At 63.1% G+C, this 57,449-nt stretch carries 51 protein-coding genes (2 of these 51 running past the window's edge); 32 read left to right on the top strand and 19 right to left on the bottom strand.

Translation table 11 applies throughout. From position 1 onward, the window contains the following. A protein-coding gene (locus M5C56_RS20600; RefSeq protein ID WP_103494822.1) for a LysR family transcriptional regulator crosses the window boundary here: on the top strand, positions 1-665 show its 3' portion. Its footprint begins 247 nt before the window's first position; only the last 665 of its 912 coding nucleotides appear in the window; its start codon lies beyond the left edge, outside the window; it ends in the stop codon at positions 663-665. Positions 666-808: 143 nt separating this feature from the next. Here the strand turns inward: M5C56_RS20600 and M5C56_RS32400 are convergent, their stop codons facing one another. Beyond that, on the bottom strand, positions 809-940 hold the full coding sequence (locus M5C56_RS32400; protein ID WP_281438857.1) for a hypothetical protein: 132 nt from the start codon (positions 938-940) through the stop codon (positions 809-811). A 168-nt stretch (positions 941-1,108) separates the two neighbouring features. Between M5C56_RS32400 and M5C56_RS20605 the strand changes: the two genes are divergently transcribed. Then, positions 1,109-1,297: a hypothetical protein gene (locus tag M5C56_RS20605; protein ID WP_100943910.1), complete on the top strand. Its 189-nt coding sequence runs from the start codon at positions 1,109-1,111 to the stop codon at positions 1,295-1,297. A 2-nt stretch (positions 1,298-1,299) separates the two neighbouring features. Here M5C56_RS20605 and M5C56_RS20610 read toward each other — a convergent pair whose 3' ends face one another. Further along, positions 1,300-1,707, bottom strand: coding sequence for a fe2+ zn2+ uptake regulation protein (locus M5C56_RS20610; RefSeq protein WP_103494821.1), 408 nt, complete (start codon positions 1,705-1,707; stop codon positions 1,300-1,302). Positions 1,708-2,027: 320 nt separating this feature from the next. Here M5C56_RS20610 and M5C56_RS20615 point away from each other — a divergent pair, with 320 nt between their 5' ends. Beyond that, positions 2,028-4,352, top strand: a complete 2,325-nt coding sequence (locus tag M5C56_RS20615; protein WP_247263283.1) for an acylase — start codon at positions 2,028-2,030, stop codon at positions 4,350-4,352. A 128-nt stretch (positions 4,353-4,480) separates the two neighbouring features. Here the strand turns inward: M5C56_RS20615 and M5C56_RS20620 are convergent, their stop codons facing one another. Then, positions 4,481-5,482, bottom strand: a complete 1,002-nt coding sequence (locus tag M5C56_RS20620) for a FecR family protein (RefSeq protein ID WP_103494826.1) — start codon at positions 5,480-5,482, stop codon at positions 4,481-4,483. Positions 5,483-5,712: 230 nt separating this feature from the next. Between M5C56_RS20620 and M5C56_RS20625 the strand changes: the two genes are divergently transcribed. Next, the gene (locus M5C56_RS20625) at positions 5,713-6,639 is read left to right on the top strand and encodes a carbon-nitrogen hydrolase family protein (RefSeq protein ID WP_103494819.1); all 927 of its coding nucleotides are present in this window, start codon (positions 5,713-5,715) and stop codon (positions 6,637-6,639) included. Here the strand turns inward: M5C56_RS20625 and M5C56_RS20630 are convergent, their stop codons facing one another. Next, complete coding sequence (locus tag M5C56_RS20630) at positions 6,640-7,182, bottom strand: GNAT family N-acetyltransferase (protein ID WP_103494818.1); 543 nt, start codon at positions 7,180-7,182, stop codon at positions 6,640-6,642. 158 nt (positions 7,183-7,340) lie between these two features. Between M5C56_RS20630 and M5C56_RS20635 the strand changes: the two genes are divergently transcribed. From M5C56_RS20635 to zapE, 5 genes are all read left to right on the top strand, one after another. After that, on the top strand, positions 7,341-8,114 hold the full coding sequence (locus M5C56_RS20635; RefSeq protein ID WP_103494817.1) for an OmpA family protein: 774 nt from the start codon (positions 7,341-7,343) through the stop codon (positions 8,112-8,114). 15 nt (positions 8,115-8,129) lie between these two features. Beyond that, entirely contained in the window at positions 8,130-8,771 is a 642-nt protein-coding gene (locus M5C56_RS20640; protein ID WP_103494816.1) for a hypothetical protein, read from the top strand. Positions 8,772-9,004: 233 nt separating this feature from the next. Next, on the top strand, positions 9,005-9,721 hold the full coding sequence (locus tag M5C56_RS20645; protein ID WP_103494815.1) for a YafY family protein: 717 nt from the start codon (positions 9,005-9,007) through the stop codon (positions 9,719-9,721). Between the two features lie 55 nt (positions 9,722-9,776). Further along, the gene (locus M5C56_RS20650) at positions 9,777-10,118 is read left to right on the top strand and encodes a nuclear transport factor 2 family protein (RefSeq protein WP_040069438.1); all 342 of its coding nucleotides are present in this window, start codon (positions 9,777-9,779) and stop codon (positions 10,116-10,118) included. Positions 10,119-10,168: 50 nt separating this feature from the next. After that, positions 10,169-11,299 carry a cell division protein ZapE gene (gene zapE, locus M5C56_RS20655; protein WP_103494814.1) on the top strand — a complete coding sequence of 377 codons (1,131 nt, stop codon included), beginning with the start codon at positions 10,169-10,171 and terminating at the stop codon, positions 11,297-11,299. Here the strand turns inward: zapE and M5C56_RS20660 are convergent. Then, entirely contained in the window at positions 11,271-12,524 is a 1,254-nt protein-coding gene (locus M5C56_RS20660) for a DUF4010 domain-containing protein (protein WP_103494825.1), read from the bottom strand. The two genes, zapE and M5C56_RS20660, sit on opposite strands and share 29 nt — an antisense overlap. 257 nt (positions 12,525-12,781) lie before the next feature. Here M5C56_RS20660 and M5C56_RS20665 point away from each other — a divergent pair, with 257 nt between their 5' ends. Next, positions 12,782-13,696, top strand: coding sequence for a universal stress protein (locus tag M5C56_RS20665; RefSeq protein WP_103494813.1), 915 nt, complete (start codon positions 12,782-12,784; stop codon positions 13,694-13,696). Between the two features lie 57 nt (positions 13,697-13,753). Here the strand turns inward: M5C56_RS20665 and M5C56_RS20670 are convergent, their stop codons facing one another. After that, positions 13,754-14,317: a GNAT family N-acetyltransferase gene (locus M5C56_RS20670; protein WP_103494812.1), complete on the bottom strand. Its 564-nt coding sequence runs from the start codon at positions 14,315-14,317 to the stop codon at positions 13,754-13,756. 111 nt (positions 14,318-14,428) lie between these two features. Further along, positions 14,429-15,184, bottom strand: coding sequence for a fumarate/nitrate reduction transcriptional regulator Fnr (gene fnr, locus M5C56_RS20675; RefSeq protein ID WP_103494811.1), 756 nt, complete (start codon positions 15,182-15,184; stop codon positions 14,429-14,431). 183 nt (positions 15,185-15,367) lie between these two features. Between fnr and M5C56_RS20680 the strand changes: the two genes are divergently transcribed. Continuing rightward, a complete protein-coding gene (locus M5C56_RS20680; protein ID WP_103494810.1) occupies positions 15,368-16,270 on the top strand; it encodes a universal stress protein in 903 nt (300 codons plus the stop codon). A gap of 54 nt (positions 16,271-16,324) precedes the next feature. On the opposite strand, the gene M5C56_RS20685 is transcribed toward M5C56_RS20680, so the two are convergent. Beyond that, positions 16,325-17,398 carry an NAD(P)-dependent alcohol dehydrogenase gene (locus tag M5C56_RS20685; protein ID WP_103494809.1) on the bottom strand — a complete coding sequence of 358 codons (1,074 nt, stop codon included), beginning with the start codon at positions 17,396-17,398 and terminating at the stop codon, positions 16,325-16,327. 281 nt (positions 17,399-17,679) lie between these two features. Here M5C56_RS20685 and M5C56_RS20690 point away from each other — a divergent pair, with 281 nt between their 5' ends. Both M5C56_RS20690 and M5C56_RS20695 read left to right on the top strand, forming a co-directional pair. Further along, positions 17,680-18,600 carry a universal stress protein gene (locus M5C56_RS20690; RefSeq protein ID WP_247263282.1) on the top strand — a complete coding sequence of 307 codons (921 nt, stop codon included), beginning with the start codon at positions 17,680-17,682 and terminating at the stop codon, positions 18,598-18,600. A gap of 60 nt (positions 18,601-18,660) precedes the next feature. Next, positions 18,661-19,548: a universal stress protein gene (locus M5C56_RS20695; protein ID WP_103494807.1), complete on the top strand. Its 888-nt coding sequence runs from the start codon at positions 18,661-18,663 to the stop codon at positions 19,546-19,548. 73 nt (positions 19,549-19,621) lie between these two features. On the opposite strand, the gene M5C56_RS20700 is transcribed toward M5C56_RS20695, so the two are convergent. Beyond that, complete coding sequence (locus M5C56_RS20700; protein WP_247263298.1) at positions 19,622-21,031, bottom strand: basic amino acid/polyamine antiporter; 1,410 nt, start codon at positions 21,029-21,031, stop codon at positions 19,622-19,624. 326 nt (positions 21,032-21,357) lie between these two features. Between M5C56_RS20700 and M5C56_RS20705 the strand changes: the two genes are divergently transcribed. From M5C56_RS20705 to nudC, 8 genes are all read left to right on the top strand, one after another. Beyond that, entirely contained in the window at positions 21,358-21,849 is a 492-nt protein-coding gene (locus M5C56_RS20705) for a GNAT family N-acetyltransferase (protein WP_103494805.1), read from the top strand. Between the two features lie 156 nt (positions 21,850-22,005). After that, entirely contained in the window at positions 22,006-26,841 is a 4,836-nt protein-coding gene (locus M5C56_RS20710) for a hypothetical protein (RefSeq protein ID WP_247263281.1), read from the top strand. Between the two features lie 89 nt (positions 26,842-26,930). Further along, entirely contained in the window at positions 26,931-31,715 is a 4,785-nt protein-coding gene (locus tag M5C56_RS20715; protein ID WP_103494803.1) for a hypothetical protein, read from the top strand. A gap of 115 nt (positions 31,716-31,830) precedes the next feature. Continuing rightward, positions 31,831-32,811 (top strand): phosphogluconate dehydrogenase (NAD(+)-dependent, decarboxylating), encoded by a 981-nt coding sequence (gene gnd, locus M5C56_RS20720; RefSeq protein WP_103494802.1) that lies wholly within the window; start codon positions 31,831-31,833, stop codon positions 32,809-32,811. Next, a complete protein-coding gene (zwf, locus tag M5C56_RS20725; RefSeq protein ID WP_103494801.1) occupies positions 32,808-34,331 on the top strand; it encodes a glucose-6-phosphate dehydrogenase in 1,524 nt (507 codons plus the stop codon). Before gnd ends, zwf begins: the two co-directional genes overlap by 4 nt. Next, positions 34,328-35,152, top strand: coding sequence for an HAD family hydrolase (locus M5C56_RS20730; protein ID WP_103494800.1), 825 nt, complete (start codon positions 34,328-34,330; stop codon positions 35,150-35,152). Before zwf ends, M5C56_RS20730 begins: the two co-directional genes overlap by 4 nt. A 250-nt stretch (positions 35,153-35,402) precedes the next feature. After that, positions 35,403-36,215 (top strand): crotonase/enoyl-CoA hydratase family protein, encoded by an 813-nt coding sequence (locus tag M5C56_RS20735; RefSeq protein ID WP_103494799.1) that lies wholly within the window; start codon positions 35,403-35,405, stop codon positions 36,213-36,215. A gap of 17 nt (positions 36,216-36,232) precedes the next feature. Then, a complete protein-coding gene (gene nudC, locus M5C56_RS20740) occupies positions 36,233-37,063 on the top strand; it encodes an NAD(+) diphosphatase (protein ID WP_103494798.1) in 831 nt (276 codons plus the stop codon). A gap of 147 nt (positions 37,064-37,210) precedes the next feature. Here nudC and M5C56_RS20745 read toward each other — a convergent pair whose 3' ends face one another. Next, positions 37,211-37,990 carry a TSUP family transporter gene (locus M5C56_RS20745; protein ID WP_103494797.1) on the bottom strand — a complete coding sequence of 260 codons (780 nt, stop codon included), beginning with the start codon at positions 37,988-37,990 and terminating at the stop codon, positions 37,211-37,213. A gap of 148 nt (positions 37,991-38,138) precedes the next feature. Beyond that, complete coding sequence (locus M5C56_RS20750; protein WP_103494796.1) at positions 38,139-39,380, bottom strand: acyl-CoA dehydrogenase family protein; 1,242 nt, start codon at positions 39,378-39,380, stop codon at positions 38,139-38,141. A 403-nt stretch (positions 39,381-39,783) separates the two neighbouring features. On the opposite strand from M5C56_RS20750, the gene sfnG reads away from it, so the two are divergent. From sfnG to M5C56_RS20770, 4 genes are all read left to right on the top strand, one after another. Next, positions 39,784-40,884 carry a dimethylsulfone monooxygenase SfnG gene (gene sfnG, locus M5C56_RS20755; protein WP_103494795.1) on the top strand — a complete coding sequence of 367 codons (1,101 nt, stop codon included), beginning with the start codon at positions 39,784-39,786 and terminating at the stop codon, positions 40,882-40,884. A gap of 167 nt (positions 40,885-41,051) precedes the next feature. Further along, positions 41,052-42,275: an SfnB family sulfur acquisition oxidoreductase gene (locus M5C56_RS20760; RefSeq protein WP_103494794.1), complete on the top strand. Its 1,224-nt coding sequence runs from the start codon at positions 41,052-41,054 to the stop codon at positions 42,273-42,275. Positions 42,276-42,279: 4 nt separating this feature from the next. Beyond that, positions 42,280-42,945 carry a methionine ABC transporter permease gene (locus M5C56_RS20765; RefSeq protein ID WP_103494793.1) on the top strand — a complete coding sequence of 222 codons (666 nt, stop codon included), beginning with the start codon at positions 42,280-42,282 and terminating at the stop codon, positions 42,943-42,945. A 79-nt stretch (positions 42,946-43,024) separates the two neighbouring features. Further along, positions 43,025-43,795 carry a MetQ/NlpA family ABC transporter substrate-binding protein gene (locus M5C56_RS20770; RefSeq protein WP_103494792.1) on the top strand — a complete coding sequence of 257 codons (771 nt, stop codon included), beginning with the start codon at positions 43,025-43,027 and terminating at the stop codon, positions 43,793-43,795. Between the two features lie 13 nt (positions 43,796-43,808). Here M5C56_RS20770 and soxR read toward each other — a convergent pair whose 3' ends face one another. Further along, positions 43,809-44,270, bottom strand: a complete 462-nt coding sequence (gene soxR, locus M5C56_RS20775; RefSeq protein WP_103494791.1) for a redox-sensitive transcriptional activator SoxR — start codon at positions 44,268-44,270, stop codon at positions 43,809-43,811. A gap of 94 nt (positions 44,271-44,364) precedes the next feature. On the opposite strand from soxR, the gene M5C56_RS20780 reads away from it, so the two are divergent. Continuing rightward, on the top strand, positions 44,365-44,730 hold the full coding sequence (locus tag M5C56_RS20780) for an antibiotic biosynthesis monooxygenase (protein WP_103494824.1): 366 nt from the start codon (positions 44,365-44,367) through the stop codon (positions 44,728-44,730). On the opposite strand, the gene M5C56_RS20785 is transcribed toward M5C56_RS20780, so the two are convergent. The 4 genes from M5C56_RS20785 to msuE are packed head-to-tail and all read right to left on the bottom strand — an operon-like array spanning position 44,727 to position 48,751. Beyond that, positions 44,727-45,830, bottom strand: coding sequence for a sigma-54 dependent transcriptional regulator (locus M5C56_RS20785; protein ID WP_103494790.1), 1,104 nt, complete (start codon positions 45,828-45,830; stop codon positions 44,727-44,729). The genes M5C56_RS20780 and M5C56_RS20785 overlap by 4 nt on opposite strands. Positions 45,831-45,838: 8 nt before the next feature. After that, entirely contained in the window at positions 45,839-47,026 is a 1,188-nt protein-coding gene (locus tag M5C56_RS20790) for an acyl-CoA dehydrogenase family protein (protein WP_103494789.1), read from the bottom strand. 3 nt (positions 47,027-47,029) lie between these two features. Continuing rightward, a complete protein-coding gene (gene ssuD, locus M5C56_RS20795; protein ID WP_103494788.1) occupies positions 47,030-48,178 on the bottom strand; it encodes an FMNH2-dependent alkanesulfonate monooxygenase in 1,149 nt (382 codons plus the stop codon). A gap of 9 nt (positions 48,179-48,187) precedes the next feature. Beyond that, positions 48,188-48,751 carry an FMN reductase gene (gene msuE, locus M5C56_RS20800; RefSeq protein ID WP_103494787.1) on the bottom strand — a complete coding sequence of 188 codons (564 nt, stop codon included), beginning with the start codon at positions 48,749-48,751 and terminating at the stop codon, positions 48,188-48,190. 398 nt (positions 48,752-49,149) lie between these two features. On the opposite strand from msuE, the gene M5C56_RS20805 reads away from it, so the two are divergent. The 4 genes from M5C56_RS20805 to M5C56_RS20820 all read left to right on the top strand — a co-directional run bounded on the left by M5C56_RS20805 (position 49,150) and on the right by M5C56_RS20820 (position 53,419). Next, on the top strand, positions 49,150-49,419 hold the full coding sequence (locus tag M5C56_RS20805) for a hypothetical protein (protein ID WP_103494786.1): 270 nt from the start codon (positions 49,150-49,152) through the stop codon (positions 49,417-49,419). A gap of 105 nt (positions 49,420-49,524) precedes the next feature. Then, the gene (locus M5C56_RS20810) at positions 49,525-50,151 is read left to right on the top strand and encodes a LysE family translocator (RefSeq protein WP_103494785.1); all 627 of its coding nucleotides are present in this window, start codon (positions 49,525-49,527) and stop codon (positions 50,149-50,151) included. A gap of 243 nt (positions 50,152-50,394) precedes the next feature. After that, positions 50,395-51,564 carry an aminotransferase class V-fold PLP-dependent enzyme gene (locus M5C56_RS20815; protein ID WP_103494784.1) on the top strand — a complete coding sequence of 390 codons (1,170 nt, stop codon included), beginning with the start codon at positions 50,395-50,397 and terminating at the stop codon, positions 51,562-51,564. Positions 51,565-51,610: 46 nt separating this feature from the next. Beyond that, positions 51,611-53,419: an aminopeptidase P family protein gene (locus tag M5C56_RS20820; protein ID WP_103494783.1), complete on the top strand. Its 1,809-nt coding sequence runs from the start codon at positions 51,611-51,613 to the stop codon at positions 53,417-53,419. A gap of 53 nt (positions 53,420-53,472) precedes the next feature. Here the strand turns inward: M5C56_RS20820 and M5C56_RS20825 are convergent, their stop codons facing one another. Further along, complete coding sequence (locus M5C56_RS20825; RefSeq protein ID WP_152736902.1) at positions 53,473-54,372, bottom strand: LysR family transcriptional regulator; 900 nt, start codon at positions 54,370-54,372, stop codon at positions 53,473-53,475. Positions 54,373-54,473: 101 nt separating this feature from the next. Here M5C56_RS20825 and M5C56_RS20830 point away from each other — a divergent pair, with 101 nt between their 5' ends. Then, positions 54,474-55,472, top strand: a complete 999-nt coding sequence (locus M5C56_RS20830) for a zinc-dependent alcohol dehydrogenase family protein (protein ID WP_103494781.1) — start codon at positions 54,474-54,476, stop codon at positions 55,470-55,472. Between the two features lie 5 nt (positions 55,473-55,477). On the opposite strand, the gene M5C56_RS20835 is transcribed toward M5C56_RS20830, so the two are convergent. Both M5C56_RS20835 and M5C56_RS20840 read right to left on the bottom strand, forming a co-directional pair. Then, on the bottom strand, positions 55,478-56,074 hold the full coding sequence (locus tag M5C56_RS20835; protein WP_103494780.1) for a 2-hydroxychromene-2-carboxylate isomerase: 597 nt from the start codon (positions 56,072-56,074) through the stop codon (positions 55,478-55,480). A 39-nt stretch (positions 56,075-56,113) separates the two neighbouring features. Next, positions 56,114-56,854: an SDR family oxidoreductase gene (locus M5C56_RS20840; RefSeq protein WP_103494779.1), complete on the bottom strand. Its 741-nt coding sequence runs from the start codon at positions 56,852-56,854 to the stop codon at positions 56,114-56,116. A 92-nt stretch (positions 56,855-56,946) separates the two neighbouring features. Between M5C56_RS20840 and M5C56_RS20845 the strand changes: the two genes are divergently transcribed. Beyond that, positions 56,947-57,449, top strand: the 5' portion of a protein-coding gene (locus tag M5C56_RS20845) for a TetR/AcrR family transcriptional regulator (RefSeq protein ID WP_103494778.1). 61 nt of this gene lie beyond the right edge of the window; 503 of the gene's 564 nt are visible here — the first part of the coding sequence; its start codon is at positions 56,947-56,949; its stop codon lies off the right edge, out of view.

The following is a 57,449-nucleotide window of genomic DNA, read 5'->3' on the forward strand; positions in this document are numbered from 1 at the left end:
TTTCCTCTGCCCGGCGCAATCCACGGGGGACCCTGCGGGTCGATATGCCGGCGGGCATCGGGCGTTTGATCGTGATTCCGGTATTGCCCGAGTTCAGCGAGCGTTATCCGCTGATCGACCTGGAAATCGGCCTGAATGACCGGCCCGTGGACCTGATCCGCGACGGTATCGATTGTGTGCTGCGGGGCGGCGAGGCCCTGGACGAATCGCTGGTGGCCCGGCCGCTGGTGCTGGTCGAGCAAGTGACCTGTGCCAGTGCGGCCTATATCGAGCGCATGGGGCTGCCGACATCACTGGCGGACTTGGCGGGGCATCGGATGGTCGAGTATTTTTCCAGTGTCAGCGGCAAGCGCTTCGGGCTTGAGTTCCAGCAGGGCGGCCAGTTGCAGGCGATCGACCTGCCCAAGCGGCTCTCGGTCAGCAGTGCCGACGGTTACCTGGCGGCGTGTGAAGCGGGTTATGGGTTGGTGCAGATTCCCTACTACCACGTGGTCGAACAACTGCGCAGCGGCCAGTTGTGCGAAGTGCTGGGCGATTATCCACCCCCCGGATTACCGCTGAGCGCAATGTATCCGCCCCATCGACAGATGTCGGCGCGGGTGCGGGTGTTTGTCGATTGGCTGGTGGAAATCTGTGCCCGACCGGGTACCGGGTTTAGGCGCTGAGAAAAAGAGGAGGCAGAACGAAACGGGCGGTCTGGCGCGATCCCTGTAGGAGCTGGCTTGCCGGCGATGGCGTCCGTGTGGGCGCCGCAAGGCCAAGGGCCTATCGCCGGCAAGGAAAAGCACTCAGCCGTCAGGCGAGCCTATCAGCGACGGTATTCACCCTCGGAGTAACGGTGATCATGATCGTGCCAGCCTCCGCCACGGGGAAAAATGAAGCAACCGCTCAGGGACAAGATGATCAGCAGGGGAATCAACATCGTGATTCGACGAAACATGGATAAATCCTCATGGGTGAAGCCGGGAAGATAAAACCTTTCCCCGGATATACTATGGGACCCCGTTTGCGTCGTTTCATTCATCGGCCTTTGTAGGGCTTTGGTATGGATTCAGATACAAGTCGGATACATTTGTCGTTTCAAGTTTTAACTATTCAGGAATAGGTAATGACTCAATCGCAGCGTCTGAAGTACTCGATTCTGATTTCCCTGGTGGTATTGGGGATCATGTTCGGCCTGTCCTATCTGCAAAACACCGGGGTCATCAGCGAGAAGCTGTTCCAGTACATCGCCATTGGCGTGGCGGTGCTCGTGGTGGTGATCAACGGTGTGATGCGGCGCAAGGTCAAGCCCTGAACTCAGTCGCCGATCTGCGCGCTCTGCGGCATGGAGTCCTGTAACTCCAGGGCCGCGGTCGCATCCGGGTGCAGGCTGTAGCTCTTGTCCGCGTTGAGCACCACGACGCCCTCGCTGCACAGGCGCTTGAGCACCTCGCGCACGCTGAGAAAGGACAGGGGAATGCCCAATTCCAGCAAATGACTGTGAACCCCGCGCACACCCAGCCGGCGCTGATCTTCGTCGGCGCTCAGCAGGGCGTCGATGACTTTGAGTCGGATCAGGCTGGTGCGCAAACCGAAGTGTTTGAGCAACTGACGGATGCGGTTATTACCGCTGCGTTCGGCAGGTTTGGCCAACATGGCGCCCGAGCTGTAGGAAGGATCGCGTTGCAAAGAATTACCGTCCGTTGACCTGTGCTGGTCGTACATGCAAAAACTCCTTTTCAGAGCCTGATCAGGAATGTGATGTCGGCTCTCCTTGATAAGGACGAGCGAGACGGATAAATCATGAAGCCTCGAATGTAGAAAATTTGTCGGTATCAGGTCGCAGACAGGTGATGGCACCTGGATATCCCTCAAGTTTCATGTTCAGACGCCTGTATATCCCTAAATTTTCATATTCAGACTCGTCTTTCATGGGCAGGCATCGGCCGTCCCTTGTTTATTTCCCTCGGTGGCCGCTTTTCCGGGTTGCCGTTCGCTGTTGCGCATGCGGTCGCCTGGTGTTCGATATTCCATCAGGAGTCAGTGTGATTATTACCCGTTCGCTATCCAGGCTGTGCCTGGCGACGTTGTTGATCGGCCTGGGCAGCCACGGCCAGGCCCGCGAGGCTGGCGACGCGAGTCGCGAGCTGAACGCCGAGATCCGTCGTACCACCTTTGGCGTGCCGCATATTCGCGCCAGCGACGAGCGCGGGCTGGGCTACGGCATCGGCTATGCCTATGCCCAGGACAATCTGTGCCTGCTGGCCAACGAAATCGTCACGGTCAACGGCCAGCGCTCGCGCTACTTCGGCCCCGAACAGATGACCGTCGAACGGCGTGACAACCTCACCAGCGACCTGTTTTTCAACTGGCTCAATACGCCCGAGGCGGTGGCGGCTTTCTGGCAGGCGCAAACCCCACAGGTCACGCAATTGATCGAGGGTTATGTCGCCGGTTATAACCGCCAGCTCGGCGAGCGCCAGGCCGGGGGCTTGCCGGAGCAGTGCCGAGGGCAGTGGGTGCGGCCGATCACGCCGCAGGACCTGGTCAGGTTGACCCGGCGCCTGCTGGTCGAAGGCGGTGTCGGGCAGTTCGCCGAAGCCCTGGCCGCCGCCACACCACCGCGGCAGACTGCCCAGGTGTCGAGTGCGTCGTTCCAGCTGGCGGCCGAACGCCTGCAACGTTTCGCCCTGGACCGCGGCAGCAATGCGCTGGCGGTCGGCGGCGAGCGTTCGTTCAACGGCCGTGGCCTGTTGCTCGGCAACCCGCATTTCCCGTGGGTCGGTGGCCTGCGTTTCTACCAGATGCACCTGACCATTCCCGGTCAGCTTGACGTGATGGGTGCGGCCTTGCCGGGGCTGCCGATGATCAATATCGGTTTCAACCGGCACCTGGCCTGGACCCACACGGTGGACACGTCCAGGCATTTCACCCTGTATCGGCTGCAACTCGATCCCAAGGATCCGACCCGTTACCTGCTCGACGGACAATCCACGGCGCTGGACAAGCGCCTGGTCAAGGTCGAGGTCAAGCAGGCCGATGGCAGCACCAGGACCGTTGAACGGGTGCTCTACAGCTCGGTGTTCGGGCCGGTGGTGCAATGGCCCGGCAAGCTCGACTGGAACCGTGACGTGGCGTTCAGCCTGCGCGATGCCAACCAGGACAACGACCGGGTGTTGCAGCAGTGGTATGCGATGAACCATGCCGACAACCTTCAGGCGTTGCAGGCATCGGTGCAGCGGATTCAGGGCATTCCCTGGGTCAACACCCTGGCGGTGGATGATCAGGGGAAGGCGCTGTACCTGAACCTGTCGGTGGTGCCTTACGTGGATGCGGCCAAGCTGGCCTTGTGCAGCGATCCCCATGGCAGCGGGCCGCTGGTGGTGCTCGACGGCTCGCGCGCCGTCTGTGCCTGGAACGTGGCGGCGAATGCCGCGCAGAAGGGTATCTTCCCGGCGGACCAGCTGCCGCAACTGGAGCGCGGCGACTATCTGCAGAACTCCAACGATTCGGCCTGGATGGTCAATCCGCGGGCGCCGCTCACGGGCTTTTCGCCGCTGGTCAGTCGTGAGGGCGAGCCCCTCGGGCCACGGGCGCGCTTCGCCCTTGAGCGCCTGGCACGGCTGGATCGGCCTGCGGCGATCAAGGTTGCGGACCTGCAGGCGATGGTGATGGACGATCAGGTGTACCTGGCCGGATTGGTGCTGCCGGACCTGCTGCGCTTCTGCGCCGGCGACCTGGACAGCGATGCGGCGACATTGGCACCGGTGTGCGCCAGCCTCAAGGACTGGGACGCTCATGCGAACCTGCAAAGCGGGCTGGGCATGGTGCATTTCCAGAACATCATGGCGCACTTGTCCGAAGGCGAGAATTTCTGGAGGGTCAGGTTTGATCCGGCTGATCCGCAGCACACCCCGCGCGGCCTGGCCTTCGAGCAGATCAAGGTGGCCAGGGCGCTGCACGGAGCGATGCTGGCGTCGCTGGAACAGGTGAAGGCGGCGGGACTGACGGCCGCCAGTCACTGGGGCGATGTGCAGCAGGTCAGCCGGGGCGGGCAGCCGGTGCCGGTGCATGGTGGCCCGGCGACCCTGGGCGTGTACAACGCGATTCAGAGTGTGCCGGGGGAGGGCGGCAAGCGCGAAGTCGTCGGTGGCACCAGCTATCTGCAGGTGGTGAGTTTTGACGACAAGGGGCCTCAGGCGCTGGGGTTGCTGGCGTTTTCGCTGTCTACTGATCCGGCATCGCCGCATTTCCGCGACCAGACCGAAGCGTTCTCGAAGAAGCAATGGAGTGTGTTGCCGTTCACCGAACAGCAGATCAGGGCGGATGCCGAGTATCAGGCGCAGGTGATTCGCGAACCGCAGAAGTAACATTCGTGGTGAGGCTGAACGCGGTCCCTTGTAGGAATCGGCTTGCCGGCGATGGCGTCCTTCAGGGCGCCAAAAGCTTCGCTGGCAAGCCAAGCTCCTACAGGTTTCACGGTGTTTTCAAGATCCCGTCAGCCCTTCGGGGTATCCTGCGGGATCGCGTTGATCACCGCCTGGCCTTCCTTGTTCTGCGTCAGGTACACCGGCAGCACCTTGGGCAGGGAGGTCAGCAACCGCTGCACTTCCCCGGTGCTGTAGATCCCGCCAATGCGAATCGTCCCGGTGTTCTTGTCGGCCAGCAGCGCCGGGCGCTCAAGGTAGCGGTTGATCAACGGCAGGGCATCGCTCAGCATCAGGTTATCGAGGACCAGTTTGCCATCGCGCCAGGCCAGGTTGGCGTCTTGCGCATAGGTCTGGCTGATCTGCGGCTCATGGTCGCCGGATTTGTAGCGCGCCTGCATGCCCGGGTCCAGGCGATAACCGTCACCAGGGTGGGTGGTATTGCTGCTGACCAGCACCGAGCCTTGCAGCAAGGTCACGCGAACCTGATCCTGATACATCCACACGTTGAACTGGGTTCCGGTGACCCGTACCTGACCCTCGGCGGCCTTCACCACGAAGGGGTGCTCGGCGTCGTGGCGCACCTCGAAATAGGCTTCGCCCTTTTTCAAGGTCACCCGACGCTGATCCTTGTAGTTGCTGTAGGTCAGCCGCGTTCCCAGGTTCAATTCCACCTGGCTGCCATCGGCCAGGGTGACCTGGCGCAACTGGTTCGAAGTTTCGAAGCTCTGGTAGGCATTGGGAATCCAACCGAGGCTCCAACCCAGGTAGCCGACGACGGGCACGGCCAGCAGGCTGATGGCCGCGGCCATGGCGTAGCCTTGCCAGCGACGGCGCTTCGGTATCAGGGCCAACGCCTGGGGCACGGCCGTCGGCGGTAGTTGATCGGCCACGTCCCAGATTTCCAGCATGGCCTCGTATTCGACGGCATGCCGCGGGTCGGCCTTGAGCCAGGCGGCGAAGGCTTCGCGTTCGGCGCTGGTGCAATCCTCTTCATGCAGCCGCATGCACCAATGCGCGGCAGCGTCGGTGATGGCGTCGTACTCGGCTTCTGAAAGGATCGGTTCGCTCATGAATTCTTCCCTGGTTTCGGCCATTCTAACCCTCGGCAGTCTCTGTCGAGAACAGTGGATGGCAAACAGATCAATTTGAGAGCGCGCACTGTGCTTCGAGGATCCTGGAACAGGTTGAGACGTCCGGGTTCGATATTTATTTGGTTAATATCATTCAGTTCCGAAGGTGGCTTTATTCATGATGTCGGCCGGCATGACAATCGGCAGCACACTTTCATGGAGTTCACGTCATGCCCAAGTCCATCGTTGCCGCGTTACAAATCGGTTCCTTGCCGGGGGGCAAGGGCGACACCCTGGAACAGATCCTCGGCTATGAGCGCGCGATCATCGAGTCCGGCGCCTGCCTGGTGGTGATGCCCGAAGCCCTGTTGGGTGGCTATCCCAAGGGCGAAACCTTCGGCACCCAGTTGGGTTATCGGCTGCCCGAGGGCCGTGAGGCCTTCGCCCGTTATCACGCCAATGCCATCGATGTCCCGGGCGCCGAGACCGACGCGCTGGCGCAGTTGTCCGCCCGCACCGGGGCGAGCCTGGTGCTCGGGGTCATCGAACGCGCGGGTTCTACCTTGTATTGCACGGTGTTGTTCTTCGAACCCCAGGGCGGGCTGGTGGCCAAACACCGCAAGCTGATGCCCACCGGTACCGAGCGGCTGATCTGGGGCAAGGGCGATGGTTCGACGTTGCCGGTGGTGGAAGGCAAGGCCGGGCAGATCGGTTCGGCGGTCTGTTGGGAAAACTATATGCCGCTGCTGCGCACCGCCATGTACGCCAAGGGCGTTGAGGTCTGGTGCGCGCCGACGGTGGATGAGCGGGAGATGTGGCAGGTGACGATGCGCCATATCGCCTGTGAAGGCCGCTGCTTTGTGATCAGCGCCTGCCAGGTCCAGCCCTCGCCGCAGGCACTGGGCGTGGAGGTGGTCAATTGGCCGGCGGAACGTCCGCTGATCAACGGTGGCAGCCTGATTGTCGGGCCCATGGGCGAGGTGCTGGCCGGGCCGTTGGTCGGCGAGGCCGGCCTGCTGACCGCGCAGATCGACACCGAGCAACTGGTCCGCGCCCGTTATGATTTTGACGTCACCGGCCACTATGCCCGCCCGGATGTGTTCGAGTTGCAGGTCGATGAGCGAGCCAAGCCAGGCGTGCGTTTTATCCAGGACTGATCAGCGCAACCGCTGCCACTCTTCGCGGGTGATTTCCCAGATATCACAGGGTAAACGCCCGCTGACGAAATCCCGTTCCTCGCTGTGCAGCAGGCGCATGCCCTCACGTTCCGAGACCCGCCGCGAGGCCAGGTTGGAGGCGGCCTTGGGCACGCGCATCCGTTCGCGGCCGAGGGTCTCGAACCAATACGCGGTGACGGCGGTACTGGCTTCGCCGATCAGGCCCTGGCCCTGCCATTGGGGAGCGAGCCAGAAGCCGCGGTTGTTGTCGGCTTCGTCCATCAGGCTGATGGCGCCGATCATCTGTTCCGGGGCCGCGCGCAGGCGGATCGACCAGTGCCATTCCACGCCGCGTTCGACAGCGGGCAGGGCGACGTCGCGCAGATAACTCAGGGCGCCATCTTCGGGATAAGGCCAGGGCACCCGGGCGTTGAGAAACCGCACCACTTCCCAGTGGGGAAACAGTTGCTGGATGGCGACGGCATCATCCTGTTGCAAGGGTCGTAGCAGTAGTCGTTCGGTACTGAGTTCGGGAGTGTTCATAAGGGTTTCGGCTTCCTTGTCGAGTGGGACATTACTTTGACATATTGGCTGGAAATTGCCGTTATATTGACGGTCCGCCACTATTACCTACACTTGAATATCACCTGCTACAGCATTTTTCGCAGTCCGTTAGTTTTTCTACGTTAAGGAGAAGACAAATGGCTCGCTCGAAAAACTGGTGGTGGGGTTTGCCGTTACTCGCTTTGCTGTGGTTGGCCGCTCTTTGGATAACAACGCCTGAAGTCGAACAGGATTTGCAGACCCGCGTGGGGAGTGCAACCGATAGCGCTCCCATTGTTGTCGCCGGACGTGACGTGACCCTGCCCAATGCAACATCACAAAACCGCAACGCGGCGGATCAGACGTATGGTGTCAGACAGGTTGTCGGTACCCTGGCCGACCAGCCGGTGAAACCGGCCGATAGTGAGATCGGCACTCCTCCCGAAGTTGTCCCCCCCGCGCCGGTGGCACCGACGCCGCCTGTTGTCGATGAGTCCCAGGCCAATCCACCGAGTTCGGCCGGCGTTATTGATGCCAAGGCCTGCGAGCAACAGTTCGATGCGGCCCTGAATCAATACAAAGTGCTGTTCGACACCGCCCAGGACATCTTGTCACCGGCTTCGCAAACGGCGCTGGATGCACTGGTGGCCACGGCCAAACAGTGTCCCGACGAGCAGTTTGAAGTCGATGGCTACACCGACAATACCGGCAACGCCGCCTTCAACCTGGGACTGTCCAAGCGCCGGGCCGACGCCGTGGTCAGTTATCTGGCCGAACATGGCGTGACCCGGGAACATCTGAAGGCTGCGGGATTTGGCGAGGCTGATCCGGTGGCGTCCAACGATACGCCGGAAGGCCAGGCACAAAATCGTCGGATAGAAATAAAGGTAACGGATGACAACGCCATGACCGCCCCGACTGACGCTAAATAACCAGGAGCAACCATCATGAGTTATTTACTTGAACAGTATTGGGGCTGGATGTTGGTGGCCGGGATTCTCGGTTTGCTGGTGGGCTGGATTGTCACTCAGACCGAACGTCATGTCCGTTGGGTCGCCGGTTGGTTGCATGGGGCGTTATGGCTCTTTGCTATCGGTCTGGTGGTCGCCGTGCTCAAGTTGTTACCGGGGCGCGCCGGCTTGTGGCTGGAAACGGCCTTGCTGCTGTTTGCCGCTTACCTGGTCGGTTGCTGGCTCAGCGCCTGGATTCGCTCGATGCTGGCGGCCGATGCCGCCATCAGCACCACGGGCTCGCAGCCTGGAACCCGGGCAGCGGCCACCGATGCCGCCGGGGTGGGCAGTCGTCCGCTGGTCATGGAGCAACCCACCGGCCCCCTCGATAACCTGAAGTTGATTTCCGGGGTAGGCCATAAAAATGAAGCCGTGCTGCACGAGCTGGGCATTTACCGGTTTTCCCAGATTGCCCAGTGGACGGAGCCGCAGGTGCACTGGATCGAGCATTACTTCAGCTTTCCGGGACGGGTCGAGCGCGAGGATTGGCGAGGTCAGGCGCGGATACTGGCGCAAGGTATCGAGACCGAGTTTGCCAAACGGGTGAGGCTGGGTGAAGTCGATACGTCTGAAGATTGAGGCCCCGATGCCCGGTCGCCCGGTGGTTAAGAACACCTGAGGGGCGAACGCGGTCTTGTGGTGAACGGGCAAGCCCGTTCGCTGCAAGACCGTTTTCGCTTCAAAATTCGGGTATCTGGCCTTGCTCTGCAATGCCAGCGCGCCGACTTCATCCAGGCCGCTGCGCTACTGACAATTTCTGACAGGGGGCTCTGCTAAGCTGCGGCCCTTGATCCGGCCAGAGGTCGTCCACCGTGTCCCGCACTTCGCGTTTACTCACCTTGCTCCAGGTATTGCGCGCCAAAAGCCGCCCGGCCACCGCCGCGGCCCTGGCCTGCGAGCTGGAGATTTCCGAGCGCACGGTCTATCGCGATATTGCCGAACTCACCGCCCTCGGTGCGCCGATCCAGGGCGAGGCGGGCGTCGGCTACGTCCTGCGCAGCGGTTTGTTCCTGCCACCGCTGATGCTCAATGCCGATGAAACCGAGGCCATCGTCCTCGGCCTGCAATATGTCGATCAACGGGGTGACGAGGTGCTGAGCAAGGCCGCTTCCGATGCCCTGGCCAAGATCGCCGCGGTGCTGGCGCCGGCCGCCCAGGAGGCCCTGCGCAATCCGACCCTGCTGCCGGGGCCGCGGGGTTATGGCTACCCGGACAATGCGGTGCCGTTGAATGTGTTTCGTCAGGCCATCCGTGACCAGGCCAAGTTGCACATCGACTACGCGGATGTGAACAGGGTGCCCAGCCAGCGACTGATCTGGCCCCTGGCCCTGGGCTTTATGAACGAGGCGCGGGTGGTAGTCGCCTGGTGTGAGTTGCGCCAGGCCTTCCGGACCTTTCGCACCGACCGCATCGCCACGGCCCGGGAGCAGGGCGAGCGTTATCCGGGCCGGCGCAGCGACCTGCTAAGGCAATGGCGCAAGCTGTTCGACCAGGACGAACACGAACGCTTCACTCCTGACAAGAACTGACGGAGCCCTGTTCTAGGATGGCTCCACCTTCTACCAGCAAGGAGCTGTGAACAGCATGACCACTCAAACTTCGGTGCTCGCCCCGGCCATCGAGGCCTATATCAGCGCTGCCAATGCCCGCGACAGTTCGGCGGTGGCGAGTTTCTTCGCCGAAGACGCGAACGTCTTCGATGAAGGCCATCATCGCGTCGGCACCCTCGCCATCGCCCAATGGATGGATGAGACGGCGCGTAAATACCAACCCCGGGTCGAAGTCCTCGACGTCGCGCAACGCACTGGCAAGGTGCTGGTCAAGCAGTTGGTCTCGGGGACTTTTCCCGGCGGCTCGGTGGAGCTGCGCTACGTGTTCCGGCTCAATGAGCAGGGCAAGATCGCGCGGTTGGATATTTCCCTCTAGGACAAGCTGGCATACTGCACGGCTTCCCGGTTGCGAGCCTGCCCGACGCCATGACTGCCGATTCTCCCCTGAGTGCCTACCGCGCTGCCGTCGAGCAGCGCGGCTTTCTCCACGACCAGGCCCAATGGCAGGCGGTGCAGGCCTTGCAGCGCTGCCACGAGGCGTTGCACCAGGGCCTGGTGCCCAAGGGCGTTTACCTCTGGGGGCCGGTCGGGCGCGGCAAGACCTGGCTGATGGATCAATTCCACCAGACCTTGCGCGTGCCGTCGCGGCGCCAGCATTTCCATCACTTCATGGGCTGGGTCCACCAGCGCTCGTTCCAGCTCAGCGGTATCGCCGACCCGCTGCGGGCCCTGGCCCGTGAGCTGGCCGGGGAGGTCCGCGTGCTGTGCTTCGATGAGCTGTTCGTCAGCGATATCGGCGACGCGATCATCCTCGGACGGCTGTTCCAGGTGATGTTCGACGAGGGCGTGGTGATCGTTGCCACCTCCAACCAGCCACCGCGACAGCTCTATGCCGATGGCTTCAATCGCGAGCGTTTCCTGCCGGCGATTGCCGCCATCGAGCAGCATATGGAGGTGGTGGATGTCGACGGCGGCGAGGACCACCGCCTGCATCCGGGGGCCGGTGTGCAGCGTTACTGGGTCGACCCCGAGGGGCAGTCGGCGGGGCTGGTCGAAGCGTTCAAGGTGCTGACTGCCGGGCAGCCGCTGTCCGCTGAACCGGTCGCCATGGGTTATCGGACCCTGGCGGTGGTGCGGGCCTCGCCGACAGTGCTCTGGTGCCGCTATGCCGAGCTGTGCGAGCAGCCCCTGGCGGCCATGGATTTCATGGCGCTGTGTGATCGTTACACGGCGATTTTCTTGAGTGAGGTGCCCAACCTCAGTGCCCGCCAGCGTCCCGGGCGGATCGCCCGCGGCACCGAGGACGCGGCGCGCCGCGTCGATGCCGGTGACCGTGAGTTGCCGCAGCTGTCGGTCCATGACGATAGCGTCCGGCGCTTTATCGCCCTGGTGGACGAGTGTTACGACCGCAAGGTGCCGCTGTACATCGCCGCCCAGGTGCCGTTGGAGGCGTTGTACACCGAAGGCTACCTGGCATTCCCGTTTCGCCGCACCCTCAGTCGTTTGCGCGAGATGCAGTTGCAGCGCTTCACCCCGGTATCAGCCTGCCCTGAATAAAAGCGCCGGCCGCCAAGGCCAGCAGGATCAGTAATAGCGCCGGCACCACCCGGCGGGCGAAGGCGCCGCCGCCACTGGACCAGGCCATGACACACTTGGACAGGGTATTGCTGGCGAGAATCGCCAGAATCGGCAAGCGTGCGTTCTCGGCCGATAGTTGGCCGGATTTGACCAACGCGGCCACCGACGCCGAAGTCGCATGGGCATCGGCCAGGCCGCCCAGTATCGACGCGGTAAACAATCCGGAGAGGCCAAATCGGGCCTGCATGGCGCTGGTCACGAGAAACAGGCTCGAGATGCCGGCGGCCACCATCAGCGTCAATTTGAGATTGAAGGCATGGCCGATATTGATCGGCGGGCTCGTGTCCGCGGGAGGGCGTTTCATCAGCCGCAGTGCGTAGGACGCGGCCACCGCGCTGCCCAGCATGAGCGGCAGGCTGAGCTGGACCAGGGTCGCAGGGCTGATGGCGCCGAGCACCAGGCCGAGGAGGATCAGCGTCGCCAGGTTCGACAGGATCGCGGCACTGGCGGCCTGTGGCAGCAGCCCGGGTTGCTGGCGGGCGCGGTTGCCCATGGCGGCGATGGTCGCGACGCTTGAGACGAAACCGGAGGCGAATCCGGCCAGGCTCAACCCGTTCCGGACGCCCAGGACCCGGATGGCGATATGCCCCAGGGCGCTGACCCCCATGATCAGCACTGTCAGCAGGCAGATCGAGCGGGGATTGATGGCCTGATAGGGACCGATAAAGGCGTCGGGCACCAGGGGCATGATTACCAGTGCGGCGGTGGCCAGGATCAGCCCATCCTTGACTTCGGTTTCGCTCAGCTGGTTCAGGGCAAACCGGTGCAGGCTTTGCCGGAAGTTCAGCAGCACGGTCAGAATCACCGCCAGGGCCACCGCCAGTACCGCCTCGCTGTTGCACAAGGCCCCGAGCAGCAGGACCAGCAGCAGTGCGACCCCGGTGGTCATGCCGGGGTTCTGGCTGCGCCGCTTGAAGTAGGCCACGCCGGCGAGCATGGCCAGGGCCACGGTCAGGGTACTGAGCAGCATGGGGCCGCCCAGCAGCAGGCCGACATAACCGAGCAGGGAGGTCAGGGCGAAGGTCCGCAGGCCGGCGAAGTGGCGGTTCGCTCCCTCGCCTTTCTTGCGCTCACGCTCGAACCCGACCAGCAGGCCCAGGCCCAGGGCCGAGGCCAGGTTGGTTGCGTGAGTGATGGTTTCCATGGTGCGCATCCCGCAGTGTTGTCTCAGGGTGAGGGCTGTCGGGCGTCGGGCATTTGATATGCATCAAGGCGGGTGAAGCCCAAGGGAGCCTTTGGTTAGGTCCCCGCTGGGGCGGCCTTGACGTATATCAAGCTGGCAGGGCCGGCGCGCCTCATCATGGGCGCAATGTCCCGATCCGCCGATAAAGGCGAGATTTGCCGGGTGGTCTGCAAGTCGTGCCACCCTGGGCCGGGAACCTGTTGCCCCAGAGGTGCGCCATGTCCGACTACCATCGTATTCTTTTGCTGGCTCCCGCCGAGATGAACCGCAGCCCCGCCTTCGAGCGGGCCACCGAGCTGGCCCTGTCCACCGGGGCCGCCTTGCATATCCTGGCCTTCGATTATGTGCCGACCCTTGATGTGGCCACGCTATTCGACCAGAAAGCCATGACCCAGGCCCGCGAGGGCTACCTGGACCTGCATCGTCGCTGGCTGCACCATGAGACGGATCGCCTGCGGGGCCGTGGCCTGGATGTGAGTTGCAATATTTTCTGGCGTCATCATCCGCTGCAACCGATCATCGAGTACGTCCGTGATCTGAATATCGACCTGCTGATCAAGGATGTCCACCTGGAATCGGGGCTCAAACGACTGTTCGCCACCCCGCTGGACTGGCAGTTGCTACGTGATTGTCCGGTCCCGGTACATCTGGTGGCGGGTTGCAGCCATCCATTGCCGCGTCATGTCCTGGTGGCGGTGGATCTGGGGAGGGAAAGGGCCGAGGAGTGCTTCAACGACACGCTGGTCCAGGCCGGGCAGGCGTTTGCCCGGCAATGCGCGGCGACGTTCAGCCTGGTGCATGTGCATGACAAGTCCCGGTCCTATGTCCACGAGATGGGCTGGGGCACCTTGCCGATGGCCGAGGGCCTGGAAATGGCCAGCCGTGCCGATGAGCAGCAGGGGTTCAAGGCCCTGGCGGAGCGCAACGGGGTCGGCAAGAACCAGCGGCATTTCCTCACGGGATCGGTTATCGACACCCTCGGCCAGTTCGTCGAGCACAACGGGGTGGATGTGATGGTGATGGGCACCCGCCATTCCCACGGCCTGGACGGCATCCTCGGCAGCACGGCGGAAAATATCCTCTATCGCAGCACTTGCAGCCTGCTGACCCTGAGCCCGGAACGTCTTGTCTGAAGGGGGATCTGGCGCGGGCCGCGAACAACGGGCCGCGCCATGGTGGAGCGGGAGGCTTTACAGCGACAGCCGATGAATGACCTGGGTCGCATCGTCGGGGTCGCGTTCGCGGCTGAAGTGCAGGGTGTCGGCCAGTTGGCGCATGTGCACGTTGGAGGCGCTGTCGATGGAATACATCCGGGTGAAATGATTGCGCCGCGCGGCTTCGATCAGGTGTTTCATCAGGACCGTGCCCAGGCCGCGATGTTGCCAGTCGTCGGCAACGGTAATGGCGCACTCGCATTCATTCTCGGCACCCGAGGCGGCATAGCGGCTGATCCCCACTTCACGCAGTTGGCCATTGTCATGGACAAGAGCTACGTAGGCGACGCGGTTGTGGGTGTCGACATTCATCAACTGGTTCATCAGGACGGGGCTGGGATCGACGATTTCACCGAGAAAACGCTGGTGACGGGATTCCGGGGACAGTCGCTGGATAAAGGCCTTTTCCCGCTCACGGTCCTCGACACGCAAGGGCCGGATCAGGACGTGGGTACCGTCCTGCAGGCTTTCGATCCAGTGTTCGCCTGTCACCGAGGAAAAGTCGGGCAGGTTCAGGATGGGGCTATTGAGGTCGGGCATGATCAGAACTCCTCGAACAGGTACGGTCGTGGGCCGGTATCGGTGTTCTGTTTCTACGCCATGGCGGGTGCCCGCGCTTGATTCAAGTCAAACACGGGCACAACTGCCTGGTTACAACGGGTTGCCGTGGTGGCCGCAGCCGGCGATCAGCGCCTTCAGCCCCCCCACATCAAGTATTTTCACCTCCCGTGCGTGGACCTCCAGCAGGTTCAATTCCCGCAACCGGGCGATGCCGCGGCTGATGGTTTCCAGGCGCAGGCCCAGGTAGGAGCCGATTTCTTCGCGGCGCATTCTGAGGATGAAAGTGAAGGGCGAGTAGCCGCGCAGGGCCAGGCGTTGCGAGAGATTGAGGAAAAACGCCGCCAGGCGCTCATCCGAGTTCATATTGCCCATCATCAGCAGCAAACTGTGGTCCCTGACGATTTCCCGGCTCATCAGTTTGTTCAGGTTGTGCTGCAGGGAGGGCAGGTCCCGGGACAAGCGTTCCAGCTGGGAGAAGTGGATCGGGCAGACTTCGCTGTCCTCCAGGGCCACGGCATTGCAGGCGTGGCGGTCTTCGCTGATGGCATCCATGCCGAGCATTTCCCCGGTCATTTGAAAGCCGGTGACCTGCTCGCGGCCATCCTCCGAGGTCAGGGTGGTCTTGAAAAAGCCCAGGCGTACCGCGTACAGGGCGTGCAGCGGATCGCCCTGGCGGTAGAGCGTGTTGCCTTTCTTGATCTTCACGCGTTGCACGATCAGGTCATCCAGGCGCTTGACCTCGGTATCGTTCAAGCCCAGGGGCAGGCACAGTTCCAGCACGCTGCAATTGGCACACGCTGATTTCAGGCCCGAAGGCCTGAGTTTGAGTGCTTCCTGATTGTTCACGGGAGTTCCTCTGCATTAGTAGGGAGAGGGCATCCAATTCGGGAAGAAACACCGATAAAACAGGGGCCGTCGGACGATCCTAGCAGGTGTAGCGGGTTGTTTGAGATAAATCAAGCGGTCGTTTTAACAGCAGGGTGAAGCTAAAGGGTCGATTGTCCATTGTTCCTCCTTGGAGCCCCCGTCATGAGCGACTATCAACGTATTCTGCTGATTACCGATACCCACTGCCAGGCGACCCCCGCCCTGCATCGCGCGGCCACCCTGGCACGCGCCAGCAAGGCGGCTGTGCACCTGGTGCTCTTCGACTTTGTCGAGTCCATCGCGGCGATGACCCTGTTCAATCACGGCGCCGGCACCCTGGCCCGGGAAGGTTACCTGGACAAAAAGCGTGAAAAACTCGCCGAACTGTCCCACAGCCTCACCAACCAGGGCCTGGAGGTGAGCTACGACGTGGTCTGGTCGCAACACCCCCATGCGGCCATTCGCGACTACGTCAAGGACATCGAGGTCGACCTGGTGGTCAAGGACCTGCAGGTCGAGTCGCAGCTCAAATGCGCGTTGCTCGGTCCCACCGACTGGCACCTGGTGCGCCAGTGCAGCAAGCCGGTGATGCTGGTCCGGCACGATGCGCCGCCACGGCCGAAGAATTTCGTCGCGGCGGTGGCCCTGGAGAATGTCGGCGACGGCGAGACGACTCGCGACGATCAGGTGATTCACCTGGCCAGCGAACTGGCGATGATCTGCGACGCGGACCTGGAACTGCTGCACGCCTGCGATATTCTCGCCGGTTATGAGCTGATGCAGGAGTACCCGTGGGATTCGGATGCCGCGGCGGCCCTGCAGAAATTGCGTAGCCAGGCTTTCGACGACTTGGCCAGGGCGCATCAGGTACCCGGCCGCCGCCGCCATTTCCTGCTGGGGCAGGCGATCCAGCGGGTGGAGGAGTTTGTGCGCGAACGCGAGGTGGACACCCTGGTCATCGGTCGCTCCCAGGCCGATGCCTTTCCCTGGCTGGGCAGCTTTGCCGAGTCGCTGCTGTCGCAGCCACCCTGTTCCGTGCTGACCCTCGGTACCGACTCGATCTGAGCGTTCAATCCGGTGCCCGCCGACCGGAGCGATCCGACCGGCGGGCACTATTGTTCACGGGGTGATCGCGATTTTCATCACACCGTCGCGCTGGTGGGCGAACAGCTCGTAGGCCGCCTCGATATCGTCCAGTTTGAAGCGGTGGGTGACCAGCGGCTTGAGGTCGACGCTGCCGGCGGCCACCACGTCCATAAGCCGGCGCATGCGTTCCTTGCCGCCGGGGCAGAGGGTGGTGATGATCTGCTTGTCCCCCAGCCCGGCATTGAAGGCATCCAGCGGAATCCGCAGGTCGGAGGAGTAGACCCCCAGGCTTGAGAGGCAGCCGCCCGGGCGCAGGACCCGCAGGGCGGATTCGAACGTGGTCTGGGTGCCCAGGGCCTCGATGGCGGCGTCGACGCCCCGGCCCCGGGTCAGGGCCATGATCTGCTCGACCGGATCGCCCTGGGTGAAGTCGACGATATGGGTTGCGCCCAGGCGGCGGGCCATGTCCTGGCGGGCCTTGATCGAGTCGACGCCGATGATGGTGCTCGCGCCCTTGAGCTTGGCCCCGGCCACGGCGCACAGGCCGATGGGGCCGAGGGCGAAGACCACCACGCTGTCGCCGATCTGGATCCCGGCCCGTTCGGCGCCGCTGAAACCGGTGGACATGATGTCCGGACACATCAGCACTTCTTCGTCGCTCAGGCCATCCGGCACCGGGCTGAGGTTGGCCATGGCGTCGGGGACCCGCACGTACTCGGCCTGGCAGCCATCGATCAGGTTGCCGAACTTCCAGCCGCCGGTGGCCTTGAATCCGTGGGCGGTGTCCGGACCATCCTGGGACGAGCAACCGCACAGGCAGGCGTAGCTGTGACCGCTGGGGGTGATGGCGCCGGCGATGACCCGCTGGCCCTCGTGGAAACCACTGACCGCCGAGCCGAGCTTCTCGATGATGCCCACCGGTTCATGGCCGATGATCAGCCCCGGCGCCACCGGGTATTCGCCCTTGAGGATATGCACGTCGGTGCCGCAGATCGTGGTGGTGGTGATACGGATCAGCGCATCCAGGGGGCCGATGGACGGGACCGGCTTGTCCTGTAGCACGATCCGGTTTTTTTCGACAAATACCGCCGCTTTCATCATCGCCATGATTTCACTCTCCATGAGCAGGATCGGATTGAAACAGCATGCTGCGACAACCCGCTTGCGGCGGTTTGATACAGATCAAGCCGGGCTTGCCGGCGGGTGGCGATCATTGGTGAGCACGCGGGCAAACCATCGGCACTTGATGTAAATCAAGGGCCTGCCGGGCGGGCACCGCAGAATCGGAGATGACCGATTCTCTTCGGGTGACCCCCTTCAATACTTGTCTCGTGAAGTCGTCGCCCGCTACCCGGTGCGCTCGACAGGGCGTGCCCTGGAGGTGTCCCTTGTCTTCACGTCCACGTTTGCTCCTGGTTGCTCCGTCCGAAATGACCCACAGCCCGGCCTTTGACCGCGCCCTGGCGCTGGCCAAGGCCATGAACGCCACGCTGACCCTGGTGGCCTTCGTCTATCTCGATGGGTTGCAGCAGCTCGATCTGCTTGACGCCGACCGGCAGGCGGAGATTCGCGAGGCCTATCTGCAGCACTATCGCCAATGGCTGGAACAGGAGGCCGAGGCCATGCGCGGCGAGGGGATCGAGGTGACGACCGAGGTCAAGTGGGACCAGCCGTCGCTGAGTGCCTTGTCCGGTTACGTGCGTTCGCAGCATCCGGATCTGCTGATCAAGGATGCCCATCAGGAATCGGCCCTCAAGCGGATTTTCTTCACCCCACTGGACTGGCGTTTGCTGTGTGACAGCCGGGCGCCGATCCACCTGGTCACCGCCCAGGGCATGCCCATACCGCGCAAGGTACTGGCCTGCGTCGATGTGTTGCGCGATGACGTCGCGACGCGGGAACTCAACGACCGGATCATCGACCAGGCCGCCCGCTTCGCCACGCACTGCAAGTGCCCGCTGCACCTGCTCGGGGTCTATGACTGGACGGCCCTGTATCTCGCCGATATCGGCATCGGCAAGGTGCCCGTTTCGGTCAGCCCCAGCTATGACGAGCGCAAGGCCAAATTCCTGCACCTGGCCGACAAACATGCCCTGCACAAGGACAACCGGCATTTCATTGTCGGCACGCCGGGAAAGGCCATCGTCGAGTTTGTCGGCCAGGACGTCTTTGATGTGCTGGTCATTGGTACCGTGACCCACCGCTCGCTCAACAAGCTGTTGGGCAGCACCACCGAAAGCCTGTTGTATCAACCCCCCTGCAGCCTGCTGGTGATCAAGCCTGTCGAACTGCCGGATTTCGCCCAGTAAATCGATGAACAGCGAGCGGCTGTCCGGCGCTCCGAACGTCCTGCCCCATGGAGGTGTGTCATGAGTCAATACCAGCGCCTGCTGCTGATCACCGATCAGCACCTGCCCCATTCCCCGGCCGCCAAGCGTGCCGCCGCGCTGGCGGCGGCCAGCGGCGCGGCCTTGCACATCACCGCGCTGGTCCAGCCACCGCCGCGTATCCACCTGATCGAATCGGGCATGGATGAACAGGCCCGCGCGGCGTACACGGATAAATACCGGGTCTGGCTGGAGGGGGCGACCGAAAGTTTGCGCGGTAGTGGCCTGCAACTGACCACCGAAGCGCTGTGGACCACCCAGCCCTTGCGCGACATCCTGGTTCACGCCCGCGAGATCAAACCCGACCTGCTGATCAAGGACGTCTACCTGGAGCCGCTGCTCAGGCGGGTCTTTACCACCCCGCTGGATTGGCAGCTGTTGCAGGAAAGTCCGGTGCCGGTGCACCTGGTCAACCAGATCGCCTCGGCATTGCCCCGGCGGGTAGTGGCGGCTGTCGACACCTCCACGGGGGACGAGGGCATCACCGAGTTCAACCGCAAGATCATCCGTGAGGCCGAAGCCCTGGCGCTGCAATGTGACGCCGAACTGCACTTGTTGTATGCCTACGACTTGTCGCCGGCGCTTATGGCCGACCCCAGCGTTACCGTGGTCTGGGTCGATGAGCTGCGTGCCGCGCTGCTGGAGCCGTTCACCCGGTTGGCGGACGACTATGGCGTGCCGGCCGAGCGCCGGCATTTCCTGATGGGCATGCCGGTGGGGGTGATCACCGACTACGTGCAGGCCAATGGGGTCGACGTGGTGGTGATGGGGGCGGTCCAGCCCAAGGGCCTGGGCAAGCTGATCGGCGATACCACCGAGCGGACCCTGCTGATTCCCGAATGCAGTGTACTGACGGTCAGGCCTGACTGAACCCGGGGTTAACTGAAAAGCCCCTTGCCGGTGACCGGCAAGGGGCTTTTTCATAACGTCGGGGCCGAGCGTGTCAGAGGCTCAGCAGACCCTGCCAGAGCATCCAGGCGGCGACCGCCGCCGCCAGCCAGATCAGCACCAGCAGGCCCTTGGCGAAACCGTTGAGCGGTTTGCGCCCCGGGGTCAGCAGGTAGATCAGCGAGCCGGGGGCGTAGAGCAGGGCACTGAGCAGCAGGTACTTGGGACCGGCCGCGTACAACAGCCAGAAGCAGTAGACGCTGGCCACCAGGGAAATCGCCAGGTCGCGGCCGCTGAGGCTGTCGCGCCCGGCCTGGCCACGGTCCAGCCAGCTGACCTTGAGCGCATAGAGGCCGCTGAACAGATAGGGCAGCAGGATCATCGAGGTGGCCAGGGAGATCAGTGCCAGGTAGGTGGCATTGGCATACAACGTGAGGATCAGGAACAGCTGAATGCAACCGTTGGTGACCCACAGTGCATTGGCCGGTACGCCCTGGCCGTTTTCCTTGGACAGGACCTTTGGCATCACACTGGCCTTGGCCGGGCTGAACAGCGACTCGGCCGAGAGCAGGGTCCAGGCCAGCAGGGCGCCGCCCACGGAAACCATCAAGCCGAGGCTGATCATCATGCCGCCCCAGGGGCCGGCGATGGCTTGCAGCACACCGGCGGTGGAGGGGTTTTTCATGGCCGCCAGTTCGGGCTGGCCGAGGATGCCCAGCGACAGCAGCGAGACCGAAATCAGCAACAACAAGGTAATGGCAAAACCAATGATGGTGGCCCGGCCGACGTTGACCCGTTCCGCCGCCCGGGCGGAATAGACATTGGCGCCTTCGATACCGATAAAGACCCAGACGGTGACGAGCATGGTGCTCTTGACCTGGTCGAGAATCGAGCCCAGGGCCGGTGCTCCCCAGAAACCGGCAACGAAGGTGTCGGGATGAAAGGCGAGCGCGGCGCAGCCGACAAACACCAGGATCGGCACGATCTTGGCGATGGTGGTGATGGCATTGGCCCGCGCCGCGGTGCGTATGCCACGCAGGATCATGAAGTGCATCGCCCAGAGCAGCAGCGAGGCGGCAATGATCGCCACCTTGTTGTTACCGTCGCCGAAGGCCGGGAAAAAATAGCTGGCGGCGGCGAACAGGATGACCAGGTAGCCGACGTTGCCGATCCAGGCGCTGATCCAGTAGCCCCAGGCCGAGTTGAAGCCGACGAAGTCGCCGCCCAGGGCCTTGGCGTAGGCGAAGACGCCGTTGTCCAGTTCCGGCTTGCGGTTGGACAGCATCTGGTAGACCAGGGCCAGGGACAGCATGCCGATCCCGGTGACCAGCCAGCCGATCAGGATCGCGCCGGCACCGGCACCGGCGGCCATGTTCTGCGGCAGGCTGTAGGCGCCGCTACCGATGATGGAGCCCACTACCAGGGCGATCAACAGGCTCAGGGACAGGCGCGCCGATTGTGCCAGCGTCGCCGGTTTCAATGAGGGTGTGGTCGTGCCGGGGGATGAGCTCTGTTGCAAGGGCGTTGCCATGATGACACCTCCAGGATCGGGACGGGACGTTCGGGTGCACCGATCAGAAAAGGCGATACGGTCTGAACGCATGGGGTGAATGTCTGCGCATGGGGCCTTGGGGCTGTTGATTTTTATCAAGACTTGAATGGATAGGCGTTCTGGTCTCCTACAGTAGAGGTCGACGCATGAATTTTCTTCCTTTCCCCGCGTCGGGCATGGTTACAATCGGGGCTCCTGACACGCAAGAACTCCCTTTAATGGTTTCGCCGAGGACTGACATGGACGTTGCAGACATACTGGTATTGCAAGCGAGTTACACCAACCCGGTACACGCCGAGGCGATTGGACTGGTGCTCAATCACTATGCCGAAGACCCGATGGGCGGCGGCCAGAGCCTCGCACCGGATGTGCTGCAACAGCTGCCCGGCGAACTGGCCAAGCGGCCCCACGCCTTCAGCGTACTGGCCTTTGTCGGCGGCGAGCCAGCCGGGCTGGTGAACTGCTTCGAAGGCTTTTCCACCTTTGCCTGCCGGCCCCTGGTGAACGTGCATGATGTCTCGGTGGTGAGCAAGTTTCGCGGCCTTGGGCTGAGCCAGAAGATGCTGCAGAAGGTCGAGGACATCGCCCGTCAGCGCGGCTGCTGCAAGATCACCCTGGAGGTGCTGGAAGGCAACGGCGTGGCCCAGGCCTCCTACAAGAAATTCGGTTTCAGTGGGGCGCAGCTCGATCCGGAACACGGCCAGATGCTGTTCTGGAACAAGTCCCTCTAGTCCCGTTGCACCACCCATGGCCCTCTGCCGGAGAGGGCCTATCCATCTACCGCACACGATGCCTGCCGGGAGGTTTGAATCCTCCTGGAGTCGTGGCCGGCAAACCGATGCACCCGGTAACGACTCGTTCCTATCATTCGAACGAGGACGTCAACCATGTCAACGCAGTCGCCGGTTCCGGACAGTCAACCGATGGATCCGACTTCGGTCGCCAAGGCACTTTTCGCCGATCGCCCCAGTTTGCTCTCGGTCGCGACACCGCTGGTTCAGGCGGTGTTGGACGAGCACTATGGCGAATTCGAACTGTCGGCCGAGCGGGTACGCCTCGCCGTGCCCTATTGGGTCTTGGCCCAGGGTATCGATGGTGCCCCGGCAGGGCATAACTATTACAGCCTCAGCGAGGTCATGGTCGAGCGCTTCGCCCTTCGGGTTCCGGTCTGGGGGGCTTCCAGGAGCCCGCGCCTGGAAACCCATAACCTGCTCTGGCGCGAGCAGCCACCGGCCGCGCAGAAACCCCTGGCGATCGATCTCGACGGGCTGCTCAAGCGCCTGGACCAGGCGGCGCGATCACGGTTGCTGGAGAGTCTGAAACAGCAACTGATCGAGCGTTGGAATCAATCGCCGGAGGGGCATGGACCGAGCCGTTGGGCGCGGCTGGCGGCGGCGATCGGACGCTTGCTCGTTCCGGGCCAGACGCCCGGCCGCACAGGACTTGCGGACCTGAGTCGCCTGCCGTTCTACATGGGTTACTCGCCTGGCGATGCGCAGGGCGAAAGCCCGATCCTGGATATTCGCGCCTTCGAGACCCGGGTCTTCAGCGTGGATGCCCAGGGCCGACGCTACCCGGAGCTGTTTCCGGTGATCGACTTCCTGCGCTATGAAGAAAATCTACAGCCATTGCCCTATCCGCTCTATTTCCATCCGGGAGAGGGCGGCTTGCGCCAGGGCAAGATGGACAGTGCCGAGCTGGTCGCGATGCTGATCGGCAGCCGGACCGCCGGGCGCAATCTGGAAATAAGGGAGTCGCTTGTCTGGCGCTGGAATGAACCGGCCGAAGTCATCGGCGACAGCCTGGCAAAAGGCTTGCTCGAATATCAATTGCAGGCGCTGAGCGCGACGCCGCCGGGCGACTGGGAGGCCAGGGCGCATCTTCAGCGTTGGGTGGACGATATTACCGATCCGGGCAAGTGGTTCGCCGTGCCCGCGAGGACCCAGGATGCCAGTCGTTTCCAGGTGCTCAGGCAGGAGCGCTGCGGCCCGGCGGCCCTGGGGCTGACCAGCGAATCGCTGCCCGACTGGCTACTGGGGGCCTCGCTTGCCGATCGTTCAAGCTACAGCGCTTTGCTGCGGGAACTGGCACGTCAGCAGTGTGAGTCTGGAGGCCGGCATTTCCTCGAAGATATTGGCACCCTCAATGAATTCGCCGCGCGGCGATTGCAGGCGCTGATGCTCCAGGACTATCCCGGGACCCGTGTCATCGACCCGAATGCAATCAAGCTCACTATCGACAAACTCGACTATAGCGCTACCCAGACCCTTGACCCGCAACAGGCACAGGTCACGGTGCCGGTCGATATGACGCTGGTGGAACTGGCGCTGGCCAACCTGGGGGGCATGCGCCATACCGGTATGCGGATTCGCATCGAGGTGCGCGGGTTGCCGGAGCCCGTCCCGCAGTGGATGACTGCGGATTACCTGCGCGGCCTGGTGACCCGCGCCGACATCGGCCAGGCCTACCCGGACCTGCTCAAGGAGCATTTGATCACTGATGTCGCCGAGGCCCGGCGGCGCGAGGCATTGTTCGTTGCGCAGTGGCGGGTGCGTTTGCCGCTCCAGGCCCTGGAGTTGAAGATCAAGGGGGCGTCGGGTTTCAGCCTCGACGGCTTTCGTTACGTGCAGGCGCTGGTCCAACCGGCGGGTCCGGGGCGCTTTGTCGATACCGTGGAAATCGTCCTGCGGCCCCTGGCGTTCAAGGCCAGGGACGACTGGCAGGCTGACGAGGTGCAGGCGATGTTCCTGATCGGTCCACGGGATATGAGCCGCGGCCCGTTGATCCTGTACCGCCCGTTGTTCCTGCAACAACCGCTGCGCCAATTCGAAACCCGCCAGGCGTTGCTCGCCGCGATCCGCCAGCCCGGCGATCTGCAGCGCAGCGTCTTGACCTGGATGAGCGAAACGGCACGTCAGCGTTATGACCATGGGGGCTTCGACGCAGCGCATATCGAGCAGTTCCTCGGCGGCGACGAGTTCGCGCCGGCACTGTCCAGGCCCGTCCCCGCAACGCTCGCCGAGGGCACTGTCGAAGGTGACTACCTGCCGGCGATCTTCGCCGCCATGGTCAAGGCCCAGGTCGAGCAGGCCGACCGGCAGTCGGTGTCCAATGCCGAGCAGCGCTGGGCGGACTGGAAGGAGGGCGCCTGGCGGGTGCTGCTGGGCATCACCCAACTACCGTTTGCCGGCCTGCTGCCTTATGTCGGGCGTCTGGTGGAGGTGCTCGGCTGGCTGGTGGTCCTGAAGATCGGTCACGACGATCTACGGGCACTGGACAGCGACAATCGGGCGGAACAGTCGGCGGGAGCGGCGGACCTGTTGTTCAATCTCGCGGCCTTGCTGCTGCACTATCGCGCCGCTTCCGCCCCGGGTGAAACCGAGGCACCGCCGTTGCCCAGGCCTGCGCCGCCGCGCGCGGAAGCGTTGCCCGCGCCGACCATCGCGCGGGCGCCCGACTTGCCCCGAGTCGAATTGAGTGCGTGGTCGATGTCGGGCTGGCCAATCCCCGATTCGTTGATGAGGCGGGTCCGCGCCTATCGTCTGCGTGCGTTTGACAAGCCGGCATCGGCCTTGACCGAACTGGGTCGCGTGGCGGACTCGGGGCCGGCTCGGGGATTGGTCCATATCGAGGATGCCGGCAAGGGCAAATGGTGCGCCTTGATCCAGGGTGATCTTTACGAGGTGGCCTGGGAGGCCGACGAAGAGGGCATCAGAGTCGTCGACGAGCACGGCAATGCCGGACCCTGGGTGCGCAGCGACGAGCAGGGGCGCTGGAGCCTGGATATGCGTTTACGCGGTGGCAGTCCGCCCAAGCGGGCCCAGGCCGGTGGAGGGCAAAACCTCGTCGAGGCGCGCGAGACACTGATAGCTCTCAACCAGCAGACCAAGGATAGCGAGCCGTCGATCAGCAGCAGTGTCAAGCGCTGGAGGCTGGCGACCGAGGGCGAGACGGCCAAGCGGGTCACCTACGAACGTCGAACCGCACTGCTTGGCGAGATGACTGCCTTGCTGGAGGAAAATCTGCAGAACTACCGCCAACAACTGGACCTGAGCAAAAAATTGATGGCCGATACCCGGCTGATCAAGGCCGTGCGGCCCTTTCAGATCAATGCGCTGGACAACGGGGTGATGGGACTGCAGACCTTGCTCCATGCCCAGCAAACCTGGTTGTTGGAACGACTGGGTATGCCCTATTCGAGGGCTTCCCAACTGCCTGAAGCAGAGCAGTTAGCACCGGCTTTGGTCCAGGCCGAGTGGGAGCGTGATGCCACGGCCACTGATAAGGCGGTCGACTGGGCCCTTTGGCAGAAGGACTGGCTCGATCAACTGAGACAGATACGCGACGGCCGGGAAAACTATCAGCGGCTGATTAAAACGGTCGGCTGGGGCTCCATCGAGGTGGAAGTCCGCGCCTGGAAGATTGCGCAGTTGAAGAACCGTTTTGCCCTGGGCGAGCTGACGCCCGAGCATCTCGGGCAGGAAATGTTTGAGGACATCTGGGATCAGATCCATCGCTCGTATGTGTCCTATTACTCCTCTCTCGATGCCCTTGATGAGGTCAAATTGTTGACCGGCGAGCGTATCGAGCTGCTGGAGTCGGTTGTCGAGCAATCCGGTGATCTACAGGAAAAGCTCGAGTTCTATCTGGCGACGCTGGTCAGTCGTCGCCTGCCCACGGAAAAGCTCGACCAGGTGCTCGCGGCACTGAAGGCACTTGGGCAGGATACCCGGGAAGATCTGCGCCTGTTGCTGGGCCAGGATGATTGGGAACTGCCGCCGATGCCTGTTGCTGGCCCATCGGCCAAGAAGACCACGAGAAAAGTCATCCGTACGCGCCACCGGCAGCTTTTGTCCGGTGAGGTCCAGGCACCGGCATCGGCAGATGGCGAAGAGACCGTGCAGGTCAGCGATGTCTATGGGCAGGTGATCGAGACCTACCGGAAAAATACCGCCGATGGGCTCTGGGAAGCGGTCGTCGCCCCGGACAAACCGGCCAGGCCGGCGGTGATCAGGCCCGAGGTCGGACTGGAAAAACGGGTGTCCAACGCGCGCCAGTTGCTCAACGACGAAGCGTCGGCGATCGATCGGGTCATGCGCCAGGCCGTGCGTTCCAATGCGCCCAGGGCGCAGGAGGACATCCTGCGCTTGCAGGCCGAGGCGATGGAGCACCAGGCCACGGAGATCGACAAGCTCCTCGGCGTGGCGCAAACGCCGCCGCGCAATCCGGAGCGGGTCAGGAATGCCCAGGCGGTGGCGCAGCAACTGCGTGACGCGGCACCGAGACTGCGGGCTTCCGGGCAGTACGCACGGATCCTCGCGATCAAGGCCAACCCACCGGAAATGCCGCGTATCGACTACCTGTTGGGGCTGGGCGAAGTGAGCATCCGCAAGGAAGGCGAGCGGATCCCGCTCGGCAAGAATGATTTCCTGCAGGAGTATGCGTTGCTCGACAAGGACGGCAAGCCGCTGTGGTACGCGCACTTTCATTACCCGAGCCTGTCGGCACTCGACTCGGCCTTCGGTGCCGCCCACTTGAAAACCCTCGAGCAGCGCAAGCTCGGCGGCAAGTACCAGTCGCTGGAGCAGGAAAAGGCCTTCAAGAAGATCCAGACGGGGAAGGGTGGCAGTGCCAACGTGGCGTTGCAGATCTATCGCAGCCGGATCGACCTGGCGGCGGCGCAACAGTATTTTTTCCCGGTGCCCGCGAACCCGATTGATTGAACCGCGTGACGCGGTATAGCCCGCTACCGCGCGAGGGCTGACAGGTTCCTGTTAGCTGGCCGCTTTCCCATGTCAAGGATTGCGGCCTCATGATCTCCCTGCCGACCTCGCTGGAGACTTCACTTCAACACTACCGAAACACCGCCCGCACGCTTTTCGCCGCTCGACCGACACTGTCGTCGGTGGTGGACTCGCTGGTGCAGGCGGCGCTGGACCAACAGGCTCCCGACCTCAGGGTTCAGGGGCAACGGATCCAGGCTGAAACCCTCTGGCTCGGAGAGCGGCAGCCGGCCTCCCGCTATCGATACAGCGGCTTGTCCGAAGTCCTGTTGCGGCGCTTCAGCGAAGGCTGGAGCCCGCGTTATGACGCTCCCGATTCGATACTGGTGAGCCGGGCACCCGGCTCGCCGGTCGAGGTTGCGGTCACGACGGTGGACCTGAAACGGTTGGGTGCGGCGCTCAATCAGTGGGGCGATGCCCTGCTCGAAGTGTTCAAGGCACAGCTTATTGCGTTCTGGAATGAACCGGTGCCCGGCTGGGCGGGCAAGGTCCCGGGCTCGGACGCCTGGGTGCCTGGTTGGGATCGGCACGCGCCGGAGATTCCCAGCCGTTGCGCGGCCCTCTCGAACCTGCTGTTCGTTTCGATGTACGGCGCCGGCAGCATGCCCAATAGCCTGGCGCTCCAGGCCAGCCAGAGGTTGCCCAAGGCGTTGGTCAGCGAAGACCAGTCAACCCGCGACAGCCTGCTGGGCAAGAATGCCCTGGCGGCTTATCTGTTGCATGCCAAGGGTCGGCGGCAACGGCTTGGCGTCACGCCCGTCGCGGTGGTTTTCGCCCGCCAGCTGTCAGCCTCGGACTTTGCCTATTTCCTGCTCCGCCCGGGTCATGATGTACAGCGCTTGCAGCCAGTCGATGAGCTCTGGACGCTATTGCGTGGTCAGGTGCCGGACCCCGGGAAGGTCGACCTGATCCTCTCGCAGCTGAATGTCTTCGACAACCTGGCCGGGGCCTTGCTGGAAAACCAGTTGCGCGCGCTGGAGCGTTTGCCGCGCGGCGTTACGCAGGGAGCGGGCGAGTCCTGGTCGGCGCGCGTCGAGCGCATCACCGATCCGGGAGACTGGTTTGCTACGCCCGCACCTGCGCCGCTCACCCCTCTGCAACGGCGGGTGCGCGAGGCGGCGCCGCTGTGGCTGCTGAACGCCGCAGAGGCGGACCGGCGCGGTTATGCCGGGCTGTTATCGACCTTGGTCGCGGCACTGGGCAAGTCATCGTCCCACAGTATTTTCGACGAGGTGGCTTCGCTGTCGCGCTTTAGCCGACAGGCGCTGAGGGCGGCCATGGCGCGGCGGCATCCGCGGATGCCGGAGATCCGCATGCAGGACATCCTCCTGACGCTGGAGAAGTACCGGCGCAAGCCGCTGTTGCCGGACGTGCTGGGTGAGTTCGAGGAAGTCCAGTTGACGCTGCCCGAACTGGCGCTGGAAAACCTCGATGATTTTCGTTTCGGCGCGACGCGGATGCGTGTCCGGCTCGCCGCTGATGTGCCGCTGCCGGACTGGATGACGGCCGACTATCTACTGGAACTGATCGCCGAGGTGGATATCGGTGCCGGCTACCCGGCCTACCTGCGGCAGCGGCTGTTGGACGATACGCGGTATGCGGTGTTCCGCCAGCAACGCTTTTTCCACCAGATCCAGGCCCAACTGCCCCTGGCGGCATTGGAACTCAAGCTCCGTGGCGAACAGGGGATGACCGAAATGGGCTATCGGCTGGTCAGGGCGATGTTGGCGTTCGACGCCCGTGATCGCCAGGTCGACGGCCTGCCGATCGTGCTCCGGCCGCTGGCCTTTCTGGCCAGTCCTGGGGCGAGCCCGGACAAGGCTGCGGGCATGTTTCTTATCGAGCCCCGGGATACCCGCCGGGGCCCGCATCTGCTTTACCGTCCGCTGTTCGACCCGCCCCTGGGCGAGTATGTCAGCCGGCCGGCGCTGCTGGAGGCAGTCGGGCAATCGGGAGCCTTGCAGGACAGTATGCTGGCCTGGCTCCCCGCCAATCGACGTGCGGTGTATGCCAACGGCGGTTTCCGCCAGCCCCATCTCGGCTCGGTCCTGCCGGGTGATGAAGCCGCGCCGTTACCGGCACCGGCGGCACCGGCAACCCTGGGCGGCGAGGAAGTCGCCGAGGACTATGTCCACCATCTGTTTCATGCCTGCATCAACGCGGTGATCCGCCAGGCCGATATGCAGTTGTGGTCGAATGCGGAAAAACGTTGGGCGCGCTTGAAGGACAGCGGATGGCAGCTGTTCAGCTCGATGCTGATGTTTGCCAGCGGCCCGTTGACCCAGGCCAGCTGGTTGATCCTGCTCTACCGGGGGATTCGCCAGGACCTGCCGGGGTTGCAGGGCGACGACGAGGATGCCCGGGCCCAGGGCTGGGCCGATATGCTGAGCAACCTGGCGGCGGTTCTGTTGCATGAGGTGACGGCGGATGAGCGCGAGCCGTTGCCGGAGTCGTTTACCACCCCGGAGTCGGCGGATCAGCGCGAGCCCTTGGCGATCGAGGGGGAGGTGTTGCTTGAGCGGATCACAGTGCCTCCGACTTCCGACGATTCGCCACCACTGCCTTTCGACTTGTCCTGGTCGAATCCGCGCCAGGCCCTGTCGATGGCCTCGCGCAAAGCCCTGGAGAAGTTCAGTGTCAGGGTCTTCGACACGCCGCCGCGACTCGATAGCCTTGGTTCGGTTTCCGCAAGCGGTCCGAACAAGGGACTGGTGCATCTCGGGGGGGCCGGGGACACGGGCTGGCACGCGCTGATCGAGAATGCCCTGTATCAGGTCGCGTGGAGTGATGACGGGCCCCGTGTGGTCGATGCTTCGGGCGTTCCGGGGCCGTTTCTGGAGCGCGATGAGCAAGGTCGCTGGCGCTTCGATCTGCGTCTGCGCCTGCGCGGTGGCAGCGGCCGCGAAACCGTGCAGGCGCGCCTGCAGCGCAAGCTGCGCGACCGGGCGAGCGCGCTGCACGAGCAAATGACCCAGGCTTCGGCGCGCATCGGCACCCTGTTGAACGAGGCCGAAATACTGCGCAAGCGTCTTGAGACCATGAGCGAGGGCAAGACCGCGAAGAACTTCAGCGACCGACAGCGCAGTGACAAACGTCGCGAATACCTGGGCAAACTGGAGGGCTTGCAGGTGGCCCTCGAAGAAAAGATCCGCCTTATCAAGGCGTTCAATGACAATCGCCAGGTGGTGCCCAAATCGGCGACGCTGGTGGCCGCCTTGGCCGACAGCGTGCGCAATTGCCGGACATTGTTGAACCTGTCCCTGGCGGTGGGCCGCGAAGGCAGCCTGAGTGCCCGGGAGATCAACGAGATGATCGCCGCCGACTCGGATGCCCGTTATGCCCAGGTCGTCGCCAATCTGAAGAACAATGTCGAGATCACCGACAAGCAGATCTTCTGGAGCTCACGGGAATATGCCGCGCTCGATGAGTTGCGGGCGCTTCCCGAACCGGGGCCGGCGCAAGCCGCCGCACTGGAGCAGGCGCTGGTGCAACCGTTCACCCCGTTGGACTGGCAGGCGGTGCAACTGCCGACCCTGCTGGCCTTGACCCTGGACGAACTGCCTTTGCAGATCACCTTGCAAATGGACGATCAGATTTTCGCGGCCATCAAGCACAGCGCCGAGCAAACCCGGTACGTGACCAACACCATCAATCGCCTGAGTGCCGAAGATCCGCGCCAGGACCGTATCGATGCCTTGCTGACGGCCGTCAATCGCTACGATGAGACCCACGACTTGCTGAATTATTTGCAAGGCCTGATGCCGCAACAGCGCCTGCTCGAATACGCCACGCGCCTGTCGGGGCTGCTGGCGCAGTTGCGTGAAGGGGCGCTGAACAGACTGTTCGAATTATGGGAGGAGACCGCGCCGGCCGAACCCGATCCCAGGCCCGCTCCGGTGGCTGGCGGCACGCGCAAGAAGTTTATCCGCACCCGCAACCGTGAAGTGTTTGTCGGCCGGGTACGCGAGCGTACGCCCGAACAGGAGGATGAGATCGTCGAGATCACCGATCCCAACGGCGCACTGGTGTCGGCCTTCAAGGAGAACAAGGAGGATGCCCAGGACACCTTCTGGGAGGAAGTGAAAGCCGAGCCGGCACCGCCGATCCCGCGCAAGGTCGGACTGTCCCGGCTGGTGACCCAGGGTCAGGTCGAGCGCGAGGGTGTCGAGGCCTTGATTCGCCAGGTGATGGCGTTGACCGGAACCTCCAAGGACCCCCGCGACCTGCAAGGTATCCTGGAGCTGAAGGCGCAGAAACTGAACGCCTTGGCGGACGATATCCAACAGGCCCTCACTGAGAGCGGCGGGACATCGGCGCCCATGAAAACCGCTCGAACGCTCAAGGACAGCTTGCGCCACGAAGCCGCCCGGCTGATCGCCGAAGGGCGTCAGGCGCGTATCACCGCGATCAAGCGCAATCCCCCGCGGTTGGCGCGTCTGCAGTATCTGAAAGAGCAGGACCAGGTGGATATTCACCGCGCCGGCGGGCGACAGGCGCAGGAACAGGGCGGTTTCCTGCAAGAGTATGTGGTCAGCCACAAGGATGGCCGTCCCCTGTGGTACGCGCATTTCCATTACCCGGCAGCCACCACGGCGGATGCCGGGTTTGTCAGCGCGCATCTCAAGACCCTTGCGCAACGGCGCCTAGGCAGCAAGGCCCAGGCCACGGCCCGGCACCGGGCGGCGGCGAGGATCGAGGCCGGGCAGGGCGGCCGGGCGCAGTTGACGCTGGATATCCACCGGGGCCAGATCCTCGACAAGCGTGTGGCCCAGGCGCTGTTTTTCAATACTGGCGAAGTGGATAGAGCCGCTTGAAAACAGGCCGCTTGGCGTCTGCAATCAGTGTCCCGACCGATATCGAGACAGACATCCGCCTGCCGCTGGGCTAAGGTGTGTCAGAGCTTTTTCATCGATATCGGGAGTACCCTGCATGCAACTGGGAATCATCGGACTGGGCCGCATGGGCGGCAATATCGCGCGGCGCCTGATGCTTGATGGCCATCAGACAGTGGTGTATGACCGCAATACCGACTTCGTCAGCACCCTGGCTAAAGAGGGCGCCAGCGGCGTCGCCGACCTGTCGGCACTGGTGGCCGGCCTGGATAAGCCGCGCGCGGTCTGGGTGATGCTGCCGGCCGGTGCGCCGACCGAGGACACCATTGCCGAACTGAGTAAACTGCTGGACGCCGGCGATGTGATCATCGACGGCGGCAACACCTTCTACAAGGACGATATCCGTCGCGGCCAGGAGCTGGCGCAAAAGGGCATCGACTATATCGACGTCGGCACTTCCGGCGGGGTCTGGGGCCTGGAGCGCGGTTACTGCATGATGATCGGCGGTGACGCCAAGGTGGTCGAACGCCTCGATCCGCTGTTCGCCAGCCTGGCCCCCGGGATCGGCAGCATTCCCCGCACCCGCGACCGGGTCAGCGCCGACGACCGCGCCGAGCGCGGTTATATCCATGCCGGCCCACCGGGCTCCGGGCACTTCGTCAAGATGATCCACAACGGCATCGAGTACGGCATGATGCAGGCCTTCGCCGAGGGCTTCGACATCCTCAAGACCAAGAACTCGCCGAGCCTGCCCGAGGACCAGCGTTTCGACCTGAACCTGGGGGATATCGCCGAAGTCTGGCGGCGCGGCAGCGTGGTTTCGTCCTGGCTGCTGGACCTGACCGCCGACGCCCTGGCCAGTGACCCGAAACTCGACGGTTACAGCGGCGCGGTGGCCGACAGCGGCGAAGGGCGCTGGACCATCGAGGCGGCCATGGAACAAGCGGTGCCGGTCCCGGTGTTGTCCAATTCGCTGTTTGCCCGCTTCCGTTCCCGCCAGCAAAGCACCTATGGTGACAAACTGCTGTCGGCCATGCGCTTCGGTTTCGGCGGCCATGTGGAGACCCCGAAAAAATGAATGCCTCCCGTAGCAAGCGCAAGGTAGAGCCCGCGCCGCCGACCACGCTGTTTCTGTTCGGTGCCCATGGGGACCTGGTCAAGCGCCTGTTGATGCCGGCGCTCTACAACCTGACGCGCGATGGTCTGCTGGGCGATAACCTGCATATCGTCGGGGTCGATCACAACGCCATCAGCGATGCCGATTTCGCCAAGAAACTCGAAGACTTCAGTCGCGCCGAAGTCGCGGCCAAGACCGGGGAAGGCGCGGAGACCGCGCTGGATGCCGAACTCTGGAAGCGCCTGGCCAAACACATCAGTTACGTGCAGGGCGACTTCCTCGACGACGCGACCTATGTCGCCCTGGGCGAGAAAATCATCGCCAGCGGCACGGGCAATGCGATGTTCTACCTGGCCACCGCGCCGCGTTTCTTCAGCGAAGTGGCGCGGCGCCTGGGCGCGGCCGGCTTGCTGGAGGAAAGCGACGGGGTGTTTCGTCGGGTGGTGATCGAAAAACCCTTCGGTTCCGACCTGGCCACCGCCGAGGCCTTGAACGCCCGCCTGCTCAAGGTGATGAGCGAGAAGCAGATCTATCGCATCGACCATTACCTGGGCAAGGAAACCGTGCAGAACATCCTGGTCAGCCGTTTCTCCAGCGGTCTGTTCGAAGCGTTCTGGAACAACCATTACATCGACCATGTGCAGATCACTGCCGCCGAGACCGTCGGCGTCGAGACCCGTGGCAGTTTCTACGAACACACCGGCGCCCTGCGGGACATGGTGCCCAATCACCTGTTCCAGTTGCTGGCGATGGTGGCGATGGAGCCACCGGCGGCGTTCGGTGCCGATGCGGTACGCGGTGAAAAGGCCAAGGTGGTCGGCGCGATCCGTCCCTGGACGGTCGAGGAGGCCCGGGCCAATTCGGTGCGCGGCCAGTACCAGGCCGGCGAACTGGGCGGCAAGGCCGTGCCCGGTTATCGTGAAGAAAGCAACGTGGCGCCCGATAGCAACACCGAGACCTATGTCGCGCTCAAGGTGATGATCGACAACTGGCGCTGGGTCGGCGTGCCGTTCTATCTGCGCACCGGCAAGCGCATGAACGTACGCAACACGGAAATCGCCATCTGCTTCAAGCCGGCGCCCTATGCGCAGTTCCGCGACACCGAGGTCGAGCGCCTGCAGCCGACCTACCTGAAGATCCAGATCCAGCCCAACGAAGGCATGTGGTTCGACCTGCTGGCCAAGCGTCCGGGGCCGGCACTGGAAATGACCAATGTCGAGCTGGGTTTTGCCTACAAGGACTTCTTCGAGATGCAGCCGTCCACCGGCTATGAAACCCTGATCTACGATTGCCTGACCGGTGACCAGACGCTGTTCCAGCGCGCCGACAATATCGAGAACGGCTGGCGGGCAGTGCAGCCGTTCCTCGATGCCTGGGGCGAGGACGATCAGGTGCAGGGCTACAAGGCCGGGGAAAATGGCCCGGCTGCCGCCGACGAACTGCTGGCCCGTGATGGCCGTGTCTGGCGCAGCCTCGGATGAAGGCGGTGGCGAAGTATCCGATCCGTTTGCTGCTCAGCGATATGGACGGCACCTTGTTGGGCCCCGATCACAGCCTCAGTCCGCGCACGGTCGAGGCCGTGGAGGCGTTGCGCGCGGCGGGGGTGTTTTTCAGCCTCGCCACCGGGCGCCCGCCGCGGGCCATGCGTGAGCAGATCGAGGCGCTGGGGGTGGATATTCCCACTGCGGCGTTCAATGGTGGCACGCTGGTCAACCCCGACGGCAGTTATCTGGTGACGCATTACATCCCCCGCGAGGCGGCGGTGACCACCCTGGAGTTGTTGTCGCGGCATGAGGAGGTTGAGGTCTGGGTGTTTGCCGACAACCATTGGCTGCTGCGTAACCCCCACGGCACCATGGTCCCTCGGGAACAGCATGCACTGGGTTATGCGCCGACGGTGGTGGACGACTTCACGGCGTACCTCGACCGCATCGACAAGATTGTCGGCGCCAGTGGCAACGGACAATTGCTGATTGACCTGGAGTCGGTGTTGCAGCCGTTGGTGGCGGAGCAGGCGCTGGCCAGTCGATCGCAGCGTTCCTACCTGGATATCACCGCGATGCAGGCGAACAAGGGCGAGGCGTTGCTGACGTTGGCCAAATACCTTGGCGTGCCCTTGGAGCAGACGGCGGCCATCGGCGATGGCGGCAACGACCCGGCGATGTTCCACCGGGCGGGGTTGGCGATTGCCATGGGGCAGGCGGAGGAGGTGGTCAAGCGTCAGGCGGATGTGGTGACCGGCAGCAACAGCGAGGATGGCGCGGCTCAGGCCATCGAGCGGTTTATTCTGGCCAGCCGATAGATCAGCGGTGGATGGCCGCCCATGGCGGTTCGCGGGCAAGCCCTGCTCCTACAATGTTTGCGTCGATTCCGGTTTTTGCGTATGACAAAAAACCTGTAGGAGCAGGGCTTGCCCGCGAACCGCCGTAGGCGGCCATTCACCCTGGACTGACAATGCATCGTCCGGCTTTTGGCACATCCGCTTCCTATAGCCCGACGCGGGCCCTTGCTATAGTGACGAATCTCTTTTCGCCCTGCCAAGGATGCCCGTCATGTCCGAATACCAAGCCTTCCACGTCGAACTGGTAGACAACATCGCCCATGTCCGGATCAATCGCCCGGAAAAGATCAACTCGATGAACGCCGCCTTCTGGAGCGAAATCATCGAGATCTTCCAGTGGATCGAAGACACCGACGCCGTGCGTGTGGTGGTCATCAGCGGCAACGGCAAACACTTCTCCTCCGGGATCGACCTGATGATGCTGGCCTCGGTGGCCAACGAACTGGGCAAGGATGTCGGCCGCAACGCCCGCCTGCTGCGGCGCAAGATCCAGGAGTTGCAAGCATCCTTCAATGCTGTCGACAACTGCCGCAAGCCGGTCCTGGCGGCGATCCAGGGTTACTGCCTGGGCGGTGCCGTCGACCTGATCGCCGCCTGTGACATGCGCTACTGTGCCGAGGACGTGCAGTTTTCCATCAAGGAAGTGGATATCGGCATGGCCGCCGATGTCGGTACTCTGCAACGTTTGCCCCGTATCATCGGCGACGGCATGCTCCGCGAGCTGGCGTATACCGGTCGCCACTTCGGTGCCGACGAAGCGATCCGCATCGGCCTGGTCAATCGCGTCTACCCCGATCAGGCGGCCTTGCTCGACGGTGTGCTGGGCATTGCCCGGGAAATTGCCGCTAAATCGCCGATTGCCGTCACCGGAACCAAGGCAATGATCAGCTATATGCGCGACCATCGGATCGATGACGGTCTGGAATACGTTGCCACCTGGAACGCCGCCATGTTGCAATCCACTGACTTGCGCGTCGCCATCGCCGCGCACATGAGCAAGCAGAAAGCCGAATTCCCTGATTGACGCCTAGGACTCTCCCGATGACTCAACGCTGGACAACCGCAGTACTGGATATCGAGCAGACCGGCGGCTGGGCCGTGGTGCATAGCCCCGCCGGTTTTCTGCTGGATGACAATGGGGTGCTGTTTCCCCGTGAGTGGCTCAAGCGCCAGGACCTGTCGCTGTTGGCCGAGCATGGCATCGGGCATCTGGACGGCGAGCCGGTCTATCTGTTGGAACTGAAGTCCGGCTTCGAACTGCCGGGCGGTCGCTGGCAGGGCCTGCGGACATTCATGCTCGAGGGCGATCACACGCTCTACCGCATGCTCGGTTATGCCGCGCAGATCGCGACCTGGGCCCGCGAGCACCGCTTCTGCGGCAGTTGCGGCCAGGCCATGACCCAGGTGCCGCTGGAGCGGGCGATGTTCTGCCAGTCCTGTGACTTGCGCAGTTACCCGCGGATTTCGCCGAGCATGATCGTGCTGGTGACCCGGGGCGACGAAGTGCTGCTGGCCCGTTCGCCGCGTTTTGTGCCCGGGGTCTACAGCACCCTGGCCGGTTTCGCCGAGCCGGGTGAGTCGGCGGAGGAATGCCTGATTCGGGAAGTGCGCGAGGAAGTGCAGGTCGAGGTGAAGAATATCCAGTACATGGGCAGCCAGTGCTGGCCGTTCCCGCACTCGATGATGCTGGGGTTTCACGCCGAGTATGCCGGTGGCGAGATTGTTCCCCAGGCGGATGAGATCGAGGATGCGCAATGGTTCAGCATCCACGATATGCCGCCGTTGCCGGCTTCGCGTTCAATCGCCCGTTACCTGATCGACCTGTACCTGGCCAGGCGCCTGGGGTATGCGGAACCGCTGCTGCCGGTCTAGCCTTACACCGCTCAATTCATGGCCATGCACCGTCCTTGTAGGAGCCGGCTTGCTGGCGATGGGATCTGATAGCCGACATCAGCGTCGCCTGGAAAATCGCTATCGCCAGCAAGCCGGCTCCTACAGGTTATGGGGTGTTCTCTGGATTCAGGCCACGCTGAACCAGTGTTGCCAGGCCAGGCGTACGGTCAGGCCGAGGACCACGGTGATAAACACCGGGCGGATAAACTTCGCGCCGCCGCTGATGGCGGTGCGGGCACCGAAGAAGGCACCGACCATCACCGATATGCCCATGCACAGGCCGATCACCCAGTCCACCTGGCCGGAAAACACGAACACCGAGAGTGCGGCGGCATTACTGACGAAGTTCAGGCTGCGGGCCACGCCGCTGGCCTTGACCAGGTCGATGGGGTAGAGCAGCAGGCTGCTGACGGTCCAGAAGGCACCGGTGCCGGGACCGGCCACACCGTCGTAGAAACCCAGGGCGAGGCCCTGGGGCAATTGCCGTTTCTTTTTGATCGGCGCGTTGCTGTCCAGCGGCGCCTTGGGCGTGCCGCCGAACAACAGGTACAGGCCGCAGGCGAAGACGATCACCGGGAGCATCTTGTTCAGCCATTCGGCGGGCATGAAGTGCGCGGTCACGGCACCGATCAGCGCGCCGACGAAGGTGCCGAGAATCGCCAGTTTCCATTGCCCCGGCTGAAACAGCTTGCGCCGATAGAAGGTGAAACCGGCGGTGGCGGAGCCGAAGGTCGAACTGAGTTTGTTGGTGCCCAGCACCAGGTGCGGTGGCAGTCCCGCGGTGAGCAGGGCCGGGGTGGTGAGCAGCCCGCCGCCGCCGGCGATGGCGTCGATAAATCCGGCGATAAAGGCAACGACGGTGAGAATGGCGAGGGTGGTCAGGTCTACGCTGAGATCGAAAGGCATGGGGTCGGCTTACTATCGGCAGGTGGCGCGGCAGGGCCGCGCCGAAAGGCCGTCATCTTACCCATTACCGAATGTTGCCGCGACCTTATCCCATGGGGTGCTTGTTCTGATGCCTTCGCGGCGGTGGACCAGGCACCACAAATGTTGACTATGACTTTGATTGCGGGCCGTTACCGATCTGCCAATCATAGGGCGGCTCAGTCCCGTTGATCCGCCAATCCCCGACAATCCTTGCCTTGTAGATCGCCGGATTATGCGACGACACCGTCCGCGCATTGCGCCAGTGTCGGTCCAGCGCCTTGCCCTGGCGGACATCCGAAGCCCCCAGGGCATTGAACAATTCGCTGGTGGCCCGCTGGATCAACTCGGACACCACCACCTGGGCGGTGGCGGACTCGATTTCCGCGTCCACATTGGCTTGCCGTTCAGCCTCGGTGTCAGCACCAAACCGGGCAATATAAGCCCGTTGCGCCGGATGCGCGGCCCGCACCGCACTGGCTTCGGCGGCATACACCAGGGCGGCGACTTCGCCCACCACCTGCTGCACCTGGGCGTCGCCACTGACATGGGGGGCATTGCCGTGGCTGTAGATCCGTTTGCGCTCGCGGACCTGATGCGCCACATCCTTCAACGCCGCCCGGCCGATCCCGGCGAGGGTCGCCAGCAACACCAACTGATAGAACGCGGTCTGGTATTTGAAGCGGGTGGCGAAGTCGATTACATGCCCGGCTTCCACCGGGGCATCGATAAAGCGCGAGGTCCCGCTACCGGTGGTGCGCTGGCCGAAACCATCCCAGTCGTCGCTGTGTTCGACCCCCGGCTGGCGTGCGCGCACGGCGGCGATGACATTGCCACCGGTGTCGCTGCGGCGGGCGTAGACGTCGATCCAGTCGGCAAAAATGCTCCCGGTGCTGTAGAACTTCTCGCCATTGAGGCGCCAGTGTTCGCCGTCCGGGGTGACTTGGGTGCCGACATCGCCAATCACCACATTGCCGATTTCGGTCCAGGCGCAGCCGACGATATCGCCGTCGACGAAGCGCTTGAACCACAGGTCGCGATTCGACCCGGGCGCGGCATTCAAGCGGTCCTCGGCAAAGGCGAAATGTCCGCGCAAGGCCTGGGGCACATTGGAGTCGGCTTCGGCCAGTTCGATCAGCAGTTGGAACAGCTGGGGCAGGGAAGCACCGCCGCCGCCATATTCCACCGGCACCCGCACGGCGCCGAAACCGGCCTGCTTGAGCCACTGGATCGGCTCGTGGGGCAGGTTGCGCGATTGCTCCCGTTCCAGCGCCCCGGCGGCGATACGGGCGAAGATCGGCCGAAAGCGTTCGGCCAGGGGTTCGTAGTCGACGCCAAGGGATAGCGGGTTGATCACCTGGTGTTCGGTCATGGGACAGCTCCTTGAGGGCAGGCAGAGAAAAGTGCGATTGCCAGGAGCGGTTGCAGGGTCCATGCCGAGAGCGCCTGGCCCGGTGGCGTGGGCGATTGCCGTGGTCGGGTGAGGGACAACTGTTGCCTGACGCACAGTGCTTCAACAAATCGTCCCGCCAGGCCACAGTGCCCGGGGTGTATCGATCCCGTGTGGGTAGCGCGCTTTTGTGGGAGCGGAGCTTGTCCGCGAAGCTTTTGGCGGCCTTGAGTACGCCTTCGCGGGCAAGCTCCGCTCCCACATAAGCGTCGTTCCCGCATAAACACTTCCTCCACTGAGGCCTCTTTCTGCCAGGAGGGTTCCCGGTCACTGGCACGCTTGCTGCTCTGACCCTCTGACATTCCCCGGTCCGAGGTCAGATACCATGAGTCAGCAAGCCGTAAAATTCGCCTACTGGGTGCCCAATGTCAGCGGTGGGCTGGTGGTCAGCAAGATCGAACAGCGCACCCGTTGGGATATCGACTACAACCGCAAGCTGGCGCAGTTGGCGGAAGAGGCCGGGTTCGAATACGGCCTGACCCAGATCCGTTTCACCGCCGGCTACGGCGCCGAATACCAGCATGAGTCGGTCGCCTTCAGCCATGCCCTGCTGGCCGCGACCACCAGGCTGAAGGTGATTGCCGCGATCCTGCCCGGACCCTGGCAGCCGGCGTTGGCGGCCAAGCAACTGGCGACCATCGATCAACTCACCGGCGGCCGGATCGCCGTCAATATCGTCAGCGGCTGGTTTCGCGGTGAGTTCCACGCCATCGGCGAACACTGGCTGGAACACGATGAGCGCTATCGCCGCTCCGAAGAGTTCATCCGTGCGCTGAAAGGCATCTGGACCGAAGAGCAGTTCACCTTCAAGGGCGATTTCTACCGTTTCAACGACTACAGCCTCAAACCCAAGCCCCTCAGCCAACCACACCCGGAGATTTTCCAGGGCGGCAGTTCCCGGGCGGCGCGGGATATGGCGGCGCGGGTCTCGGATTGGTATTTCACCAACGGCAACACGCCCGAAGGGATCAAGGCCCAGGTCGATGATATTCGCGCCAAGGCGGCCGCCAACGGCCACTCGGTAAAAGTCGGGGTGAACGCCTTTGTCATCGCCCGCGACACCGAGGAAGAGGCCCGTGCGGTGCTGGCGGAAATCATCGACAAGGCCGACCCCGAGGCCGTCGGCGCCTTTGGCGATGCGGCGAAACAGGCGGGCAAGTCGTCGCCGGAAGGCGAGGGTAACTGGGCCAAGTCCAGCTTCGAGGACCTGGTGCAATACAACGACGGCTTCAAGACCAACCTGATCGGCACGCCGCAGCAGATCGCCGAACGGATCGTTGCCTTGAAAGCCGTGGGCGTGGACCTGGTGCTGGCGGGATTCCTGCACTTCCAGGAAGAGGTGGAGTACTTCGGCAAACGGGTGTTGCCGCTGGTGCGGGAGCTGGAAGCGAAGAAGGTCGCAAGGGCGGAGGAAGCGCTGGCCTGAGGTCTCGTCCAGGTGTTCACCCAGCAACAGTGAAGCGGCATTGTGTTCTTCTGCGTGCGCCGCGCTGTTGCTGGGTAAACGCCATAACCCTATGAAAATCAACAAATAATAATTCAGGCACAGAAGCTGCAATAACCCAGGCAACACTATTCGCCCGAGAGCGTTCCATGTCGTCCTTGCCTGAATCCGCCGTTTACCCGATCCATTCCCCCAACGCCCACTTGATCCGTGACGAGGCCGAAGCGCTCGCGGTTGCCCACGGCGTTGCCGCTTATCTGCTGGAGCACGACGCAGAGCGTGATCGTACCCGCCAGGTGCCCGCCGAAGTGGTGGATCGCTATTCCAACAGTGGTCTCTGGGGCATCAGCGTGCCGCGCGAATTCGGCGGCGCCCAGGTTTCCTATGCGGTATTGGCCGAAGTGATTACGATCATCTCGGCGGCCGATCCGTCCCTGGGACAGATCCCGCAGAACCACTACTGCCTGCTGGAAGACATCCGCCTGCAAGGCACCCCTGAGCAGCAAGCGCATTTCTTCGCCCTGGCCCTGCAGGGCCATCGATTTGCCAATGCCCTGTCGGAAACCGGCGGCAAGAATGTCCAAGACATCCAGGCGACGATTCGTCGTCACGGCGACGGGCATGTGATCAACGCTCGCAAGGGCTACTGCACCGGCTCGTTGTACGCCCACTGGCTGGCGGTGCTGGCCCTGGACGAAGAGCAGAAAGGCCAACTGGCGTTTGTTCAGCGCGGTACGCCGGGCCTGGTGATCGTCGATGACTGGGACAGCATCGGCCAGCGCACCACTTCCAGCGGCACGGTGCTGGCCGAGGATCTGAAGGTGCCGGCCTTCAACCTGTTCCCCACGTATCGCTCCTACGAAAGCCCGACCCTGGCCGGGCCTTTCGCCCAACTGACCACCGCCGCCATCGATGCCGGCATTGCCCGCGCGGCTCTACGCGATACCGTGGCTTTTGTACGCGAATACGCCCGTCCGTGGATCGACGCCGGGGTGGACAAGGCCAGCGAAGACCCCCTGACCATCATTCAGATCGGCGGCCTGGAGATCCGCCTCGAAGCCGCCGAAGCCTTGCTCGAACGAGCCGGCAAGGCCCTGGATGCCGCGCGTCCGGCCCCCGATGAAGACAATGTCGCCCGGGCCTCGCTGGCGGTGGCCAAGGCCAAGGTGCTGACCACCGAGATTGCCATCGAGGCCAGCAACAAGCTCTTCGAACTGGGCGGCACCCGTTCGACCTTGAAAAAGCACAACTTCGATCGCCACTGGCGCAATGCCCGGGTTCACACCCTGCACGACCCGGTGCGCTGGAAGTACCACGTGGTCGGCAACTGGTTGCTCAACGGCATCAAGCCACCGCGTCACGACTGGTCCTGAGTCCATGGCTGAATGGTTGAAAAACATCTACTGGGCGGACATCGCCCAGGCCTGCCTCGACACTCTGAGCATGCTCGCGGCGGCCCTGGGTTTCACCGTACTGCTGGGCCTGCCCCTGGGGGTGCTGCTGTTTCTCACCGGCAAGCGCCAACTGCATGAAACCCTGCTGGTGTACCGCAGCTTGTCGGTGCTGGTGAATATCCTGCGTTCGCTGCCGTTCATCATCCTGCTGATCGTGCTGATTCCCCTGACCACCTTGCTGGTGGGCACGTCCCTCGGGGTGCCGGGGACCATCCCGCCGCTGGTGGTGGGTTGCACGCCGTTCTTCGCCCGGCTGGTGGAAACCGCCTTGCGCGAAGTCGACCGTGGCGTGGTCGAGGCGACCCAGGCCATGGGCGCCAGCACCTGGCAGGTGATCCGCCACACCCTGTTACCCGAAGCCCGCGCGGGTCTGCTGGCGGCGGTGACGGTGACCGCCATCGTGCTGGTGGACTACACCGCCATGGCCGGAGTGATCGGCGGCGGCGGACTGGGGGACCTGGCGATCCGCTACGGCTACCAGCGTTTCCAGACCGATGTGATGGTGGTCACCGTGATCCTGCTGCTGGTCCTGGTCCAGGGCCTGCAAATGACCGGTGATCGTCTGGTGGCCCGCTACAGCCATCGTTGAGTTCATTACCCATAACCCTGAACAACCCTGGCCCAACGTCCGCCACACGCCGGCCCCTTTTGCCTCTCTGGAGCACAGCATGAAAAAGACCCTGGCCATCCTGGCTGCCCTGATGTCCCTGGCGGTTCACGCCAATGAAAAACTGATTGTCGGCGCCACCCCGGTGCCCCACGCGGAGATCCTCGAGTTCGTCAAACCGGAATTGGCCAAGGAAGGCGTCGATCTGGAGATCAAGGTGTTCAATGACTTTATCCAGCCCAACCAGCAGTTGGCGTTGAAGAACCTGGATGCCAACTACTACCAGTATCGGCCGTTCCTTGATGACTACAACAAGACCCGCCACACCAACCTGGTGCCGGTGGTCGGCGTGCATATCGAGCCGTTCGGGGCTTACTCGACCAAGATCAAGCATATTTCCGAGCTGAAGGACGGTGCCTCGGTGTCGATTCCCAATGACCCGGTGAACACCGGGCGGGCCTTGGTGCTGCTGCACGAAGCGGGTTTGATCAAGCTCAAGGACCCGAGCAATACCCTGGCGACCCAGCACGATATCGTCGAGAACCCCAAGCACCTGAAGATCCGCGAGCTGGAAGGGGCGATGCTGGCCCGGTCGGTGAGCCAGGTGGATCTGGCGTTCGTGTTTGCCAACTACGCGCTGGAAGCCGGGATCGACACCAATAGCGCGTTGATCGTCGAGAAGGGCAAGGACCTGTATGTCGAGTTCCTGGTGGCGCGGCCGGACAATATCAATGACCCGCGTATCCAGAAACTGGCCAAGGCGCTGAATTCCGATGCCGTGCGGCAGTTTATCCTGACCCGCTACAAGGGTCAGATCGCCCCGGGGTTCTGAACCATGGACAGGCTCACCGCGGCTCCAGCAGCCGCGCGCCTGTCCCATGGGCACCCAACATATCGCCATAGTTGCGCAGCGGGCAGTTCTCCATCGACAGGCAACCGCAGCCGATACATCCGTTGAGCTTGTCCCGCAACCGGGTCAATTGGGCGATGCGTTCGTCCAGCCCGCTCCTCCAGTTTTCCGACAGGCGCTTCCAGTCTTCGGCCGTCGGCGTGCGGCCTTCGGGCAGGCTCTGCAAGGCCTGGTGAATCTCCGCCAACGGAATGCCCAGGCGCTGGGCGACCTTGATCAGGGAGACCCGGCGCAACACCTCGCGCGGATAACGACGCTGGTTACCGGCATTGCGATAGCTCTGGATCAGGCCTTTGGATTCATAGAAGTGCAGGGCGGTCACCGCCACGCCGCTGCGGGCCGCCAGTTGGCCGACCGTCAGGGCCTTGTCCGTGGGCAGGGGTTTTGGTGTTGCCATGGCGAGAAATCTCTTGACCTTGAGTTAACTGGAGGTTTTACCCTGCATGGCCTCGGATCACAAGATCCTGTCTGACTTCACGGGGAACCTTTTCATGCCGTCGACAGAACAAAATCGCAGTTTTACTCAATTGATCCAGTTCGAGATCGAGCCTGTCCAACTGGAGGCGCTGGTCTCTGCCTTGTCCAGGCAGACCGAGCGATTGGCCCGGGTCGAGGGTGGCTTTATCAGTGGCACGGTGCAGGCCAGCGACGATGGTCGGCGTGTGCTCAACACACTGCAATGGCGTTCCAGGGAAGATGGCGAAGCGGCATTTGCCCGTTTCGAAAGCGGCGAAGAGGATTTCTGGGCACTGATCCGCGCCCACCATGCCAAGGCGGTGAGCTTCGATTCGTTCCAGGTGCTGCGCAGCATCGAGCGCAGCCAGGACGACGCCTTGCAGTGTGCCCTGGTGGGCTAGATGGACAGTTGCAACATCCGGTCACCCTGGACGTTTTCGCCTGCCCGGCGCTTGTTCACCGCCAACTCGCCGATCTTGATCAGCCGCGTGCGTGTCACATTGCGGCTCAGGCCCAGCAGGGCGGCGGTGTGCACCTGGTTGTAGTGGCTGAAACGGTAGGCGGCGCGTAGCAACGCATCCTCGACCTTTTCATGCAACGCGCCGGCCTGCTCCTCGAAGAGTTTCTGAAAAGCCCGGTTGAGCAAGGCCTCGGCCGAGTCATCGAGAGCGCTGCCGCTGTCGTCCTGGCGCTCGATGCGCAGGTTCGACAGACGCAGGTCGTCGCGCTCGATCACGCCGTCATGGCAGATCAGCAAGGTGTGATGAATAACGTTTTCCAGCTCGCGGATATTGCCCGGCCAGCCGTAGCTCCTGAGCTTCTGTTCGGCACCGGGGCTGATGCGGATATCGCCATAACCCAGGCGCTGGCTGTAGCTCTCGATAAAGTGCCGGGTCAGCGGCAGGATATCGCCGGGGCGTTCGCGCAGGGGGCTGAGCTCCAGGCTGACGACGTTGAGGCGGTAATACAGGTCTTCACGAAAATGCCCGGCGTTGATGGCTTTTTCCAGTTGCACATTGGTGGCCGCCAGTACCCGCACATTGATCGGGATGCTTTTGCGCGAGCCCAGGCGCACCACTTCGCGTTCCTGCAGGACCCGCAGCAGCTTGACCTGGATCGGCATCGGCAGGTCGCCGATCTCGTCGAGGAACAGGGTGCCGCCGTCGGCCTCTTCGAACCAGCCGGCCTTGGCGCTGAGGGCGCCGGTAAACGCGCCTTTTTCATGGCCGAACAGCTCGGCTTCCACCAGGGATTCGGAGAAGGCCCCGCAGTTGACCGCGACAAACGGGCGGTTACGCCGGGCGCTGAGGTTATGGATATGCCGGGCCACCAGCTCCTTGCCGGTGCCGGTTTCACCGATGATCAGCACGCTGGCTTCGCTCGGCGCCACTTGTTGCAGGTGGGCGAGCAGGGCCTGGGACTTGGGGTCTTCGAAGACCTGGGCGGTGGCGCGGATGGAGGTGGCCAGGGCCGGCGAGGGCGGTAACGTTAGCAGCTGCATAGGCTTCTCTAGGAATAAAAAGTGGGGATCGGCAGCGTCTGGTTCAAAGCCCAGTCGCCGAGTTCCTGGAGTTTGTAGTCCAGCGGGTCGTGCAGGCTCTGGGTCCGCAGGTTGCGCCAATGGCGGTCCAGGCGCAGGGAGGCATGGGTCGAGCGGGCACCGGTGACTTCGAACAACTTGCTGCACAGGGCCAGGCCTTCGCGGTTGGCGGCGACCTTGGCCGTGGCGATGGCGATGGCCAGGTTGCCGCGCTCCTCGCCGCTGAGGTTCTGGCCCTTGGCCCAGGCCTGGTCCAGCAACCCGGCGGCGCGCTCCACCAGCAGGCGGACACCTTCGAGGGCGACCCAGAAGTCGCCGTAGTGGTTGAGCACGTAAGGGTCCTGGCGAATATCCCGGGCTGTGGATTTGAACCAGGGCCGGGTTTCTTCGAGGGTGTATTGCCGAGCCTCTTCGAAAGCCCCTTCGGCAATGCCGAGGAACATATGGGTCAGGGTCAGTTGCGCGATCAGGGGCCGCAGGCAGGCGAAAGGTGTGCTCAAGGGGCCGGGGTCGAGCAGCAGTTCGGATTCCTCGACCCGCACCCGCTCGAAGCTGGCGCTGCCGCTGTCGGTCTGGCGCTGGCCCATGTTGTGCCAGTCGTCATGCAGGGTGATGCCACTGCGCCCGCTGGGAATGGCGGCGATCAGCAACTTGCCGCCGGCGCTTTCGTCCACTGCCGAGGCGATCAGCATCTGCGAGTCGCTGGCGCCGGAGCAGAAGCTTTTCTTGCCGGAGAATTCGCGCCAGCCGCCGAGGTTGCGCACCACCGTGCGGGTGTCCAGGGGATTGAGGGCATTGCCCCAGAACCAGTTCTTGCGTGCGGTCTGTTCGAACCAGGGTTGCCATTGTTCGGGACGGGAGAACAGGCGCACGGTGGCCAGCATCAGGTGATGGAAGCCGAAGACATGGGCAATCGAGCTGTCGACCTTGGCGAATTCGCGGACCACGTCCAGTGTCTCGCTCCAACGGCCGCCGAGGCCGCCGTACTGGGTGGGGATGCTCAGGGCCAGCAGGCCGCTGTGGCGCAAGGCGTCACGTTCGGCTTTTGGCGTGCCGCCGCGTTCGTCGCGCTCGACGGCGGTCAGGGCAAAATCGGCGGCCAGTTGCCGGGCGGTTTGCAGAGGGGTCAACAGGGCGTTGCGTGGCTGGGCAGTCACGGTTCAGGATCCTGTGGCTTGGGTTGGCAACACATCGTTGGCGATCATTTCGCCAAACGGCCCGGTCAGGTTGGTGATGCCGCGTCCGGCCAGGCTGGCGTAGGGCTCGGGCAGCAACGGGAACACCAGCTCGGCGAAGCGATAGGCTTCTTCCAGGTGCGGGTAGCCGGAGAAGATGAAGCTCTCGATCCCCAGGTCGGCGTATTCCTTGATGCGCTCGGCCACCTGCTGTGGATTGCCGACCAGGGCCGTCCCGGCACCGCCACGGACCAGGCCGACACCGGCCCACAGGTTCGGCGCGATTTCCAGGTTGTCACGCCGTCCGTCATGCAACGCGGCCATGCGCCGCTGGCCTTCGGAGTCGAAACGCGAGAAGGATTTCTGCGCGGCGGCGATGGTTTCGTCACTGATATGTTCGATCAGTTTGTCCGCGGCTTTCCAAGCGTCTTCCGCAGTTTCCCGGACGATCACATGCAGGCGAATGCCGAAGCGCACGGTGCGACCCTTGCGGGCGGCGCGCTCACGCACATCGGCCAGCTTCGCCGCCACGGCGGCCGGCGGTTCACCCCAGGTCAGGTAGACATCGACCTGATCGGCGGCCAGGTCGTGGGCGGCGTCGGACGAACCGCCGAAATACAGCGGCGGGTAAGGTTTCTGTACCGGCGGGTAGAGCGCCTTGGCGTTCTGCACCCGCAGGTGCTTGCCTTCGAAGTCCACCGCCTCGCCTTGCAATACCCGGCGCCAGATCTGGAGGAATTCGTCGGTCACTTCGTAGCGTTCGCCATGGTCGAGGAAGCTGCCGTCGCCACGGTTCTCGTCGGGATCGCCGCCGGTCACCACGTTGATCAGCAAGCGGCCGTTGGACAAGCGGTCGAGGGTCGCGGCCATGCGTGCCGAGACCGTCGGCGAGATGATCCCGGGACGGATCGCCACCAGGTAACGCAGGCGTTCGGTCAACGGCACCAGGGCCGAGGCGATGACCCAGGAGTCCTCGCAGGAGCGTCCGGTTGGAATCAGTACGCCGTGGTAGCCGAGGTTGTCGGCGGCCTGGGCCACTTGTTTCAGGTAGTTGAGGGTGACCGGGCGCGCGCCCTGGGTGGTGCCCAGGTAATGGCCATCGCCGTGGGTCGGGAGAAACCAGAAAATATCCATGACAGTGCCTCAGGCGATTTTCAGCAGGGGTTTGGCGTGCACGCCGAACAAGGCGGTGGCGCGGTCGGCAGCCAGGCGGATGCGCGCCCTCAAGGGCTCACTGGTGATCTGGTAGTTGGCGAAGTCGGCCTCGGTGGCGTAGACGCCGATGGGCAGGGTCAGGGCCTGGAAGAAACTGAACAGCGGGCGCAACTGGTGATCGAGGACCAGGGCATGGCGTTCGCTGCCGCCGGTGGCGGCCAGCAGCACCGGGGTGTCGATCAGGGCGTTGAGGTCGATCAGGTCGAACAGGTGCTTGAGCAGGCCCGGATAGGAACCGCGATAGACCGGCGCGGCGACGATCAGCAGGTCGGCGTTCTCAATGGCCTGCAGTTCGGCTTCAACCTCGGCGCTCAGTTCGCTGCGGGACAGCGCCGAGCCTAGGGGGCGGGCGATATCGCCCAGCTCGATCAGGTGGCTTTCGATGGGCAGTTGCTGCGTCAGTTCGGCCAGTATGGCCTGGGTCAGCACCAGGGTGCGGGAAGGGCGGTAGGTACCGCCGGACAGGGCAACGACTTTCAGTGCGCGAGACATGATCAGTTCCTTTTCAAACAGTTGCTCAGCGAGCAGGGTCAGTGACAGGGCATCAGCAAGAGCTGTACCAAGCGCCCAGATCCCCTGTTTGCAGGCACCTGGCGGGGTAAGCGAGGTGCCGGGTGCTGGCTGGCGGACTGTTTTGTTGATCGACTGTTGGTGGGCGAACAGTTGCCCGGGCAACAGTGGATAAGGTGTGAGAACCGTTGTAAGGGTTTTTTAATATTCCGTAAACGAACGTATTTCCATATTTATAGTTCGTTAAGGAATATGTGGTGCCCGATCCCGGAACGACCGAGGCGATCGATAGCGACTATCGAGACGGGTGATTTTTGCCCTGTCGGCGCGCCCGGTAGCCTGTGTCTATTGCCTCACGCCAGGTTCTTGGGAGTTGCGCCATGAAACATTCATCCATGCTCTTGCTGTTGCTCGGTCTTTCGTTGCTGGCCGGCTGTGCCAGTCATTCGTCTCCTGAACTGCGGCCCTATAGCGCTGAAGAGAGTCGGGAGTTGGCGCTGGAAGCCCTGAACCGTCGCGGGCTGTCCTTCGATGAGTACCAGCGGGAGAAGGCGCAACTGATGGGGCAGCCGCGGAAGGTGCAGGGTTTTGATGGCCAGGGCGAGATCAGCGCCGATCGCGGCAGTAACAGACACAGCCCACAGAGCTGAAAGGTAAAACTGTATCGGTCCAAGTTTTTGCCAACTGTGCGTGAGTTCCGCCAAGTCGCTGGGATAGGCTGAGTCCCTGACTGAGCTTGTGGCTGGACGCTATTTATGACCCTTTCGCTGGACCTGCTGCTGGGCTTTGCTCTTTTCGCCCTGGTGACTTCAGTGACCCCCGGCCCTAACAACGCGATGTTGCTGGCGTCCGGCGTCAACTTTGGTTTCAACCGCTCCATTCCCCATATCCTGGGTATTTCCTGCGGCTTTTTTGTCCTGGTACTGGCGGTGGGCCTTGGTCTTGGCGCGGTATTCGAAGCTTATCCCGTGCTCTACTCGGTATTGCGTTATATCGGTGGCGCCTATCTGCTGTACCTCGCCTGGAAGATCGCCGGCTCCGGCCCGGTCAGCGAGTCGGAGCAGGGGGCGGGCCGCCCATTCGGGTTCTGGAACGCAGCGGCATTTCAGTGGGTCAATCCCAAGGCCTGGGTGATGGCGGTCGGCGCGATCAGCACCTACACGCCATTGCAGGGCTATTCCAGCAATGTATGGGTGATCGCGGCGGTGTTCGCCCTGATCAACGCGCCCAGCGTCAGTCTCTGGGCGGCCTGTGGCAGCCTGTTGCGCAATGTGCTGCGTGACCCGCGCTGGCTGCGGCTGTTCAATATCGGTATGGCGCTGCTGTTGGTGATTTCGTTGTATCCGATGTTGCATGAGAGTGCGCGGCAACTGCTGCGTTGACTCGTCCTTGTGTGTTTCCTGTGCCCCCCCCGTTGAAGCGGGCCGCTTGTTCCAGCAGGATTGACACTCGCAACACCTTCCTTGGGCCTGTAAGCTGGATTTCAGGAGCGTTCCTACGCACTTTTAAATGAAAGTTATCTTTCTTTAATCGTTTTCCATCGGGTATAGCTGTCCGCCCAACCACCAGGGTGGGTGATCAGCAAGAGATCGATCCGCGGGACACGCTTTATGAGTCTTTTTGCCATGAATGAACTTCCTCTGTATTTCGACTATGCCGCCACCACGCCAGTGGATGAGCGGGTGATCCGGGTGATGGTCGAGTGTCTCGGCTTTTCCGGTAATTTCGGCAACCCGGCGTCCAGCTCCCATGCCTTCGGCCAGCGCGCCCGGCAGACGGTCGAGCAGGCCCGGCAACAGGTGGCGAGCCTGGTGGGGGCGAGCCCCGAGCAAATCGTCTGGACCTCCGGGGCCACCGAATCGAACAACCTGGCCCTCAAGGGCGTCGCCCAGGCCCGTGGTGTCAGCGGCGGGCATGTGGTCACCAGCCAGATCGAGCACAAGGCGGTGCTCGATACCGCCCGTCAACTCCAGGAAGCCGGTGTCGCCGTCACCTACCTGGTGCCGAATGCCGAAGGCTTGATCACCGCGGCGATGGTCAGTGAGGTCCTGCGCGAGGACACCTTTCTGGTCTCGCTGATGCTGGTCAACAATGAGCTGGGTACCCTCAATGACATCGCGGCCATCGGCCAGCGGGTCCGTGAACAGGGCGCGCTGTTTCATGTGGACGCGGCCCAGGGCGCGGGCAAGGTGGCGATCGACCTGGCCGCCTTGCCGGTGGACCTGATGTCGTTTTCCGCCCACAAGGTCTACGGTCCCAAGGGCATCGGTGCCTTGTATGTCGGCCCACGCGCGCAGCAGAAGCTGCACGCGCAGATCCACGGTGGCGGCCATGAAGGCGGCCTGCGCTCCGGCACCCTGGCCACCCATCAGATCGCCGGCATGGGCAGTGCCTTTGCCCTGGCCACCGAGCACCTGGAAGAAGAAATCGCCAGCATCGCTCATCTGCGCCAGCGCTTGCTCGAGCAACTGGCGGATGTCCCGGGCCTGCGCCTGAACGGCAGCCCGACTGAACGCATCCCCCATACCCTGAGTCTGACCTTTGCCGAAGGCGAGTTCGACGGCGCGGCGTTGGGTCGGGTCCTGGCCTACTCGGCGACGTCGGCCTGTAACTCCGCGAGCCAGGCGCCGTCCCATGTGCTGCTGGCACTGGGGCACGATGCACGCCTGGCCGGCCGGACCATTCGCCTGAGCCTGGGGCGCTTTACCTCTGAGCAGGACATCGACCGCGCCGCCAAGGCGATCAAGGCAAGCCTGAGTGCACCGGCACCGTTCTGGGCGATTGCCCAGCCGTGAGTGTGCCGGATGATAATTGAATAATAAGTGGTTAGCAGGAGACATGATGAGCACGCAGACCCCGAGTCAAGGAACCGTTCCCCAGCGTCTGGCACGCACCCGCGAACTGATGCGCCGTGAAGGCGTGCAGGCCTTGCTGGTGCCGTCGGCCGATCCGCACTTGTCGGAATACCTGCCGGCCTATTGGCAGGGCCGGCAGTGGCTGTCTGGTTTCCATGGCTCGGTCGGCACCTTGATCGTGACGCCGGAGTTTGCCGGCGTCTGGGCTGACAGCCGGTACTGGGAGCAGGCGACCAAGGAGTTGGCCGGTAGCGGTATCGAGCTGATGAAATTGTTGCCGGGGCAACCCGGTCCCTTGGACTGGCTGGCCGAACAGTCGCCGTCTGGTGGTGTGGTTGCGGTGGATGGCGCCGTCATGGCCTTGGCTTCGGCGCGAACCCTGGGCGACAAGTTGCAGGCGCGCGGCGCGCGGCTGCGCACCGACATCGATCTGCTCGACCAGGTCTGGGAAGACCGCGAGGTGCTACCAGACCAGCCGATCTACCCGCACCTGCCGCCGCAAGCGACGGTTTCCCGTGGCGAGAAGCTCGCCCAGTTGCGCCGGGAGTTGAATACCCGTGGCGCCGACTGGCATTTCATCGCCACGCTGGATGATATCGCCTGGTTGTTCAACCTGCGCGGTGCCGATGTGTCCTTCAACCCGGTGTTCGTGTCCTTTGCCCTGGTGAACCAGGAGCAGGCCACGCTGTTCGTGTCCCTGGGCAAGGTGAGTGCCGAGTTGGTGCAGGTGCTCAAGGCCGATGGCGTGACCTTGCGCGACTACAGCGAAATCGGCGCGGCGCTGGCCGGCATTCCGGCGGGAGCGGGCCTGCTGGTCGATCCGGCGCGCGTGACGGTCGGTTTGCTGGACAACCTTGCCGAGGATGTGAAGTTGGTCGAGGGGCTCAACCCGACGACCTTGGCCAAGTCCCGCAAGAGCCTGGATGACGCGGTGCATATCCGTCAGGCCATGGAGCAGGATGGCGCGGCCCTGTGCGAATTTTTTGCCTGGCTGGAAACCGCACTGGGCCGTGAACGTGTCACCGAACTGACCATCGATGAACGCCTGAGCGCAGCCCGGGCGCGGCGTCCGGGTTATGTGTCGCTGAGCTTCAATACCATTGCCGCGTTCAATTCCAATGGGGCGATGCCGCACTACCACGCCACTGAAGCGGAGCATGCGCTGATCGAGGGCGACGGCCTGCTGCTGATCGACTCCGGCGGTCAATACCTGGGCGGCACCACGGACATCACCCGGATGGTGCCGGTCGGCACGCCGACGGCTGAGCAGAAACGCGATTGCACTCGGGTACTGAAGGGCGTGATTGCCTTGTCCCGGGCGCAGTTTCCCCGTGGCATTCTTTCGCCGCTGCTGGATCCTATCGCCCGGGCGCCGATCTGGGCCGAAAGCGTGGATTACGGGCATGGCACCGGCCATGGCGTCGGTTACTTCCTCAATGTGCACGAAGGTCCGCAGGTGATCGCCTATCAGGCGGTTCCGGCCCCGCAGACCGCCATGCAGCCGGGGATGATCACCTCCATCGAGCCTGGGACCTACCGTCCGGGCCGTTGGGGTGTGCGTATCGAAAACCTGGTGCTGAACCGTGAGGCGGGCAAGAGCGAGTTCGGCGAATTCCTCAAGTTCGAAACCCTGACCCTGTGCCCGATCGATACCCGTTGCCTGGAACCGTCGTTGTTGACGCAGGAAGAGCGTGACTGGTTCAACGCTTATCACGCCGAAGTGCGCGAGCGCTTGAGCCCGTTGCTCGATGGCGCGGCACTGGAGTGGTTGAACACCCGTACCGTCGCGATCTGATCACGGTTTTGTAGGAGCCGGCTTGCCGGCTCCCGCAATGGATCGCGCTGTGTTCAATCGCTCAGCAGGGCTTCGCTCATATAGTCGACAAACGCCTTGACCCTGGCGGACTGTCGGCGATTGGCCGGAAACACCGCATGAATCGGCAGCGACTGGGTCTGATAGTCGGGCAGAATCGCCATAACCCGCCCCGCCTGCAGATCCTCGGCAAACAGCCACACCGGCGACAGCGCAATGCCGAGCCCGCCCAGGACCATTTCCCTAATCGCCTCCGAATTGTTGCTCTGGGCATTGCCCTTGATGCGCACGCTGTAGCGCTGCCCGTCCTTTTCGTAGTACCAGAGGTTCTGGCTGCTCAGCAGATTGAATTGCAGGCAGTTGTGTTCGCTCAGTTGTTCCGGGGTTTGCGGTTCGCCCCGGCGAGCCAGGTACGCGGCGCTGGCGACGGTGATCCGCCGGGTATCGCCGATGCGCCGGGCGATCAGGTTGCTGTCGCCCAGTTCGCCGATGCGCAGACTGACATCCAGGCCTTCCTCGACCAGGTCCTGGTTCTGGTCGCTGAGTTGCAGGTCGATCTCCAGTTGCGGGTAGCGTGCGAGGAAGTCCGGCAGCCGACTGGCGATCTGCAAACGCCCGAAACTCACCGAGGAGCCGATGCGCAGGCTGCCGGCGACCTGTTCCCGGCCCGACTGAAAGCTGTGTTCGGCATTGTCCACGGCGGCGAGGATCTGCCGGCATTGCGCGTAGTAGCGCTGGCCCTCATCGGTCAGTGACAACTGGCGGGTGCTGCGGGCGATCAGCTTGCCGCCCAGTTCGACCTCCAGTGCCTTGAGGATTTTGCTGATGGTCGGCTGGCTGGTCCGCAGTTCCCGGGCCACGGCGGAAAAACTGCCGCGCTCGACGACCCGGACAAAAATGGCCATTGCATTGAGTTTATCCACGGGACGCCTCATTCATGCCAAAAGGGCATGATCACTATAACAATAACGCGTCTTATCGGCATGAGTGACGGGGCGCATGATCGCTCTCACTTCCACTGATCGAGATCGCCGACATGTCCCACTCCCTTGAAATGAACGCTCTGCTGGTCGACGCCGCCAATGCGCCGTTGCGCCTGGTTTCCATCGACCGCCCCGCACCCGCAGCGGGTCAGGTGCTGGTCCGTATCAAGGCCAGCGGCATCAACCCGCTGGATGCCAAGATCCGCGCTGGCCAGGCCGGTCATGCCCGTCAACCGTTGCCGGCAATCCTGGGCATGGACCTGGCCGGGGTGGTTGAAGCCCTGGGCGAAGGTGTCAGCGGCTGGGCGGTGGGGGATGAGGTGTACGGGTTGGCCACCGGGATCGGCGGTGCCCAGGGTTCGCTGGCCGAGTTTGCCGCGGTCGATGCTCGACTGTTGGCGCGCAAGCCGGCCAACCTGAGCATGCGCGAGGCCGCGGCATTGCCATTGGTGCTGATTACCGCCTGGGAGGGCTTGGTCGATCGCGCCCGGGTAGGCGCCGATCAGTCAGTGTTGATTCATGGCGGAGCAGGTGGGGTCGGCCATGTGGCGGTGCAGATTGCCAAGGCGTTCGGCGCCAAGGTCTTTGCCACCGGCTCCGCCTCGCAACAGGCTCAGATCGAGAACTTTGGCGCGACCTTTATCGATTATCGGCAGCAGGGCGTGGAGGAATATGTCACGCAGCATACCGCCGGCGAGGGCTTCGATATTGTCTATGACACGGTGGGCGGCGAAACCCTGGACCGGTCGTTCCAGGCAGCGCGGATCTATCACGGGCATGTCCTGAGCTGCCTTGGTTGGGGGCAATACAGCCTGGCACCGTTGTCCTTTCGCGGGGCCACTTACTCCGGGGTGTTTACCCTGCTGCCATTGCTCACCGGCCACGGGCGCGAGCATCACGGGCAAATACTGGCACAGGCCGCACGCTTGATCGACGCCGGTCAATTGAAGCCTTTGCTCGATCCCCGGCGGTTTACCCTGCAAACCGCCGAGGAGGCTTATACCTTGCTGGCCGGCGGCGCGGCGCAAGGTCGGTTGGTGATCGAGATCTAGGTTATTCAGTCCTGGAGCAAGGCTTCGCGGACGAAGTCGAGGCGGTCCTGGCCGAAGAACAGCTGATCGCCGACAAACAGGCTCGGCGCGCCAAATACGCCGCGCTGCAGGGCCTGCTCGGTCTTGGCCTTGAGGACAGCCTTGACCTCTTCGTCCTGGGTCAGCGCGAGGACCCGCTGCGGGTCGAAGCCCTTTTCAGCCAACACCCGGGCGACGGTGGTCGGGTCGTTCAGGTTGCGTCCGTCGACCCAGAGGGCGTGATAGAGGGTGTCGACGAACTCGACAAAACGTTCCGGGTCGCGCAGCTGCACGCCAGTGGTCGCGCGCATCAGCATCAGGGTATTGATCGGAAAGTGCGGGTTGTAGAGGAAGGCGACGCCGTAACGACGAGCATAGCGCCCCAGGTCCTGGATCATATAGCGCCCCTTGGCCGGTATCTCGGCCGGAGAGGCATTACCCGTGGCCTTGAACACGCCGCCCAGGAGCATTGGCTGATAAACCAGCTGGCTGCCGGTCTGTTCACAGAGGCCGGGCAACTGGGTGTACGCCAGGTAGGCGGCCGGGCTACCCAGGTCAAAGTAGAACTCGACGGTTTTTTTCATGGATAAAGCGTCCTTGTTGTTATTGTCGTGGGCTTGAGCTTACCAGCGTTCATTCCAGGGACGCAGATCGAGCTCGAAGGTCCAGGCATCGCGGGGCTGGCTGTGCAGGTACCAATAATTCTCGGCGATATGGGCGGGGTCGAGAATGCCGTCCTGATCCTTGAGGGCGTACTTTTCCGGGAAGTTGCTGCGGATAAAGTCGGTGTCGATGGCTCCATCGACCACCACATGGGCCACATGAATATTCAGCGGGCCCAACTCCCGCGCCATGCTCTGGGCCAAGGCCCGGATACCGTGCTTGGCGCCGGCAAACGCGGCGAAACCGGCGGCCCCACGCAGGCCGGCGGTGGCACCAGTGAACAGGATAGTGCCGCGTTTGCGGGTGACCATGCGCTTGGCGACTTCACGGGCATTGAGGAACCCTGAGAAGCAGGCCATTTCCCAGATCTTGAAGTACTTGCGCGCGGTTTCTTCAAGGATGCTGCAGGGCACATTGGCGCCGATATTAAAGACGAATGCTTCGATCGGGCCGATCTGGCTCTCGATCTGTTCGATCAGGGCGATGACGTCCTCTTCCTTGCGCGCATCGCAGGCAAACCCATGGGCTTCGCCGCCAGCCTGCTGGATGATCTCTACCAGGGGTTGCAACTTGTCGGCACTGCGCCGCGTGACGCAGGCGATAAACCCTTCGGCGGCAAAACGTTTGGCGATGGCACCGCCCGTAGCGTCGCCGGCACCGACGACCAATACGACTTTCTTGTTCTGGGTTGCAGTAGTCATGTGTGGATCGCTCTTTTAGTAAACGGTCGTTAACTAAACGAACGTTATGCTACGATTCACCCATCGTCAAGGCGGTCAACAGGAACGGCACCATGCGTTATTCCCTCAGTCACAAGCAGCAAACCCGTGAGCGGTTGCTCGAAAGCAGCGCGCTGTCGGCAAAACGGGAAGGTTTTGCGGGCGTCGGCGTCGACGGCCTGATGAAAGCCATCGGCCTCAGTGGCGGGGCGTTCTATGGCCATTTCTCGTCCAAGGACGAATTGTTCAGTTCAATTGTCGAGCGGGAATTGAGCCAGAGCCTGGTGCGGCTGGGCGGGGAGGGGGAGCCCGATCAGGCGCAGCTCAAGCGTTGCCTGAAGCTCTACCTGAGCATGAGCCATGTCGAGCAGCCGGAGAATGGTTGTGCCTTGCCCGCGCTGGGGGCGGAAATCGCGAGGGCGGATCTGGCGGTGCGCCAGCAGGCCGAAGACTGGATCTATCGGTTACAGCAGCGCTGGGCACAAGCACTGGGCAGCGAAAGCCGGGCCTGGTCGATTCTGTCCCAGTGCGTGGGGGCACTGGTGGTGTCGCGAATGCTGGTGACTCCGGACATTCA

It is taken from the genome of Pseudomonas sp. MWU13-2862 (genome assembly GCF_023242495.1).
Lineage (GTDB): Bacteria > Pseudomonadota > Gammaproteobacteria > Pseudomonadales > Pseudomonadaceae > Aquipseudomonas > Aquipseudomonas gingeri_D.

Coding starts and splice junctions, on each gene's coding strand:
- M5C56_RS32400 (WP_281438857.1), bottom strand. CDS start 940: ATGTTTCGTCGAATCACGATGTTGATTCCCCTGCTGATCATCTTGTCC.
- M5C56_RS20605 (WP_100943910.1), top strand. CDS start 1,109: ATGACTCAATCGCAGCGTCTGAAGTACTCGATTCTGATTTCCCTGGTG.
- M5C56_RS20610 (WP_103494821.1), bottom strand. CDS start 1,707: ATGTACGACCAGCACAGGTCAACGGACGGTAATTCTTTGCAACGCGAT.
- M5C56_RS20620 (WP_103494826.1), bottom strand. CDS start 5,482: ATGAGCGAACCGATCCTTTCAGAAGCCGAGTACGACGCCATCACCGAC.
- M5C56_RS20625 (WP_103494819.1), top strand. CDS start 5,713: ATGCCCAAGTCCATCGTTGCCGCGTTACAAATCGGTTCCTTGCCGGGG.
- M5C56_RS20630 (WP_103494818.1), bottom strand. CDS start 7,182: ATGAACACTCCCGAACTCAGTACCGAACGACTACTGCTACGACCCTTG.
- M5C56_RS20635 (WP_103494817.1), top strand. CDS start 7,341: ATGGCTCGCTCGAAAAACTGGTGGTGGGGTTTGCCGTTACTCGCTTTG.
- M5C56_RS20640 (WP_103494816.1), top strand. CDS start 8,130: ATGAGTTATTTACTTGAACAGTATTGGGGCTGGATGTTGGTGGCCGGG.
- M5C56_RS20650 (WP_040069438.1), top strand. CDS start 9,777: ATGACCACTCAAACTTCGGTGCTCGCCCCGGCCATCGAGGCCTATATC.
- zapE (WP_103494814.1), top strand. CDS start 10,169: ATGACTGCCGATTCTCCCCTGAGTGCCTACCGCGCTGCCGTCGAGCAG.
- M5C56_RS20660 (WP_103494825.1), bottom strand. CDS start 12,524: ATGGAAACCATCACTCACGCAACCAACCTGGCCTCGGCCCTGGGCCTG.
- M5C56_RS20665 (WP_103494813.1), top strand. CDS start 12,782: ATGTCCGACTACCATCGTATTCTTTTGCTGGCTCCCGCCGAGATGAAC.
- M5C56_RS20670 (WP_103494812.1), bottom strand. CDS start 14,317: ATGCCCGACCTCAATAGCCCCATCCTGAACCTGCCCGACTTTTCCTCG.
- M5C56_RS20680 (WP_103494810.1), top strand. CDS start 15,368: ATGAGCGACTATCAACGTATTCTGCTGATTACCGATACCCACTGCCAG.
- M5C56_RS20685 (WP_103494809.1), bottom strand. CDS start 17,398: ATGGCGATGATGAAAGCGGCGGTATTTGTCGAAAAAAACCGGATCGTG.
- M5C56_RS20695 (WP_103494807.1), top strand. CDS start 18,661: ATGAGTCAATACCAGCGCCTGCTGCTGATCACCGATCAGCACCTGCCC.
- M5C56_RS20705 (WP_103494805.1), top strand. CDS start 21,358: ATGGACGTTGCAGACATACTGGTATTGCAAGCGAGTTACACCAACCCG.
- M5C56_RS20710 (WP_247263281.1), top strand. CDS start 22,006: ATGTCAACGCAGTCGCCGGTTCCGGACAGTCAACCGATGGATCCGACT.
- M5C56_RS20715 (WP_103494803.1), top strand. CDS start 26,931: ATGATCTCCCTGCCGACCTCGCTGGAGACTTCACTTCAACACTACCGA.
- gnd (WP_103494802.1), top strand. CDS start 31,831: ATGCAACTGGGAATCATCGGACTGGGCCGCATGGGCGGCAATATCGCG.
- zwf (WP_103494801.1), top strand. CDS start 32,808: ATGAATGCCTCCCGTAGCAAGCGCAAGGTAGAGCCCGCGCCGCCGACC.
- M5C56_RS20730 (WP_103494800.1), top strand. CDS start 34,328: ATGAAGGCGGTGGCGAAGTATCCGATCCGTTTGCTGCTCAGCGATATG.
- M5C56_RS20735 (WP_103494799.1), top strand. CDS start 35,403: ATGTCCGAATACCAAGCCTTCCACGTCGAACTGGTAGACAACATCGCC.
- nudC (WP_103494798.1), top strand. CDS start 36,233: ATGACTCAACGCTGGACAACCGCAGTACTGGATATCGAGCAGACCGGC.
- M5C56_RS20745 (WP_103494797.1), bottom strand. CDS start 37,990: ATGCCTTTCGATCTCAGCGTAGACCTGACCACCCTCGCCATTCTCACC.
- M5C56_RS20750 (WP_103494796.1), bottom strand. CDS start 39,380: ATGACCGAACACCAGGTGATCAACCCGCTATCCCTTGGCGTCGACTAC.
- sfnG (WP_103494795.1), top strand. CDS start 39,784: ATGAGTCAGCAAGCCGTAAAATTCGCCTACTGGGTGCCCAATGTCAGC.
- M5C56_RS20760 (WP_103494794.1), top strand. CDS start 41,052: ATGTCGTCCTTGCCTGAATCCGCCGTTTACCCGATCCATTCCCCCAAC.
- M5C56_RS20765 (WP_103494793.1), top strand. CDS start 42,280: ATGGCTGAATGGTTGAAAAACATCTACTGGGCGGACATCGCCCAGGCC.
- M5C56_RS20770 (WP_103494792.1), top strand. CDS start 43,025: ATGAAAAAGACCCTGGCCATCCTGGCTGCCCTGATGTCCCTGGCGGTT.
- soxR (WP_103494791.1), bottom strand. CDS start 44,270: ATGGCAACACCAAAACCCCTGCCCACGGACAAGGCCCTGACGGTCGGC.
- M5C56_RS20780 (WP_103494824.1), top strand. CDS start 44,365: ATGCCGTCGACAGAACAAAATCGCAGTTTTACTCAATTGATCCAGTTC.
- M5C56_RS20785 (WP_103494790.1), bottom strand. CDS start 45,830: ATGCAGCTGCTAACGTTACCGCCCTCGCCGGCCCTGGCCACCTCCATC.
- ssuD (WP_103494788.1), bottom strand. CDS start 48,178: ATGGATATTTTCTGGTTTCTCCCGACCCACGGCGATGGCCATTACCTG.
- msuE (WP_103494787.1), bottom strand. CDS start 48,751: ATGTCTCGCGCACTGAAAGTCGTTGCCCTGTCCGGCGGTACCTACCGC.
- M5C56_RS20805 (WP_103494786.1), top strand. CDS start 49,150: ATGAAACATTCATCCATGCTCTTGCTGTTGCTCGGTCTTTCGTTGCTG.
- M5C56_RS20810 (WP_103494785.1), top strand. CDS start 49,525: ATGACCCTTTCGCTGGACCTGCTGCTGGGCTTTGCTCTTTTCGCCCTG.
- M5C56_RS20815 (WP_103494784.1), top strand. CDS start 50,395: ATGAATGAACTTCCTCTGTATTTCGACTATGCCGCCACCACGCCAGTG.
- M5C56_RS20820 (WP_103494783.1), top strand. CDS start 51,611: ATGAGCACGCAGACCCCGAGTCAAGGAACCGTTCCCCAGCGTCTGGCA.
- M5C56_RS20825 (WP_152736902.1), bottom strand. CDS start 54,372: ATGAGGCGTCCCGTGGATAAACTCAATGCAATGGCCATTTTTGTCCGG.
- M5C56_RS20830 (WP_103494781.1), top strand. CDS start 54,474: ATGTCCCACTCCCTTGAAATGAACGCTCTGCTGGTCGACGCCGCCAAT.
- M5C56_RS20835 (WP_103494780.1), bottom strand. CDS start 56,074: ATGAAAAAAACCGTCGAGTTCTACTTTGACCTGGGTAGCCCGGCCGCC.
- M5C56_RS20840 (WP_103494779.1), bottom strand. CDS start 56,854: ATGACTACTGCAACCCAGAACAAGAAAGTCGTATTGGTCGTCGGTGCC.